The sequence below is a fragment of the Micromonospora sp. WMMD1274 genome (assembly GCF_049179035.1).
GTDB lineage: Bacteria > Actinomycetota > Actinomycetes > Mycobacteriales > Micromonosporaceae > Micromonospora > Micromonospora tulbaghiae.
Genome location: NZ_JBMHMG010000001.1, coordinates 1653110 through 1710780 on the forward strand (window position 1 = coordinate 1653110; position 57671 = coordinate 1710780).

General features: G+C 72.7%; 44 protein-coding genes (2 of these 44 running past the window's edge). 20 read left to right on the forward strand and 24 right to left on the reverse strand.

What is annotated here, in order from left to right; all coding sequences use genetic code 11:
* A protein-coding gene (locus ACN27D_RS07375; protein ID WP_357896824.1) for a roadblock/LC7 domain-containing protein crosses the window boundary here: on the reverse strand, positions 1-407 show its 5' portion. The gene continues 16 nt to the left of window position 1, outside the view; only the first 407 of its 423 coding nucleotides appear in the window; the start codon lies at positions 405-407; the stop codon falls past the left edge of the window.
* Positions 407-2755: a nitrate- and nitrite sensing domain-containing protein gene (locus ACN27D_RS07380; RefSeq protein WP_421498828.1), complete on the reverse strand. Its 2349-nt coding sequence runs from the start codon at positions 2753-2755 to the stop codon at positions 407-409. The genes ACN27D_RS07375 and ACN27D_RS07380 overlap by 1 nt, the downstream gene beginning before the upstream one ends.
* Positions 2756-3058: 303 nt before the next feature.
* On the opposite strand from ACN27D_RS07380, the gene ACN27D_RS07385 reads away from it, so the two are divergent.
* The 5 genes from ACN27D_RS07385 to ACN27D_RS07405 all read left to right on the forward strand — a co-directional run bounded on the left by ACN27D_RS07385 (position 3059) and on the right by ACN27D_RS07405 (position 7348).
* On the forward strand, positions 3059-3664 hold the full coding sequence (locus ACN27D_RS07385) for a hypothetical protein (protein ID WP_120573468.1): 606 nt from the start codon (positions 3059-3061) through the stop codon (positions 3662-3664).
* A 13-nt stretch (positions 3665-3677) separates the two neighbouring features.
* Entirely contained in the window at positions 3678-4763 is a 1086-nt protein-coding gene (locus ACN27D_RS07390; protein WP_421498829.1) for a hypothetical protein, read from the forward strand.
* Between the two features lie 126 nt (positions 4764-4889).
* Positions 4890-6548 carry a sodium:solute symporter family protein gene (locus ACN27D_RS07395; protein ID WP_120573466.1) on the forward strand — a complete coding sequence of 553 codons (1659 nt, stop codon included), beginning with the start codon at positions 4890-4892 and terminating at the stop codon, positions 6546-6548.
* Between the two features lie 17 nt (positions 6549-6565).
* On the forward strand, positions 6566-6889 hold the full coding sequence (locus tag ACN27D_RS07400; protein WP_091422840.1) for a hypothetical protein: 324 nt from the start codon (positions 6566-6568) through the stop codon (positions 6887-6889).
* 75 nt (positions 6890-6964) lie between these two features.
* On the forward strand, positions 6965-7348 hold the full coding sequence (locus ACN27D_RS07405) for a hypothetical protein (protein WP_091422838.1): 384 nt from the start codon (positions 6965-6967) through the stop codon (positions 7346-7348).
* Positions 7349-7455: 107 nt separating this feature from the next.
* Here the strand turns inward: ACN27D_RS07405 and ACN27D_RS07410 are convergent, their stop codons facing one another.
* Positions 7456-9267, reverse strand: coding sequence for a glycoside hydrolase family 6 protein (locus tag ACN27D_RS07410; RefSeq protein WP_120573465.1), 1812 nt, complete (start codon positions 9265-9267; stop codon positions 7456-7458).
* A 561-nt stretch (positions 9268-9828) separates the two neighbouring features.
* On the opposite strand from ACN27D_RS07410, the gene ACN27D_RS07415 reads away from it, so the two are divergent.
* Positions 9829-11079, forward strand: coding sequence for a hypothetical protein (locus ACN27D_RS07415; RefSeq protein ID WP_421498830.1), 1251 nt, complete (start codon positions 9829-9831; stop codon positions 11077-11079).
* Between the two features lie 79 nt (positions 11080-11158).
* Entirely contained in the window at positions 11159-11923 is a 765-nt protein-coding gene (locus ACN27D_RS07420) for a class F sortase (protein ID WP_358175190.1), read from the forward strand.
* Positions 11924-11987: 64 nt separating this feature from the next.
* On the opposite strand, the gene ACN27D_RS07425 is transcribed toward ACN27D_RS07420, so the two are convergent.
* The gene (locus ACN27D_RS07425; RefSeq protein WP_358174990.1) at positions 11988-17051 is read right to left on the reverse strand and encodes an NAD-glutamate dehydrogenase; all 5064 of its coding nucleotides are present in this window, start codon (positions 17049-17051) and stop codon (positions 11988-11990) included.
* Positions 17052-17339: 288 nt separating this feature from the next.
* Between ACN27D_RS07425 and ACN27D_RS07430 the strand changes: the two genes are divergently transcribed.
* On the forward strand, positions 17340-19307 hold the full coding sequence (locus tag ACN27D_RS07430) for a penicillin-binding transpeptidase domain-containing protein (RefSeq protein WP_421498831.1): 1968 nt from the start codon (positions 17340-17342) through the stop codon (positions 19305-19307).
* A 68-nt stretch (positions 19308-19375) separates the two neighbouring features.
* On the opposite strand, the gene ACN27D_RS07435 is transcribed toward ACN27D_RS07430, so the two are convergent.
* The 3 genes from ACN27D_RS07435 to ACN27D_RS07445 form a co-directional block, all read right to left on the reverse strand.
* Positions 19376-20545: an arginase family protein gene (locus ACN27D_RS07435; RefSeq protein WP_120573461.1), complete on the reverse strand. Its 1170-nt coding sequence runs from the start codon at positions 20543-20545 to the stop codon at positions 19376-19378.
* A gap of 58 nt (positions 20546-20603) precedes the next feature.
* Complete coding sequence (locus tag ACN27D_RS07440; protein ID WP_120573460.1) at positions 20604-21521, reverse strand: tetratricopeptide repeat protein; 918 nt, start codon at positions 21519-21521, stop codon at positions 20604-20606.
* A gap of 230 nt (positions 21522-21751) precedes the next feature.
* Positions 21752-23440, reverse strand: a complete 1689-nt coding sequence (locus ACN27D_RS07445) for an acyl-CoA mutase large subunit family protein (RefSeq protein ID WP_121685044.1) — start codon at positions 23438-23440, stop codon at positions 21752-21754.
* Positions 23441-23758: 318 nt separating this feature from the next.
* Between ACN27D_RS07445 and ACN27D_RS07450 the strand changes: the two genes are divergently transcribed.
* A complete protein-coding gene (locus tag ACN27D_RS07450; protein WP_120573458.1) occupies positions 23759-24142 on the forward strand; it encodes a hypothetical protein in 384 nt (127 codons plus the stop codon).
* Between the two features lie 4 nt (positions 24143-24146).
* Here ACN27D_RS07450 and ACN27D_RS07455 read toward each other — a convergent pair whose 3' ends face one another.
* Positions 24147-25790, reverse strand: coding sequence for a PucR family transcriptional regulator (locus ACN27D_RS07455; protein ID WP_120573457.1), 1644 nt, complete (start codon positions 25788-25790; stop codon positions 24147-24149).
* Between the two features lie 107 nt (positions 25791-25897).
* On the opposite strand from ACN27D_RS07455, the gene ACN27D_RS07460 reads away from it, so the two are divergent.
* From ACN27D_RS07460 to ACN27D_RS07480, 5 genes are all read left to right on the forward strand, one after another.
* Positions 25898-27430: a CoA-acylating methylmalonate-semialdehyde dehydrogenase gene (locus ACN27D_RS07460; RefSeq protein ID WP_421498832.1), complete on the forward strand. Its 1533-nt coding sequence runs from the start codon at positions 25898-25900 to the stop codon at positions 27428-27430.
* Positions 27431-27447: 17 nt separating this feature from the next.
* The gene (locus ACN27D_RS07465) at positions 27448-28779 is read left to right on the forward strand and encodes an aspartate aminotransferase family protein (RefSeq protein ID WP_421498833.1); all 1332 of its coding nucleotides are present in this window, start codon (positions 27448-27450) and stop codon (positions 28777-28779) included.
* Positions 28780-28897: 118 nt separating this feature from the next.
* Positions 28898-30028 carry a thiamine pyrophosphate-dependent dehydrogenase E1 component subunit alpha gene (locus ACN27D_RS07470; protein ID WP_421498834.1) on the forward strand — a complete coding sequence of 377 codons (1131 nt, stop codon included), beginning with the start codon at positions 28898-28900 and terminating at the stop codon, positions 30026-30028.
* A gap of 28 nt (positions 30029-30056) precedes the next feature.
* Positions 30057-31025, forward strand: a complete 969-nt coding sequence (locus ACN27D_RS07475) for an alpha-ketoacid dehydrogenase subunit beta (protein WP_123110079.1) — start codon at positions 30057-30059, stop codon at positions 31023-31025.
* Positions 31026-31039: 14 nt separating this feature from the next.
* Positions 31040-32338: a dihydrolipoamide acetyltransferase family protein gene (locus ACN27D_RS07480; protein WP_421498835.1), complete on the forward strand. Its 1299-nt coding sequence runs from the start codon at positions 31040-31042 to the stop codon at positions 32336-32338.
* Positions 32339-32413: 75 nt separating this feature from the next.
* On the opposite strand, the gene ACN27D_RS07485 is transcribed toward ACN27D_RS07480, so the two are convergent.
* The 9 genes from ACN27D_RS07485 to ACN27D_RS07525 are packed head-to-tail and all read right to left on the reverse strand — an operon-like array spanning position 32414 to position 43423.
* Positions 32414-34714, reverse strand: a complete 2301-nt coding sequence (locus ACN27D_RS07485; protein WP_421498836.1) for a sulfatase-like hydrolase/transferase — start codon at positions 34712-34714, stop codon at positions 32414-32416.
* 8 nt (positions 34715-34722) lie between these two features.
* Positions 34723-35478, reverse strand: a complete 756-nt coding sequence (locus ACN27D_RS07490) for an SDR family NAD(P)-dependent oxidoreductase (RefSeq protein ID WP_121685035.1) — start codon at positions 35476-35478, stop codon at positions 34723-34725.
* Complete coding sequence (locus ACN27D_RS07495; protein WP_121685034.1) at positions 35475-36299, reverse strand: ATP-binding cassette domain-containing protein; 825 nt, start codon at positions 36297-36299, stop codon at positions 35475-35477. The genes ACN27D_RS07490 and ACN27D_RS07495 overlap by 4 nt, the downstream gene beginning before the upstream one ends.
* The gene (locus ACN27D_RS07500) at positions 36296-37282 is read right to left on the reverse strand and encodes an ABC transporter ATP-binding protein (RefSeq protein ID WP_421498837.1); all 987 of its coding nucleotides are present in this window, start codon (positions 37280-37282) and stop codon (positions 36296-36298) included. Before ACN27D_RS07500 ends, ACN27D_RS07495 begins: the two co-directional genes overlap by 4 nt.
* A 5-nt stretch (positions 37283-37287) precedes the next feature.
* Positions 37288-38172 (reverse strand): ABC transporter permease, encoded by an 885-nt coding sequence (locus tag ACN27D_RS07505; protein WP_073830545.1) that lies wholly within the window; start codon positions 38170-38172, stop codon positions 37288-37290.
* Positions 38169-39113 carry an ABC transporter permease gene (locus ACN27D_RS07510; RefSeq protein ID WP_421498838.1) on the reverse strand — a complete coding sequence of 315 codons (945 nt, stop codon included), beginning with the start codon at positions 39111-39113 and terminating at the stop codon, positions 38169-38171. The genes ACN27D_RS07505 and ACN27D_RS07510 overlap by 4 nt, the downstream gene beginning before the upstream one ends.
* A 22-nt stretch (positions 39114-39135) precedes the next feature.
* Positions 39136-40578, reverse strand: a complete 1443-nt coding sequence (locus ACN27D_RS07515; RefSeq protein WP_421498839.1) for an aldehyde dehydrogenase family protein — start codon at positions 40576-40578, stop codon at positions 39136-39138.
* On the reverse strand, positions 40575-41819 hold the full coding sequence (locus ACN27D_RS07520; RefSeq protein WP_421498840.1) for a M20 family metallopeptidase: 1245 nt from the start codon (positions 41817-41819) through the stop codon (positions 40575-40577). The genes ACN27D_RS07515 and ACN27D_RS07520 overlap by 4 nt, the downstream gene beginning before the upstream one ends.
* Positions 41820-41830: 11 nt before the next feature.
* The gene (locus ACN27D_RS07525) at positions 41831-43423 is read right to left on the reverse strand and encodes a PLP-dependent aminotransferase family protein (protein ID WP_358010945.1); all 1593 of its coding nucleotides are present in this window, start codon (positions 43421-43423) and stop codon (positions 41831-41833) included.
* Positions 43424-43542: 119 nt separating this feature from the next.
* On the opposite strand from ACN27D_RS07525, the gene ACN27D_RS07530 reads away from it, so the two are divergent.
* The 3 genes from ACN27D_RS07530 to ACN27D_RS07540 all read left to right on the forward strand — a co-directional run bounded on the left by ACN27D_RS07530 (position 43543) and on the right by ACN27D_RS07540 (position 47240).
* Positions 43543-44631 (forward strand): 3-isopropylmalate dehydrogenase, encoded by a 1089-nt coding sequence (locus tag ACN27D_RS07530; protein ID WP_121685029.1) that lies wholly within the window; start codon positions 43543-43545, stop codon positions 44629-44631.
* Between the two features lie 7 nt (positions 44632-44638).
* Positions 44639-45598: a formylglycine-generating enzyme family protein gene (locus tag ACN27D_RS07535; protein WP_421498841.1), complete on the forward strand. Its 960-nt coding sequence runs from the start codon at positions 44639-44641 to the stop codon at positions 45596-45598.
* 124 nt (positions 45599-45722) lie between these two features.
* Positions 45723-47240: an ABC transporter substrate-binding protein gene (locus ACN27D_RS07540; protein ID WP_121685027.1), complete on the forward strand. Its 1518-nt coding sequence runs from the start codon at positions 45723-45725 to the stop codon at positions 47238-47240.
* Between the two features lie 596 nt (positions 47241-47836).
* Here ACN27D_RS07540 and ACN27D_RS07545 read toward each other — a convergent pair.
* The 4 genes from ACN27D_RS07545 to ACN27D_RS07560 form a co-directional block, all read right to left on the reverse strand.
* Positions 47837-49300: a P1 family peptidase gene (locus ACN27D_RS07545; RefSeq protein ID WP_121686412.1), complete on the reverse strand. Its 1464-nt coding sequence runs from the start codon at positions 49298-49300 to the stop codon at positions 47837-47839.
* A gap of 192 nt (positions 49301-49492) precedes the next feature.
* Complete coding sequence (locus tag ACN27D_RS07550) at positions 49493-50209, reverse strand: FadR/GntR family transcriptional regulator (RefSeq protein ID WP_252450526.1); 717 nt, start codon at positions 50207-50209, stop codon at positions 49493-49495.
* Positions 50210-50323: 114 nt separating this feature from the next.
* Positions 50324-50734: an Asp23/Gls24 family envelope stress response protein gene (locus ACN27D_RS07555; protein ID WP_121686410.1), complete on the reverse strand. Its 411-nt coding sequence runs from the start codon at positions 50732-50734 to the stop codon at positions 50324-50326.
* A 92-nt stretch (positions 50735-50826) separates the two neighbouring features.
* Positions 50827-52965, reverse strand: coding sequence for an ABC transporter permease (locus ACN27D_RS07560; RefSeq protein WP_421498842.1), 2139 nt, complete (start codon positions 52963-52965; stop codon positions 50827-50829).
* 145 nt (positions 52966-53110) lie between these two features.
* Between ACN27D_RS07560 and ACN27D_RS07565 the strand changes: the two genes are divergently transcribed.
* Positions 53111-53755 carry a TetR/AcrR family transcriptional regulator gene (locus ACN27D_RS07565; RefSeq protein ID WP_120573449.1) on the forward strand — a complete coding sequence of 215 codons (645 nt, stop codon included), beginning with the start codon at positions 53111-53113 and terminating at the stop codon, positions 53753-53755.
* A 33-nt stretch (positions 53756-53788) separates the two neighbouring features.
* Here ACN27D_RS07565 and meaB read toward each other — a convergent pair whose 3' ends face one another.
* From meaB to ACN27D_RS07580, 3 genes are read right to left on the reverse strand one after another with little or no spacing between them, the layout of a single operon-like run.
* On the reverse strand, positions 53789-54790 hold the full coding sequence (gene meaB / locus ACN27D_RS07570; protein ID WP_374668498.1) for a methylmalonyl Co-A mutase-associated GTPase MeaB: 1002 nt from the start codon (positions 54788-54790) through the stop codon (positions 53789-53791).
* Positions 54791-54802: 12 nt separating this feature from the next.
* Positions 54803-55996, reverse strand: coding sequence for an acetyl-CoA C-acetyltransferase (locus tag ACN27D_RS07575; protein WP_120573447.1), 1194 nt, complete (start codon positions 55994-55996; stop codon positions 54803-54805).
* A 33-nt stretch (positions 55997-56029) separates the two neighbouring features.
* Positions 56030-56296 carry a helix-turn-helix domain-containing protein gene (locus ACN27D_RS07580; RefSeq protein ID WP_120573446.1) on the reverse strand — a complete coding sequence of 89 codons (267 nt, stop codon included), beginning with the start codon at positions 56294-56296 and terminating at the stop codon, positions 56030-56032.
* A gap of 102 nt (positions 56297-56398) precedes the next feature.
* On the opposite strand from ACN27D_RS07580, the gene ACN27D_RS07585 reads away from it, so the two are divergent.
* Both ACN27D_RS07585 and ACN27D_RS07590 read left to right on the forward strand, forming a co-directional pair.
* The gene (locus ACN27D_RS07585; RefSeq protein ID WP_358174946.1) at positions 56399-56626 is read left to right on the forward strand and encodes a helix-turn-helix domain-containing protein; all 228 of its coding nucleotides are present in this window, start codon (positions 56399-56401) and stop codon (positions 56624-56626) included.
* Between the two features lie 136 nt (positions 56627-56762).
* Positions 56763-57671 carry the 5' portion of a DUF932 domain-containing protein gene (locus ACN27D_RS07590; RefSeq protein WP_358174943.1) on the forward strand. The gene runs 291 nt beyond the window's last position, so only the first 909 of its 1200 coding nucleotides appear in the window; the start codon lies at positions 56763-56765; its stop codon lies off the right edge, out of view.

The following is a 57671-nucleotide window of genomic DNA, read 5'->3' on the forward strand; positions in this document are numbered from 1 at the left end:
CGCTCCTCCGCCACCCGGCTCGGCGCGGCCAGGTTCTCCCCGACCCGGATGACGAGCATCGCCATCTCGTACGCCACCAGGCCGATGTCGGCGTCGGCGTCGCTGGCCACCGCCAGGCAGGCGCCCTGCCCGGCGGCGGTCACGAACAGGTAGGCCGACTCCATCTCCACCACCGTCTGGCGGACCGCGCCGCCGCCCAGGTGCCGGGTGGCGCCCTTGGCCAGCCCGGAGAAGCCGGACGCCAGCGCGCAGAGGTGTTCCGCGTCGGTCCGGTCCTGGTCGGTGGAGGCGCCGAGCAGGAGCCCGTCCGCCGAGAGCACCACCGCCTGGCGGGCGGCGGGAACACGCTCCACCAGGTCGTCGAGCAGCCAGTCGAGATCGGCGTTCTGCCGCGTCGTGTGCACCACTAGGCGTCCCTCTCAGTCGCGGTTCGTTGGTCCGGCGCCGGCGGGGCGGGCTCCACCGCCGGCCCCGCGGTGGTGGACGGCGTACCGGTGTCGCGCGGTTCGGTGGCGGGGGTGGCCGGGCCGGTTCCGGCGGCGCGCGAGCCGTCCCGGCGTCCGCGCGCGGTGCCGGCCTGCAACGCGGACATGGCCCGGCGGGCCTCCTCCGGGGTGCGGTGGGCCGGGGTGTCGGCGACCGTCGCGCGCGGACGCGCGGTCGCGCCGCGGCGGCGGATCCGGCGGGGCAGGCCGTCGTCGTCGGCGGGTGGTTCCACAGTCGAGGCGCGCGCCGACTGCAACGGGACGACTGTGTTCTCCGACCGGTCCCGGCCCGGCCGGGTCGGCCGCCCCGGCCGGGGCACGGTGGTCAGCCGGGTCACCTTGGCCAGGCGCCGGCGTTCCGGCCCGGCGGAGGCGTCCGCGCCCACCGGCGGCTCGTCGGTGATCAGTTCCGACGGTACGAACACCGAGGCGACGATCCCCGCCGGGCGGGACGGCCGCAGCTCCACCCGTACGCCGTGCCGGGCGGCCAGGCGCGCCACCACGAACAGTCCCAGCCGGGCGCTGCCGGCCGGGTCGAACTCCGGCGGCTCGGCCAGCTTGCGGTTGGCCTCGGCCAGGGCCGGCGCGGACATGCCCAGCCCCCGGTCGGTGATCTCGATGGTGTAGCCGCCCGGGACGCTCCGGCCGGTGACGTCCACCCGCGTGCCGGGCGGGGAGAACGCGGTCGCGTTCTCGATCAGCTCGGCGAGCAGGTGGATCACGTCGCCGACGGCCCGGCCCAGCACCCCGGCGGATGCCACCTCGCCCACGTCGACCCGGTCGTACGCCTCGACCTCGGAGATCGCGCCGCGCATCACGTCGACAGCGGCGACCGGGCGCCGCCAGCCGCGTCCGGGCGCGGCACCGGCGAGGATGACCAGGTCCTCGGCGTGCCGCCGCAGCCGCGTCGCCAGGTGGTCGACCTGGAACAGTCCGGCCAGCTCGTCCGGGTCCTCGGTACGCCGTTCCAGCCGGTCCAGCAGCGCCAGCTGCCGGTGCACCAGCCCCTGGCTGCGGCGGGCGAGGTTGAGGATCACCTCGTTGAAGCCCCGGCGCAGCGTCACCTCGTCCACGGCGGCGCGGACCGCGGTCCGGCGCACCTCGTTGAAGGCGCGCGCCACCTGGCCGATCTCGTCGCCGCCGTGGTCCAGCTCGGGCGCCTCCCGGGCCACGTCGACCTCCTCGCCCCGGCGCAGCCGGGCGACCACGTCGGGCAGCCGGCGTTCGGCCACCTCGGTCGCGGCGGCGCGTACGCCGGTCAGCCGCTGCGCCAGCGACCGGCCGACCCGCAGCGCCACCAGCACGCACACCACGATCGCGATCAGGCCCAGCACACCGGCGGCGGCGAGCTGGACGAGGATCCGGGTGGCCATCGGCACCGACCGCTCGGCGAGGGCGTCGGCGCCGCGCAGCTCGAAGTCGCGCAGGCTCTGCCACACCTCGGCGTGACCGGTGTCCCACGCCCGCATGTCGAACCGGGCGGGCAGCGCGGGTGAGCGGATCAGGCTGTCCTGGAGCGCGCGCAGCCGGAGGAACCCGGCGCCCTCGGTCATCCGCTGGTACGCGGTCCGCTCCCCGGGCGGCAGGTCGGCGACCGCGATCTCGGCGAGGAAGCGCTGGTTCTCGATTGTGCGTACGAGTTGCTCGTGCTCGCCCTCGGCGTACCGGCCCGCGGTGACGGCGCCGGCCAGCAGCGCGTCGGCCTGGCCGAGCAGCTCCCGGGAGCGGCCCAGCGCGGTCAGCGCCGTGGCCTCCCGGTTGAGCTGCGCGTCGGGCAGCGCGGCCATGGCGCCGAACGCCTGGAACGCCGAGCCGATCATCCCGCTGTAGAGGCCGACGGCACCGGCCCGGTCGACCTTCCGGTCGTCGATGAACACCCGCCCGGCGGGCAGCGCGTCGAGCGCCGAGACCAGTTGGTCGAGCCGGTTGTCGAGCTGGGCGTCGGCGACGTCACGCAGGTCCCCGCCGTCGACCTTGCGGCGCAGCTCGACGATCGCGTCGTCGGTGCGTACCCGCTGCTCGGTCAGCTCCGGGAGGGCGCGGGCACCGGCGAGCTGGACCACCGACAGCCGCCGCTCCCGTTGCAACTCCGCCACCACGGCCTCGCCCGGACGGCCCAGGTCGTAGAGGAGGGTACGCGCGGAGAGCAGGTCGAGCGCGGGCCCGAAGGTGAGCGTGGTGGCGAAGATCCACAACGCCAGCAGCCCGGTCACCGGGCCGATGACCAGCGCGGTCAGCTTGGCGCGGATCGGCCAGTCACGGGTGTTCAATCAGACCTCGCCCGGGAAGGTGTCGCTCGGTGGCGCCGGCAGCGGCCGCCGTTTCGCCGGCCACGACGCCGGGCCCCGGCCCGGACGCCTTGGGCAGGATACGTAATCCGGGGCGGATGCACTACCGGCCGTCTCGGCTCTCACTACGGTCCGAGACGGGCACGACGGGCTCAGTCGGACACCGCTGCGGCACCGGACGGCGGTCGCGGCAGCGCGCCTTTTTCCCGGCCGGGGCTGAAAGTGCCGCACAACGGGATTGGCGATCACCCGCACGAGGGAATACCAGCGTGCGAAGGAGGAGCCATGTCGTCCACCCAGGTAGTCGTCATAGTCATCGTCGTCGCCGTCATCGCCGCGCTCGTCGCGGTAGCCGTGGTCGCCAGCCGCCGCCGGGCGCTGCGGGAACGTTTCGGCCCCGAGTACGACCGGGCCGTCGCCGAGCAGGACAGCCGCAGCGCCGCCGAGCGTGAGCTGCGGGAACGCGAGCGCCGGCACGCCGAGCTGGAGCTGACCCCGCTGAGCCCGGAGTCCCGGGCCCGCTACGCCGCCGCCTGGGAGGAACTCCAGGTGCGCTTCGTCGACTCCCCCGCGGAGACCGTCGGCGAGGCCGACGAGCTGGTCAGCAGCCTGATCGCCGAGCGCGGATACCCCACCGGGGACTTCTCGGACCAGATCGCCCACCTCTCCGTCGAGCACGCCCGCACGCTCACCCACTACCGCGACGCCCACGAGATCCGGCAGCGCAACGAGCGCGGTGAGGCCGGCACCGAGGACCTCCGGCAGGCGCTCGTGCACTACCGGGCCCTCTTCGCCGACCTGCTCGGCGAGGACCCGGTGCACACCTCCACGCAGCAGCCGGAGCAGCGCCACCCCGACCACGACCACGACCACGACGTCCCGAGCCGCTGAGGAGGCCGCCGCCATGCGCCAGGAGGAACAGCAGGTCACGCAGGACCACCCCGAGGCCGTCCGGTCCGCACCGGTACCGGTGCCGCAGCCGGGCGAGCACACCGACGCCGACCGGCGCGACGCCGACCGGACCGACGTGCCCGAGGACGCGCTGGACGACCGGGGCACCTTCGACGACCCGGCGGTCGCCGACCAGCGGCGTGACGCCGAGGTCGACGAGACCCGCGCCTACGACGCCGGGGAGCTGCGCGACGCGGCCGACCGGACCGACGACGACGGGCGGCCCCCGTTCCACGAGCCGGCGCCGCTGCCGACGGCGTTCGGCGCGGCCACGGTGGGCGACGCGGTCGCCGCCTCGGCCCTGGCGAGCGGCCGCCCGCAGGACGAGCGCGACGCGCGCGGCGAGGACACCGCTGCGCCGGGCGACGGCGCGCCGGGACGCACCGACCCGCTGGACGACGAGCGGGCCGACCCGACCGCCGGGGACCGCCTGCACGACCGGGACCGCTGGGACGCCGAGCACTCCGACGGCGCCGACCGCGACATGGACGGCGACGGCCGGGACGACCGAACCGGCGACGACGTGGCCCGGGACGACCGCGTGGTCGACGGCGTCCGCCGGGACGACGCGGTCGCCGACGGCGCGGTCGGGTACGGCAGCGCCGAGCCCGGCCTGGTCGACCCGGACGCCGAGGCCGTCCCCGCGGCCGACGGCGCCGACCGGCGGCACGACCGGGTGGACACCGACACCGCCACCGCGGCGGGCGCGGCAGCCGCCGGCGCGGCGCTGTCCGGCGCGGAGCGGCCCACGCCCGGCGCGGTACCCGCCGACGCGGCGACGCTGTTCGCGCCGGAGGCCGCGCAGGGTTTCCGGGACCGCTGGCGCGACGTGCAGCTGCGCTTCGTGGACGACCCGCGCGCGGCCGTCGGCGAGGCGGAGTCGCTGGTCGAGGAGGCGATCGAGGCGCTCTCCACCGCCCTGCGCGAGCAGCGCACCCGGCTCGGCGCCTGGCAGGAGTCCGGCTCCACCGACACCGAGCAGCTCCGGGTGGCCGTACGCGGCTATCGCGACTTCCTGGACCGCGTGCTCGGCCGCTGAGAACCCGTGACGAAGCCCCGGCCGGTGACCCGGCCGGGGCTTCCCCGTGCCCGGACCGAACAGCAGGTATGAAACTTCGCAATCGGGGTACGTGCGGGCAGCGGTGCACACGAGGGGAGCACGGGCATGGGCGGTGGCGGCCTGCGGTTGAACATGAACGCCCTGGACTATCTGATCCTGGCGCTCTACTTCGTCACGGTGCTCGGCGTCGGTTTCGCCGCCCGGCGCGCGATCCGTACCAGCGTGGACTTCTTCCTCTCCGGCCGTTCGCTGCCCGCCTGGGTCACCGGCCTGGCGTTCGTCTCGGCGAACCTGGGCGCGCTGGAGATCATCGGCATGGCCGCCAACGGCGCCCAGTACGGCATCATGACCGTGCACTACTACTGGATCGGCGCCGTGCCGGCGATGGTCTTCCTCGGCATCGTGATGATGCCGTTCTACTACGGCTCCAAGGTCCGCAGCGTCCCCGAGTACCTGCGGCTGCGCTTCAACCGCCCCACCCACCTGCTCAACGCGATCAGCTTCGCGGTCGCGCAGGTGCTCATCGCGGGCGTGAACCTGTACGCGCTGGCGCTGATCATGCAGGCGCTGCTCGGCTGGCCGCTCTGGTTCGCGATCATCGTCGGCGCGGTGATCGTGCTGGCGTACATCACCGTCGGCGGGCTCTCCGGCGCGATCTACAACGAGGTGCTCCAGTTCTTCGTGATCATCGCCGGTCTGGTGCCGATCACGGTGATCGGACTGGTCAAGGTCGGCGGCGTGAGCGGGCTGATGGACGCGGTCCGCGACTCCAAGCTCGGCGAGGCCGGACTGCACGCCTGGGAGGGCACCGGCAGCACCGACAACCCGCTCGGCGCGCACTGGCTGGGCATCGTGTTCGGCCTCGGCTTCGTGCTCTCCTTCGGCTACTGGACCACCAACTTCGCCGAGGTGCAGCGCGCGCTGTCCGCGCGGAACATGAGCGCCGCCCGGCGTACGCCGATCATCGCCGCGTACCCGAAGCTGCTCATCCCGGCGGTCACCGTGATCCCCGGCCTGATCGCCCTGGTCACGGTGAAGGGGCTGGGCGCCGACGAGGGCGACCTGGTCTACAACAACGCGATCCCGCTGCTCATGCGCGACCTGCTGCCCAACGGCGTGCTCGGCATCGCGGTCACCGGCCTGGTGGCCTCGTTCATGGCCGGCATGGCGGCGAACGTCAGCGGGTTCAACACCGTCTTCACGTACGACATCTGGCAGGCGTACTTCCGGCCGGACAAGCCGGACGAGCATTACGTGAAGGTGGGCCGGATCGCCACCGTCGGCGCTGTGGTGATCGGCATCGGCACCGCGTTCATCGCGGCCGGGTTCAGCAACATCATGAACTACATCCAGGCGCTCTTCTCGGTCTTCAACGCGCCGCTGTTCGGCACGTTCATCATCGGCATGTTCTGGCGGCGGATGACTCCACTGGCCGGGTTCTGGTCGCTGCTGTCCGGCACCGTCGTGGCCACCGCCACGTACCTGCTCTACAAGGGCGGCGTGATCAGCTTCAACTCGGACCTGGAGGAGAGCTTCTGGGGCGCGGGCCTGGCCTTCGCCACAGTCGCGGTGGTGGCCGCGATCGTCACGCCGCTGACCCGGCCGAAGACCGACCGGGAGCTGACCGGACTGGTGTACGGCCTCAGCGACACGACGCTCGCCGACGACTCGCTGGCCGGCGACACCGCCTGGTACCGCTCCCCGGTGCTGCTCGGCGTCGTCGCCGTGATCCTCGCCGCCCTGTTCTACATCCCGGTCTTCTAAAGGAGGGGAGGCACGCCATGGCAGACAACGCGGACCGCCACTACCAGGGCGGCGAGGCGCACGACCCGCTGGTCGACGAGACCGAGGACGCCCGGGAGGAACGCTCCGCCGCGGCCCGGCTGTTCGACATCCGCCGGGTCATCGGCGGCCTGTTCGTGGTGTACGGGCTGATCGTCGGCCTGATGGGGCTGTTCGACACGTCCGCCGAGATCGACAAGGCGCAGGGCGTCCGGATCAACCTGTGGGCCGGCGCGGCGATGCTGGTGTTCGGCCTGCTGATGCTGCTGTGGCAGCGGCTGCGTCCGACCGAGGCGCCGGAGCCGCAGCGCGACGAGTCCTGACCCCCTCCGCCCGCATGGCGCGGCCCGCACCGGGTAGGCCACGGGGATCACGCGAAGGGACAGGAGGGCAGCAGCATGACCGATCGTGACCGCGGTGGCGAGCGGCCGCTGGAGGAGACCCCCGAGGTGGCCGCGGCGGTGGACGACGACAGCACGGTGCCCCAGTTGCGCAACAGCGGCACCGACCCGGACAACCCCACCTTCACCGAGCCCGACGGCGCGGTGCCGGACACCGGGTCGCCGAACCTCATCGGTGACCCGTACGCGGCCGGGACGGGCGCGACCGGCACCGGCACCGGTGCCGCACCGGACGACATCCGTACCGGCGCCGAGCAGCCCTGGGACCCGGAGGACCTGGTGCAGGCCCGGGGCCAGGACGTGACGCCGGAGAACCTGGAACGGGCCCGCCGCGACCTGGCCGAGCTGGGCCGGGCGGCGATCGAGCGCACCGTTCCCTGACACCGGAACGGCCGAGGGCCCCTGGCCGACGTGGGCGTCGACCAGGGGCCCGGGGAACCCGCGCGGCGGTGCCTCACTCCCGCCGCCGCGGGTGGTCCGGCCGCGACTCAGGAGAGCGGCGGGTACGCGTTCTGCATGAGCTGCTGGAACTGGGCCGGGAACCACGCGCCGGAGATCGGCGCGTCGGCCAGGGCGCCGGACATGTTGTTGCCGTTGCGGGCGTTACCGGTGTAGGTCGGGTCGCACATCCGGTCGAAGCCCTTGCCCTCGTTGTTCGGGATCTCCTTGCTGGAGCCGTCCGACTCACCCGGGGGCTTCACCCAGACGTAGGCGTCGATCCCGGTCTCCGGGTTGGCCCGCGGCCGCTCGCCGAGACCCGCGCCGGCCTGGTTGCACCAGTTGCCGGTGTGCAGGCGCCGGTCGACCCGGCCACCGTCGACGTAGGCGTCCACGCTGGTCGACGGGCCGGGGCCGGTCGGCCGGGCGGAGCCGCCCCAACCGTTGCGGGAGGTGTCGATCAGCATGCCGATGTTGCTGTCGAAGCCGACCGAGACCAGCTTCTGCCGGAACGCCTGGGCGAACGACAGCTCGTCGACGTACTGGTTCCAGTCGATCCACTTGGACTGCCGGACGGTCTGGCCGTTCACCGAGTCGGTGACCTTGACGTACGGCTCCTTCAGGGCGGAGTAGTTCGCCGTGTTGACGATGAAGCCCTGCACGTTGGCGACGGTGCTGCCGGACGCGACGGCGGCGGCCTTGAGCTGGTCGGCGACCGGGCCGAAGTTGCTGTCCCAGCCGATCCAGCCGTGGTGGGCGGCGTCGATGTAGTTGTAGACGTTGCCGATCGCACCCAGCTTCGCCAGGGCGTAGCCGACACCGTTCACGTACGCGCCGTTGGCCTTCACCGTGTCACACATGACCGTGCCGCCCGCGTTGCCCGAGGTGTTGGTCACCAGGTTGGGCAGCGAGTCGATCTCGATGATGTTGACGATGCGCAGGTTCCGGTACTTCGAGTCGCCCTGGATCGCGGCGATCGGGTCGATGTACTCGGCCTTGTAGCGGGGCAGCTCGTCCGGGCCCAGCTCACCGTTGGAGGCGAGCGCGGAGCAGTCGCGGCCGGGCAGGTTGTAGATGACGAACTGGATGTAGCCGGCGCCCTGGGCGACCGCGGCGTCCAGGTGGTCACGCACGCCCATCGCGCCGTTGGAGCTGCTGTCCGGCGTGCCGTTGATGGCGGCGATCCGGTCGATCCAGACCGCGGTCGGGTTGTTGGAGACCCGGCTGCCGCCGGACACCGACTCGGCCTTGGCCTTCCACTCGGGGTTCACGTACCCCTTCACACCGGCGTACGGGTTGTCGACCCGCTGCCCCGGCGGCGGAGTCGTGGGCGGCGGGGCCGTCGTGGGCGGCGGCGCCGTCGTCGGCGGCGTGCTGGTGGGCGGCGTGCTGGTCGGCGGCGTGCTCGTCGGCGGGGTGCTGGTGGACGGCGTGCCGCCGTTGCAGACCGTGCCGTTGAGCGTGAACTGGGTCGGCTTCGGGTTGCTGCCGCTCCAGGAGCCGTTGAAGCCGATGGTGGTGCTGGCGCCGCTGGCGAGCGACCCGTTGTACGACTCGTTCTGCGCGGTGACGTTCTGGCCGCTCTGGGACCACCGCGCGGACCAGCCGTTCACCACCCGCTGCGAGCTGTTCGGGAAGGTGAAGCCGAGGCTCCACGAGCTGAGCGCGTCACCGATGTTCTTGATGGTCACGTTGCCGGTGAATCCACCGGGCCAGTCGCTGGTCGTGTAGGTCACGCTGCACTGGGTGGCGGCCTGCGCCGCGGTGACCGGGAGGGTCACCAGTCCACCGGCTACCAGGACGCCGGCGCCGGTGAGCGCAAGCGTCCGGTTCCGGCCGGACAGCCTTCTCCACAGATTCATGCCACTGATCTCCTTGGGCGAGACCGGATCCGCGTACGGCCCGGCGCAAATGGCGGCGGCGGTCGTCCTGCGGGGACGGCCGTGCGCGCCAGGGGGTTCTTCGGGGGACGCCCGACCCGGACGGGCGCTTGGGGGTGGTGGTGCCGACCGGTCCGCAGGACCGGCCGATGGAGCCGACGTCGGCCGGTTGGTGCCGGCTGCCCTCGACGTCTGAGCTCGCGGTGTGGCTCCCCGAACCGCGTGCAGCGATTCTTGCATGGGAGCGCTTCCATGGCAATGCCTCGATACGCCCGCCACCCACCCTACCGCCGCGCCCGCCGGCACCCGCCCGGACGGATCGCCATGAGGTGCCGAAACGGCGCGAAGGCTCCCACCGCGTTCCCCCCAGCGGTGCCGAAGGGTGCCCGATCGGCGCGAGGTGTCGCGGAAAACGCGGACCGCCCGAACATCGGCATATCCCTAAAAGCGAAACTTTCCCCGGATAAGTCGCGAAAAGGTCTAACGTCGGCCTTAGCTCGACTGACGTCGGGCTCAGGACGAACAGGGATGGAGACGCTGGTCATGGCTAAGAAGATGCTCGGGAAGGTGGTCGCGGGCGCCGCCCTCGGCGGAGCCGGCCTTCTCGCGTTCACCCCGGGAATGGCCTACGCGGGCGGGCACGACGAGGGCAAGGTCATCGCCAAGCCCCACGTGGTGAAGGCGGGGGACACCGTCGAGCTGCTCGCGATCTGCTCCGAGCCGCAGAAGCACGCCACCGTCTGGTCGAAGGTGACCGGCAAGGTCGACCTGCACCCGGCCCGCGACGGCGAGCACGGCGACTGGGCCGACCGGGGTGGCGACCAGGACTGGGGCTGGGACGACAAGGGCTCGGACGGCAAGGACGACCACGGCAAGGACGAGCACGGCAAGGGCCCCGACGGCAAGGACGAACACGGCAAGGGTCCGGACGGCCGCGGCGAGCCCGGCGGGGACGGGCACGGCCCGGGTGGCAACGGTCCCGGCGGCAATGGGCCGGGTGGCAATGGGCCGGGTGGCAATGGGCCGGGCGGCAATGGGCCGGGCGGCAATGGGCCGGGCGGCAACGGGCCGGGCGGGAACGGTCCCGGTGGCGACGGCATGCCGCAGCCGCCGGCGAACCAGCCCCAGCCGCCGGCCGACCAGCCGGGAGGACAGCCGCAGCCGGGCGGCGCGGGCGCCGGCGCTGCTGTCGACCCGGGCGACTGGCAGGGGCACGACGAGTACGGCCAGGACGCCGAGCCGGGCTGGGAGAAGGAGCAGCGGGGCGCGCCGGACTGGACCAAGGACGCGCACGGCCCCGACGGCAAGGACCGGTACGGCAAGGACGCCAAGGACGAGCACGGCAAGGACGACCGTGGCGGCCGGCCGGACGACAAGGGCAAGGACGGCAAGAACGAGCACGGCTCCTGGCAGGACGGCAAGGACGACTGGCAGGGCGGCAAGGACGACTGGCAGGCGAGCGGAGGCGCCTGGCAGGACGACAAGGGCGACTACGGCAAGGACGCCGAGGGCGACTACGGCAAGGACGGCTGGGAGCACGGGAAGGACTTCGTCTACTACGGCGAGGCCACCGTCTCGCACGACGCACGGCCGGGCCGCTACGAGCTGCGGGGCACCTGTGGTGAGGGCGAGCTGGTGGTCCTGCCGCGCGGTGGGGTCGACGGCGGTGACGGTGGCATGACGACCACCGGCGTGGACCGCGACCTCGCCACCGGTGGCGCGGGCATGATCGGCGCCGCGGCGCTGGGCGGCCTGGTGCTGCTGCGCCGGCGGCGGGCCGGTGGCCTGGTCTGACCGGACGACGACCCGGGCCGGCGGCCGTCACGGAAGTCCGTGGCGTGCCGTCGGCGCGGCCGTCGTCGTCCTGCTCGCCATGGCCGGGGCCGGTCTGATCGGCGCGTCCGTGCGCACCGTCCCGCCGCCGGCACCGCCGCAGCCGATCTCGCAGGCGGGCCCGGTCACCACCGGCCCGCAGACCGACCCGGACGGCACGTACGCCGACCCGGACGCGGAGGGGCAGGCGACACCGGACGCCGCCCGGCCCGTGCCCGGCAGCACCGGCCGACCCACGGCGGACGTCGCCGGGGGCGGCGTCGGCCCGGCGACACCGGGCCCACCGACGGGCGGCCCCGGCGCCACCCCGGGCGCCCCGACGGCGACGAGCCCCGCCCCGGCTCCGCTCCCCCGGTCGGTGCCGGTCACCATCTCGATCCCCCGCATCGGGGTGCAGGCCCCGATCATGTCGCTCGGCACGAATCCCGACGGCACGGTCCAGGTGCCCCCGCTGGACCAGGCCATGAAGGCCGGCTGGTACTCCCCCGGCGCCAGCCCGGGCGAGTCCGGCAACGCGGTGATCGTGGGTCACGTCGACTCCGCCCAGCTCGGCCCGGCGGTGTTCTTCAACCTCGGCGCGCTGGTGCCCGGCGACACGATCGTGGTCGCCCGGCAGGACGGCTCGGCCGCCACGTTCACGGTGCGGGAGGTGGGGTCGTACCCGAAGACCGCCTTTCCCGCCGCGCAGGTCTACGGCCCGTCGGACGTCCCCGCCCTGCGCGTGGTGACCTGCGGCGGGGTGTTCGACAAGACGGCCGGGAGCTACCTGAACAACATCGTCGTCTACGCGGCGATGACGAGCTGAGGGCGGGAACGGCAGTGGCCCGGTGGTCGGAGAACCGACCACCGGGCCACGCGCGTCGGAGCGGTCAGGCCGCCGCCGAGGTCCGGACCAGGGTACGGATCTGGCGCAGCAGCACCGACAGCGCGGACAGGTCGGCGCGGGACTCGTCGAACTCCCCCATCGCCCGGTGCGCCCGGTGGATCGAGGTGGCGTTCGCCTGCTCCCACTCCTGCACCCGCTCCACCGGCGGCACGTCCTCCGGCGTGGACCCGAGCACCTCCGCGGTGAGCGCGGCGAGCGCGGCGTACAGGTCGTAGCGCAGCGCCATCCGGGCCAGGGTCTGCCACCGGTCCTCGCGTGGCAGCAGGGAGATCTTCGACAGCAGCGCGTCGACCCGGAACCGGTCGGAGAGCACGAAGTAGACCGAGGCCACCTCGCTCACGTCCCGCCCGGTCGCCTGCGCCGTCTCGACGATGTCGAGCAGGCCGAAGCTGTACATCAGGCGGGTCGCCTGCTCGGCCAGGTCACGCGGCAGCCCGCGGCCGACCAGCGACTCGATGTGCGCCGCGATGGCCTCCCGCTCGGTGCCCCAGAACCGGTGCTCCAGGTCCGGCAGGAGCCGGGCCACACCGTCGCGCAGCCGGGCGATCTCCGCCGGCACGTCGATCGGCGAGCGCCGGTTGGTGACCAGCCAGCGCACCGCGCGGTCGAGCAGCCGCCGGGTGTCCAGGTAGACCGCCGTCTGCAACTCGGGCGAGACCTTGTTGTCCAGCGCCTCGACGGCGTCCCACAGGTCACGCAGGCCGAACACCTCGCGGACCACCACGTACGCCCGGAGCACGTCCGCCGCGGAGGCGGCCGTCTCCTCGACCACCCGGAAGACGAACGAGATGCCGCCCCGGTTGATCGCCTCGTTGACCAGGACCGTGGTGACGATGTCCCGGCGCAGCCGGTGCCGGCCCATCCGGTCGGCGAAGCGCTGCCGCAGCGGCGTCGGGAAGTAGTTGACCAGGACGTCGGTCGTCCACTCCTCGTCCGCCAGGCCCTCGCCGACGATCTCGCGCTCCAGCACGATCTTGACGTACGCGAGCAGCACCGCGAACTCCGGCGCGGTCAGGCCGCTCTCGGTGCGGACCGCCAGTTCCTCGTCCGAGGGCAACGCCTCCAGCGACCGGTTCAACGCGCCGGACCGCTCCAGCTCGTTGATCATCCGCCGGTGCACCGGGAGCAACGAGGCGGCCTGGGCCTGGGCGTTGTTGAGCGCCCGCGCCTGGTCGTAGTTGTCCCGCAGCACCAGATCGGCGACCTCGTCGGTCATCTGGGCCAGCAGCTCGTCGCGCTCCGGCCGGTCCAGCTCACCGTCGGCCACCGCCGTGTTGAGCAGGATCTTGATGTTGACCTCGTGGTCGGAGCAGTCCACACCGGCCGCGTTGTCGATGAAGTCGGTGTAGATGCGGCCGCCGGTCGAGGCGTACTCGATCCGGCCCTGCTGGGTGAAGCCCAGGTTGCCGCCCTCGCCGACCACCCGGCAGCGCAGGCCCTTGCCGTCCACCCGGATGGCGTCGTTGGACTTGTCCCCCACCTCGGCGTTGGTCTGGCTGGACGCCTTGACGTAGGTGCCGATGCCGCCGTTCCAGAACAGGTCGACCGGCGCGGTGAGGATCGCCTTCATCAGCTCCTGCGGGCTGAGCTGCGTGACGTCCTCGTCGAGGCCGAGAACCGCGCGGACCTGCGGCGAGACCGGCACCGACTTCGCCGTACGCGGGTAGACGCCGCCGCCTTCGGAGATCAGCTCGCGGTCGTAGTCCTCCCACGACGAGCGGGGCATGTCGAACAGCCGCTTGCGTTCCTCCCACGACCGGGCCGAATCCGGGTCCGGGTCGAGGAAGATGTGCCGGTGGTCGAACGCGGCCACCAGCCGGATGTGCCGCGACAGCAGCATCCCGTTGCCGAACACGTCGCCGGACATGTCGCCGACGCCGACCACTGTGAAGTCCTGCGTCTGGGTGTCGTGGCCCAGCTCCCGGAAGTGCCGCTTCACCGACTCCCAGGCGCCCCGGGCGGTGATGCCCATCTTCTTGTGGTCGTAGCCGGCCGAGCCGCCGGAGGCGAACGCGTCACCCAGCCAGAAGCTGTGCGCCTCGGAGATCTCGTTGGCGATGTCGGAGAACGTCGCGGTGCCCTTGTCGGCGGCGACCACCATGTACGGGTCGTCGCCGTCGTGCCGGACCACGTCCTCCGGCGGCACGATCTCGCCGCTGACGATGTTGTCGGTGACGTCGAGCAGCGCGGAGATGAACTCCTTGTAGCAGATCACCGCCTCGTCCCGGTCGCCCGGCTTCTGCTTGAGCACGAAGCCGCCCTTGGCGCCGACCGGCACGATCACCGCGTTCTTCACCATCTGCGCCTTGACCAGGCCGAGCACCTCGGTCCGGAAGTCCTCGCGCCGGTCGGACCAGCGCAGGCCGCCGCGGGCCACCGGCCCGTACCGCAGGTGCACGCCCTCGAACCGGGGCGAGTAGACGAAGATCTCGAACTTGGGCCGCGGCGCCGGCAGGTCCGGGATGGCCTGCGGGTCCAGCTTGAACGCCACGTACGCCTTGGGCCGCCCGCCCACCGGCTTCTGGTAGAAGCTGGTGCGCAGCGTGGCCTGGATCAGCGTGAGGTAGGCCCGCAGGATGCGGTCCTGGTCGAGGCTGGCCACCTCGTCCAGCGCCTCGCCGATCGCGTCGACCAGCTCGCCGCTGCGCTGCCGCCGCTCGTCGAGCGTGGTCGCGCCCGGAGCGAACCGGGTCTCGAACAGCTTCACCAGCAGTTCGGCGATCTGCGGGTACGCGATGAACGTCTGCTCCATGTACTCCTGGGAGAACACGGTTCCGGCCTGCCGCAGGTACTTCGCGTACGCGCGCAGCACGACGACCTGCCGCCAGGTGAGCCCGGCCCGCAGCACCAGCTCGTTGAAGCCGTCCACCTCGGCCTCGCCCCGCCAGGCGGCGGCGAAGGCGTTCTCCACGTGCGGGCGCACCTCGGCCAGGTCCTGGTGCCGCTCGGGCAGCTCCAGACCGAAGTCGTAGAGCCAGATCCGGCCGTCGACGCGCTCCACCTCGTACGGGTGCTCGTCGACCACCTTCACGCCGAGCGAGTGCAGCACCGGCAGCACGGCGGAGAGCATCATCGGCTCGCCGTACCGGTAGACCTTGAACCGGACGTCCATCGCGTCGTCGGCGTCGGCGGCGCGGGCGGCGTACGGACGCGGCGGCGCCTGCTTGCGGAACAGGTGCATCTCCAGCTGGCCGGGCTCCTCCAGCAGCTCCAGCTTCGCCAGGTCCTTCATCGCCTCGTACGGCGTGTGCCCGTCCTTGTAGCCCTCCGGGAACGCGTCGGCGTACCGGGCGAACAGGTGCTTGGCCTGCTCGTCGCCGAGCTTGCGTTCGAGCACCAGCCGGTAGTCGTCGTCCCAGAGCCGGGTCGCGTCGGCCAGTTCCTCGGCGAGCAGGTCGGCGTCGATGTCGCCGGGCGGGTTGTTCGGGTCGGTACGCACGATGAAGTGCACCCGGGCCAGCATCGACTCGGTCACCCGCGTGGTGTAGTCGACGCCGACGCCGTTCAGCTCGCGCAGCAGGATGTCCTGCATGCGCAGCCGGTTCTGCGTGGTGAACCGGTCCCGCGGCAGGTAGATCAGGCAGGAGATGAACCGCCCGTACGCGTCGCGGCGCAGGAACACCCGCAGCTGCCGGCGGCCCGCCATCCGCAGCACGCCGATCACCGCGTGGTAGAGGTCGTCGGTCTTGATCTGGAACAGCTCGTCGCGCGGGTAGGTCTCCAGGATCTGCAACAGGTCCTTGCCGGAGTGGCTGCGCAGGCTCAGGCCCGAGCGGTCGAGCACCTCGGCGACCTTCCGCCGCACCACCGGCAGCTCCTGCACGCTGGTCCGGTACGCGGCGGTGGAGAACAGGCCCAGGAAACGCCGCTCCCCGACCACCTCGCCGGCCTCGTTGAAGATCTTGAAGCCGATGTAGTCGAGGTACGCCGAGCGGTGCACCGTGGCACGCGAGTTGGCCTTGGTGATGATGAGCAGGCGCTTCTCCAGCACCTTCTCGTGCGCCTCGGGCGTCATCGAGTTCAGCGACCGGGCCTCCGGCGAGTCGGAGCGCAGGATGCCCAGCCCGGTGCCGAGCACCGCCTCCAGTGCCTGCCCGCCGCGCGCGCCGTCGGTGTGGACCAGGCGGTACTCCCGGTAGCCGAGGAACGTGAAGTGGTCGTGCGCCAGCCAGCGCAGCAGCTCCACCGAGTCGGTGATGTCCTTCTCCGGCACCGGCGGGCGGTTGTCCGACGTCCGGGCGGCGGCCAGCTCGTCGGCGAGCGCGAGGGCCCGCTGCCGCATCTTCGGCCAGTCCTCGACCGCCTCGCGCACGTCGGTGAGCACCCGCTGCAACTCACGGCGCAGCGTCTCCCGCTCGGCCGGGTCGCGGACCGGGTCGATCTCGATCCGCATCCAGCTCTCGACCAGGTCACCGGCGATGGCGTCGTCCGGTTCCACGTCCGCCGAGACCTCGGTGAGCCGGCCCAGCGGCTCGCGCCGCACCACGACCAGCGGGTGCACCAGCAGGTGCACGTCCAGGTGACGGGAGTTCAGCAGGGCGGTCACCGAGTCGACCAGGAACGGCATGTCGTCGGTGACGATCTCGACGACCGTGTGGTGCTGCTCGGCGTCCGGCTCGTGGATGCGGAGCTTCAGCTCGCCCGGCACCCGCTGCTGGGCCAGGTCCCGGTGGGCCCGGGCCGCCTCCAGCATCTCCTCGGCGGTGAAGCCGATCAGCTCCTCGTCCGGCGCGAACCGCCAGAAGCGGTCCACCAGTGTGGCCGCGTCGTGGTCGTCGCCGGCCAGCGCGACCGCCTGGGCGACCAGCCGCTCCGCGTTGGGAACGGGCTCGTCCAGCTCGGCGTCCTCCGACTCGTCGGCCAGTGCCTGCGCAGGCAGGCCCAGGTCGTAGAGGGTGTCGATGCTGGAACCGGTCATCCCGGTCACTCCTGTGTCGAGACGGCTGAAACCGTCTCCGTCGGTCGCCGAATCGAAGCTGTCGTCGTCCCGGCCGGTGTCAGCCTGCCGGAGGTCGGGTCCCGGTTTGATCGCCGGACGCCGGTCCATCGGTGCCACTCCCCTCGACCCACCGCGTTGTGGGTCACTCTGCCGCCCAGCCTAGGCCCTACCGCGTGGTACCTCCCGCGGCGGACCACTGGCCGGACGTCCGGATCGGGACTCTGTCCTTTCACCCGTTGCGGGTCCGTGGTCGGCCGCTCGCGGAGTACCCCGACTGGCGATGTTCATCACACTGCCACACGCCGCTTCTCGCGCTGCCGGAGGCCGTGGCGGGGCGGTGGCGAACGCCGGGCCGTACTAGCGTGCAGGGCAGTTGAGCACCGGAGGGACCGCTTCATGCCCGTGTCGTACCCCGTCCGCCCCCACCGCCACACCCGTCACCGCGTCCTCGCGACGCTGGCCGCCGTGCTGGTCACGGCCGGCGCGCTGACCGGATGCTCCGGCGACGACGGCCCGGAGACGGCCGTCGAGGCGTTCCTCGGCGGCTGGCACTCCGGCAACCTCCAGGCGGTCGGCTTCGTCGAGCCGGCCGGCGGGCGGGTGCCCGCCGCCGAGGTGACCAAGCAGATCCAGGCGCTCAGCGGCGCGCTCGCGGCCGACCCGCCCGAGCTGGCGCGCACCGGCGACATCACCACCAAGGGAGACGTGGCCACCGCCCGGATCAAGGTGAGCTGGGCGCTGCCCGGCGGTGGCACCTGGGCCTACGAGAATCCGGTACGCCTCAAGCGCGGCGGCGACGACAAGTGGCAGGTGATCTGGGAGCCGTCGGTGGTGCACGAGAAGCTGGAGGGCGGTGACAAGATCGCGCTGCGGCGGGAGCCGGCGCAGCGCGCCGGTGTGCTGGACGCGGCCGGTCAGCCGATCGTCGCGCCGCGCCCCGTGGTCCGGGTGCAGGTCGTCCCCGGCGAGGTCACCGACGTGCCCGGCCTGGTCAAGAAGCTGGACGCCGCGTTCAAGGCGATCCGGCCCGCGCTCACCCCGCCGGTCGACCTGGGCGACCTGCCCAAGCGACTCAAGGAGGCGAAGGCGGACGGGCTCGTCGAGGTGGTGACGCTGCGCGACGAGGCGTACCGGCAGATCAAGCCGCGCATCTACGACCTGCCCGGCACCCGGTTCGTCTCCGAGCAGCTCATGCTGGCGCCGACCCGCGAGTTCGCCCGGGCGCTGCTCGGCTCGGTCGACCAGGCCACCGCCGACGACCTCCAGGCCCACCCCGAGCGGTACGCGCGCGGCGACCTGGTCGGCCACGGCGGTCTCCAGGGCCGGTACGACGAGCGGCTGCGCGGCGTCCCCGGCGTCACCGTGATCACCGAGCGGACCACGCCGGACGGCAAGGTGGAGCCGACCGGCACGGAGCTGTACCGCGCCGACCCGAAGCCCGGTCAGCCGGTGAAGACCACCATCGACGCGGCCACCCAGAACGCCGCCGACGCCGCGTTGCGCGGGCAGACCCGCCGCTCCGCCCTGGTCGCCGTGCGGATCAGCGACGGCGCGGTGCTGGCCGCCGCGAACGGCCCGGGCGCGGCGGGCGACAACCTCGCCTTCACCGCCCAGGTGCCGCCCGGCTCGACGTTCAAGATGGTCAGCGCGCTCGGCCTGCTCGACCGGGGCGCGGTGACGCCGCAGACGACTGTGGACTGCCCGAAGACGTCGACGGTCGAGGGCCGGGTCTTCAAGAACTCGGACAACTTCGAGCTGGGCGCGGTGCCGTTCGCCACCGACTTCGCCAAGTCGTGCAACACCGCGTTCGTGGCGCTGGCGCCGAAGCTCGGCCCGGACGGGCTGGCGCAGGCCGGCCGTACGCTCGGCCTGGAGGCCGCGTGGGATCTCGGCACCGACGCGTTCACCGGCAAGATCTCCGCCAACGGCCCGGCCACCGAGCAGGCCGCCGCCGCGATCGGCCAGGGCACCACGCTGGTGAGCCCGCTGGCGATGGCGAGCGCCACGGCAGCGGTGGCCCGGGGCAAGTTCGAGCAGCCCAAGCTGCTGCTCGACCCGGCACCGGCCAAGCCCGCGCCGGCCGGCGAGGCGCTCAAGCCGGAGTCGGTGGCGGCGCTGAAGTCGATGATGCGCGGGGTCGTCACCTCGGGCAGCGGCAGCGCGCTGGCGGACGTGCCGGGCGAGCCGGTGCACGGCAAGACCGGCACCGCGGAGTACGACAACAACCCGGCGCACACACACGCCTGGTTCGTCGGCTGGCAGGGCGACGTGGCCTTCGCCGTCTTCGTCGAGCAGGGCGGGGCGGGCTCGAAGGTGGCGGCGCCGATCGCCGAGAAGTTCCTGCGCGGCCTCGCCGCGAGCTGAGCGGGTTCCGCGCCGCCCGGCCCTGAGCCGAGCCCGGTCCGGCCGGGCGACGCGCTGAGGCGTACCGGTCAGGCGATGTCGATGCCGGAGCGGGCCGGGTCCGGCTCGTCCCCGGCGGGCGCGCGGCGCAGCAGGCCGGGCCCCAGCGGGTCCTCGCCGAGGTCGTCGGCGGCGGTCGGGTCGGGGCCGATCGGCTCCACCGCGACCGCCGGCGCCGGTACGGCAGCCGGGGCGGGCAGCGGCTCGGGCTCGGGCCGGCTGTCGGCGGCGCGGGGCGCCGGCGCGACCGGCCCGGCCGGCAGCAGCCGGGGCGGCACGGCGCCCGGCGCGACCACCGGGGCGAGCCCGGCCACCACCGTGTTCACGATCTCGGCCGCGTACGCCCCGTCCGGGTCGTAGTCGGGGTCGAAGACGGTCAGCTCGACGCCGAGGCAGTGCGGGGTGTCGACCAGCCCGGCGAGCAGGATCTCCAGCTCGGCGAAGGCGATGCCGCCCGGGTCGGGCGCGTCCACGGCGGGCATCACCGCCGGGTCGAGCACGTCCACGTCGATGTGCACCCAGTACCCGGCGCAGTCGACGAGCTGCTCGTGCGCCCACTGCGCGGTCCGGGCGGCACCCTCGGCGCGCAGCGCCGGCACCGGCCGGGTGGTGATGCCGGCGGCCTGGAGGTCGAGCCGGTACTCGTCCTGCGCGCGGATGCCGAGCACCACCACGTCGATGTCCCGGAAGTAGGGCCGCCGGCCCTCGATCGCGGCCAGGTCGGGCTGTCCCCGGCCGGTGACCAGGGCCAGGTCCTCCCCGGCTGCCGCGCCGACGTAGGAGGCGTTGCCGGGGTGCCGGAAGTCGGAGTGACCGTCGACGAAGACCAGCCCGATCCGCCCGCCGACCGCCTCACCGAGGCGGTGCATGGCCAGCGCCGAGCCGAGCAGCACCGAGCAGTCGCCGCCGAGCACCAGCGGGAACTCGCCCCGGTCGATGATCGCGCCGATCCGGTCGGCGAGCGCCGCCGAGTACGCGGAGATCTCCGGCGCGTGGCAGACGCCGTCGCCGGGGCGCCAGTCCCCCGGGTCGTACCGGGGCGGGGTGAGGCAGCCGGCGTCGCGGGCCCGCAGCCGGGCGAGCAGGCCGTGGTCGCGCAGCGCACCCGGCGCCTTGGCGCAGCCGGGGACGGAGCTCGCGGTGGGCGGGCGCAGTCCGAGGTTCGTCGGCGCGTCGAGGACGGCGATCCGGCGCATCATGGGCTCCCGTCCTCGGTGGTCGGGCGGGCCGGCGGTGCGCCGGCCCGCGCGGGTTGACTCAGAACAGTGCGCTGGCCAGGGCGCGTCGGGCGGAGGCCACGGCGGGGTCGTCCGGGCCGGCGATGGTGAACAGGCCGAGCAGGTGCTGGCGTACGCGGTCCCGGTCGTCCCCGGCGGTGCGCCGGACCAGGCCGACGAGCCGCTTGTACGCCTGGTCGGCGAGGCCGCTGAGCACCTCGATGTCGGCGGCCAGCAGTTGGGCGTCCACGTCGTCCGGGGCGGCGGCCGCGGCGTCGAGCGCGCCCTGCGGGTCCGCGCCGGCCACTCGGCGGGCCAGCCCGACCTGCGCCAGGCCCGCCTCCGCCGCCGCGTCGGCCGGGGTCTCGGCCAGGATCTTCCGGTACGCCGCCTCGGCGGCGTCGAGGTCACCGCTCATCAGCGCGTCGTCGGCGGCGTCGAGGCGCGGGTCCTCCGGCTCGGCGACTGTGACGCCACCGGCCTTGAGGACCGCCTGGAGCCACTGTCGCAACTGCGACTCCGGCACCGGGCCGGGGAAGGCGTCGATCGGGCGCCCACCGACGATGGCGTACGTGGTCGGCAGCGTCTGGAGCTGGAACATCTGCGCTAGGCGCGGCTGCTGCTGCACGTCGACCCGGGCCAGCAGCCACGCTCCGCCGCCCTCGGCGGCCAGCCGCTCCAGCACCGGTGCGAACTGGTCGCTCTCCGGGTAGCCGGCGGCGCCGAAGAAGACCACGACCGGTGTGGTGAGCGAGCGTTCGAGCACCTCGGACTGGATGTTCGCCTCGGTCACGTCGATCACGGCGGCGGAGCCGGCGGGGCTGCCCGGCAGCCCGGTCGGCCCAGCGCCCTGGGACGGTGTGGCGGAGGAGGTGTCGGCCGGTGCGGGGGTGCGCAGCGCGCTGAGGTCGACCGCGCCGCGGGTGAAGATCGACGAGGTGATCCGTGGGTCGCTCATGGTTGTCTAGTCTCGCACGTACCCCGAGGATCTCCGACCACCCGCAACGCCCACGTCGCCACTCTCACCCCTGCTCAACCCCCGCGCCGCCCCCTCACCCCCACCTCCCCGCGATCTTGCACTTTCCGCCCCGGCAAATGCGACGAACTGCCGCACGCGGAGGGCCCGAACTGCAAGATCGCGGGGGTGGGGGTGGGGGTGGGGGTGGGGGTGAGGGTGGGGACGGGTGGTCAGAAGCGGGCGGGCTCTCGGTAGACGCCCCACTCGGTGCGGAGGGCGTCGCAGATCTCGCCGAGGGTGGCCTCGGCGCGGACCGCGTCGAGCATGGCGGGGATCATGTTCTCGCCGGTCCGGGAGACCTCGACCATCCGCGCCACGGCGGCGGTGACGGCGGCGTCGTCGCGGGCCGACTTGCGCTCGGTCAGCACCCGGCGCTGCTCCAGCTCCACCTCGTGCGAGATGCGCAGGATCTCCAGGTCCTTGGCGACGGTCCCGGTGTGGCAGTTGACGCCGACGATCCGCTTGTCGCCCTTCTCCAGCGCCTGCTGGTAGACGAACGCCGACTCGGCGATGTGCCCGGTGAACCAGCCGTCCTCGATGCCACGCAGGATGCCGGAGGTCATCGGGCCGATGGTGTGCGGGCCCTCGCCGCCGAGCTGCTTGATCCGGGCGAAGATCTCCTCCGCCTCGGCCTCGATCCGGTCGGTGAGCGCCTCGACGTACCAGGAGCCGCCGAGCGGGTCGGCCACGTTGGTCACGCCGGTCTCCTCCATCAGCACCTGCTGGGTACGCAGGGCGATCTCGGCCGACTCGTCGGTGGGCAGGGCGAGCGTCTCGTCGAGCGCGTTGGTGTGCAGCGAGTTGGTGCCGCCGAGCACCGCGGCCAGGGCCTCCACGGCCGTACGCACCACGTTGTTGACCGGCTGCTGCGCGGTCAGCGACACCCCGGCGGTCTGCGTGTGGAACCGCAGCCACTGGGCCTTCTCGCTGGTGGCGCCGTACACGTCACGCAGCCAACGGGCCCAGATCCGGCGGGCGGCGCGGAACTTCGCGATCTCCTCGAAGAAGTCCACATGCGAGTCGAAGAAGAAGCTCAGGCCGGGAGCGAACGTGTTCACGTCCAGCCCGCGCGACAGGCCCAGCTCGACGTACCCGAAGCCGTCGGCCAGCGTGTACGCCAGCTCCTGCGCGGCGGTCGAGCCGGCCTCGCGGATGTGGTAGCCGGAGACGGACAGCGGCTTGTACCGGGGGATCTCCCGGGCGCAGTACTCCATCAGGTCACCGATGAGGCGCAGGTGCGGCTCGGGGTCGAACAGCCACTCCTTCTGCGCGATGTACTCCTTGAAGATGTCCGTCTGGAGCGTTCCGTCCAGCGTGGACAGGTCGGCGCCCTGCCGCTCGGCGGCGACCAGGTACATGCAGAAGACCGGCACGGCCGGACCGGAGATGGTCATCGAGGTGGTCACGCCGGCCAGGTCGATGCCGTCGAACAGCACCTCCATGTCGGCGGCCGAGTCCACAGCGACGCCACAGTGGCCGACCTCGCCGAGCGACTGCGGGTCGTCCGAGTCGCGGCCCATCAGCGTCGGCATGTCGAAGGCGACGGACAGACCGCCGCCGCCCGCGCCGAGGATCATCTTGTAGCGCTCGTTGGTCTGCCGGGCGTTGCCGAAGCCGGCGAACTGCCGGATGGTCCAGGTCCGCCCGCGGTAGCCGGTCGGGTACAGACCCCGGGTGTACGGGAACTCGCCCGGCCAGCCGATCCGCTCGAACCCGGGGTACGCGGTGTCCTCCGGCGGGCCGTACACCGGCTCGACCGGCATTCCGGACAGCGTGGTGAAGTCCGCGTCGCGCTTGCGGGCGGCGTCGTAGCGGGCCTGCCAGCGGGCCCGACCGGCGGCGATCTCGTCAGCGTCCATGCGCGGAGCTCCTTCTCAAGTCGTCGTCCCGGTTCCGAGTGTAGAGCGAGATCCTGAACGATCCTTAAGGGCTCGCGTACCGGCCGGTAACCCGGCGATCGGCCCCACCGAGGCGACCCATCACCGTCGATCCGCAGGTCAGGGCCCTGTCTCACGTGGCGGACGGCTGCCCGGCGCAGCCTCCCGGCGAGCCGGTTCCCGTGCCACACTCCCGCCGTGGGCAATCGAATCGCGACCCGGCTGATTACCTAGGCGGCGTACGCCTCCGCGTGCGTCGCCGGCCAAGCCAACCTGTCGGCTCGTCCCTGTGAGGCCCCCGTGAGCGTGTCCGCATCCACCCCCGCAACCGTCGATCTTCCCCGGCCCGCGCCCGGCCGCCGCCCGCACGACGAGCCCGCCGACGAGCACGGCACGCCGTGCACGATGGTGGTCCACCTCGGCGTGGGTCACTCCACCACCGGGCTGCTCAAGGTGCTGTCCGTGCTGCACTCCCGCCGGGTCGCCGTGTCACACGTCCAGTACGTGCAGTGCCCCGACCGGTCCGCGGTGATGATCGTGGAGTGCTCCCCCGCCACGGCGCCGATGGAGACGGTCCGCAAGAGCGTCGCGAACGCCGTACCGGTGGTCAGCGTCAGCGTGCACAGCGCCCCGGGCCGCGACGGCGTCCGGCGCCTCCGGTCGGGCCGCGGCACCCACAGGTGACCGGTCAGCCGGCGACCTCCGGGCCGCCGGCGCGCATGACGTCCCGGGCGGTGAGCGCCACGTGCAGCGACAGGCGCCGTTCGCTCGAATCCAGGTCGACGCCGAGCACCCGCTCGATCAGCTCCAGCCGCTGGTACAGCGCGGACCGCGACAGGGACATCGCGTCCGCCGCGCGCCGCTTGTTGCGCCCCTCCACGAGGTACGTCTCCAGCAGGGCGACGTGGTTGGTGCCGTGGCGCTGGTCGTAGGAGAGCAGCGGGCCCAGCTCGCGCTCGACGAACGTCTGCAGGCGCACGTCGTCGCGCAGCAGGTACAGCAGGCCCCGGAGGCGGACGTCGTGCAGCCGGTAGAACGGGCGCGGCTCGGCGGTGTGCACAGTCGCGTCGGCGACCTGCGCCGCCTCGACCAGTGAGCGCCGGGCCAGGTCGAGCGTCCGGACCACCGATCCGGCGGCGACCACGACATCCGATCCGGCCCGATGGCCCGCCCGGGTGAGCGCGGCGGACAGGCTCCCCAGCGCGGCCTCGTCGGAGCCGGTCCCGTCGAGCGCGACGAGGAGGGTGACGCCGGTGCCGCCGGCCGCCTCGTCCACGTCGCCGACGAGCGCGGCGAGCCCGCACTCGCGGACCGCCGTCTCGACCGCGTCGAGCAGCTCCCGCCGGCGCGCGTTCGCCTCGCCGCCGGTGGCCGGGGCCGGCCGGCGACGCCGGACCACGACGCCGAGCAGCAGTCGCTGCTCCAGGACGACACCGAGCCCGCGCGCCCGCAGTGCCACGTCCCGGGTGGGCGCCGAGTGGTTGACGAGGCTCAGCAGCAGGCTGCTGCGCGCCTGCCGCTCGACCGACGACGAGTCCCGGGCGACGAGCTGGTTCAGCGCGATCGTGGACGCGGCCCGTTCCAGCAGCACCCGGGTCCGGGCCGGCGGCTCCTGGTCGCACAGCAGCACGAGCCGCCCCCACCGGTTGCCCCGCGCCTCGACGCCCGTCACCAGCCAGCCCGAGCGCGGCTCGTAGCCGGTGCCGGACGGAACCTCGACCGCGCGGGAGCGGGTCTCCCAGCGGTCGAGCAGTTCCTCGGCGGTCAGCGGGCCGGTCTCGTACGCCAGCACCTGGTGCGCGAGGTTCTCCAGCACGGCGGGACGCCGGGACAGGCGGGTGACCTCGCGGAGCACCTGCCGGGGCTCGGCGCCCTCCACCGACAGCTCGGTGAAGACGCGGTGGATCTCGTCCTTCGCGAGCAGGTCGGCCGTCTGCTCCTCGACGATCACCGAGTGGACGACCTCGGTGACGGCGACGAACCGCATCTCGCGCCGGAGCGCGATGAGGGGCAGGTTCCGGCTGCGGGCGTGCTCGACCAGCCCGGCCGGCAGGGTTCCGCCGAACCGGCGGCCCAGCTCGACCACCACACCCGCCGCCCCGACGGCCGCGAGGCCGTCGATCCACCGGCGCAGCCCGTCGTCGTCGGGGGGCAGGCCGATGCCCGTGGTCAGGACCAGTTCGCCGCCGCGGAGCAGGTCGGCGATCTCGGGGATCTCGGCGACGTGCACCCAGCGCACCGGCGCGTCCAGCCGGTCCCGGCCCGCCAGGACGCGCGGCCCGGCCTGCTGCAGCGCCGGCAGTTCGAGCACGTCGCGGACGGTCATCGGCATCGGAGCGCCTCCCCCTTCCCTCCGGCGCACAGTATGTGCGCTTCCCGGGGACGGGAACGACACAGTGCCCATTGCCCGGACCTGGGGAAGCGCAGATGATCCCGGGCATGACCCAGACAGCACCCGGCACCGCGCCCGCTCCCGCCCCGCTGGAGCGGGTGACCCACTGGATCGACGGCAAGCCGTTCGCCGGCGTCACCGAGCGTGCGGCCCCAGTCTACGATCCGGCGCTGGGCACGGTCCGGACGGAGGTGCCGCTGGCCTCCGTCGACGAGGTGGACCAGGCCGTCGCCTCGGCCGCCGCCGCGTTCGCCTCCTGGCGGACCTCGTCGCTGACCAAGCGCACCCAGGTGCTGTTCGCGTTCCGCGAGCTGGTCAACCAGCACAAGCAGGAGCTGGCCGAGCTGATCACGGCCGAGCACGGCAAGGTCGTCTCCGACGCCCTCGGCGAGGTCACCCGCGGCCTGGAGGTCGTCGAGTTCGCCTGCGGGATCCCGCACCTGCTCAAGGGCGGTTACTCCGAGGGCGTGTCCACGAACGTGGACGTCTACTCGATCCGCCAGCCGGTCGGCGTCTGCGCCGTCATCTCGCCGTTCAACTTCCCGGTGATGGTCCCGATGTGGTTCGTGCCCATCGCCATCGCGGCCGGCAACACCGTCGTGCTCAAGCCCAGCGAGAAGGACCCGTCCGCGTCGCTGCTCGTGGCCCGGCTCTGGGAGCAGGCCGGCCTGCCCGCCGGCGTGTTCAACGTCGTGCACGGCGACAAGGTCGCCGTGGACCGGCTGCTGGAGCACCCCGAGGTCAAGGCGGTGTCGTTCGTCGGCTCCACGCCGATCGCCCGGTACGTCTACGAGACGGGCACCCGCAACGGCAAGCGCGTCCAGGCCCTCGGCGGCGCGAAGAACCACATGGTGGTGCTGCCGGACGCCGACCTGGACCTGGCCGCCGACGCGGCGGTCAACGCCGGGTTCGGCTCGGCCGGCGAGCGGTGCATGGCCATCTCGGCCCTGGTGGTCGTCGAGCCCGTCGCCGACGACCTGGTGGCCCGGATCCGCGAGCGCATCGCCACGCTGAGGGTCGGTGACGGCCGCCGCTCCTGCGACATGGGCCCGCTGGTCACCCGGGAGCACCGCGACCGCGTCGCGTCGTACCTCGACGCGGGCGTCGAGGCCGGCGCCGAGCTGGTGGTGGACGGCCGTGAGGTGCGGGTCGACGGCGACGAGTCCGGGTTCTGGCTCGGGCCGAGCCTGCTGGACCGGGTGCAGCCGGAGATGAGCGTCTACACCGACGAGATCTTCGGGCCGGTGCTGTCGGTGGTGCGCGTCGGCAGCTACGACGAGGCGCTCGCGCTGGTGAACGCCAACCGGTACGGCAACGGGACGGCCATCTTCACCAACGACGGCGGCGCGGCGCGCCGCTACCAGAACGAGGTCGAGGTCGGCATGGTCGGCGTCAACGTGCCGATCCCGGTGCCGATGGCCTACTACTCCTTCGGCGGCTGGAAGGACAGCCTCTTCGGCGACTCGCACGCCCACGGCGCCGAGGGCGTGCACTTCTTCACCCGCGGCAAGGTCGTCACCTCCCGGTGGCTCGACCCCAGCCACGGCGGGATCAACCTCGGCTTCCCCGAGAACGTCTGAGCAGCGGAGAGAGACCGATGAGCAGCAGCGCACAGCGCACCTACGAACTCGACCGCGCGCACGTCTTCCACTCCTGGTCCGCCCAGTCGCTGCTCGACCCGATGGTGGTCGAGCGCGCCGAGGGCTCGTACTTCTGGGACGGCGACGGGAACCGCTACCTGGACTTCTCGTCCCAGCTCGTCAACACCAACATCGGCCACCAGCACCCGGTGGTGGTCGCGGCGATCCAGGAGCAGGCGGCGCGCCTGTGCACTATCGCGCCGTCGTACGCCAACGACGTCCGCGGCGAGGCGGCCCGGCTGATCACCGAGCTGACCCCGGCCGGTCTTTCCAAGGTCTTCTTCACCAACGGCGGCGCGGACGCGATCGAGCACGCCGTCCGGATGGCCCGGCTGCACACCGGCCGGCCGAAGGTGCTGTCGCAGTACCGCAGCTACCACGGCGGCACCCAGACCGCGGTGAACCTGACCGGCGACCCGCGCCGCTGGCCCAGCGACAACGGCACCGCCGGGGTGGTGCACTTCTTCGGCCCGTTCCTGTACCGGTCGGAGTTCGGCGCCACGACCGAGGAGGAGGAGTGCGCGCTCGCGCTGCGCCATCTCGAACGCGTCGTGGAGATGGAGGGCCCGTCCACCATCGCCGCGATCGTGCTGGAGACGGTGCCGGGCACCGCCGGCATCATGCCGCCGCCGCCGGGCTTCCTCGCGGGGGTACGGGAGCTGTGCGACAGGCACGGCATCCTCTACGTCGCCGACGAGGTGATGGCGGGCTTCGGGCGTACCGGCGCCTGGTTCGCGCTGGACCACTACGGCGTGACGCCCGACCTGATCACCTTCGCCAAGGGCGTGAACTCCGGTTACGTCCCGCTCGGCGGTGTGGTGATCGCCGACCACGTCGCCGAGACGTTCGCCACCCGCGCCTACCCCGGCGGCCTGACCTACTCCGGTCACCCGCTGGCCACCGCCGCCGCCGTCGCGACCATCAACGTGATGCGGGACGAGCGGATCGTCGAGAACGCCGCCACGATCGGCGCCGACGTGCTGGGCCCGGGGCTGCGCGAGCTGGCCGACCGGCACCCGAGCGTCGGTGACGTACGCGGGCTCGGCGTGTTCTGGGCGCTGGAACTGGTACGCGACCGCGAGACGAAGGAGCCGCTGGCGCCGTACGGGTCGTCGTCGCCGGAGATGAACGAGGTGCTGGCCGCGTGCAAGCGGGGCGGCCTGGTCGCGTTCGCGAACTTCAACCGGATCCACGTGGTGCCGCCGTGCACCGTGTCGGAGACGGAGGCCAAGGCCGGCCTGGCGATCCTCGACGAGGCGCTGACACTCGCCGACCGCCACACGGTCTGAGGCAATGCCCACCACCGCCCGCCGGGTCCACCCCGGCGGGCGGTCCCGTATCCGAGAGATCCGCGAGACGGCCGGCGACCCCGGTGACGCGGAGACCGACGCACCCAGAAGGTGACGAATGACTACCGTAGATCTCGCCGACCCACCGGTCACCAACCCGTTCACCGGCACCACCGGACTTCCGCGTACGTCCGAGGGCTGGACCCAGCTCGTCACCCCGGACGGGCGCCTGCACCCCGAGGTCGACGCCGACCGCGACGCGCTCGGCCGCCTCACCCGTGACCTGTACCGAGGGATGCGGCTCGCCCGCCGCCTCGACGACGAGGCGTTCGCGTTGCAGCGACAGGGCGAGCTGGGCCTGTGGCTGCAGTGCCGCGGCCAGGAGGCCGCCCAGGTCGGTTCCGTCGCGGCGGTACGCCCCGACGACTACGTCTTCCCGAGCTACCGGGAGCACGCCGCGGCGCTGTGGCGCGGCATCGGCCCGGCCGACCTGCTGCGCCAGTGGCGCGGCGTCGCGCACAGCGGCTGGGATCCGGAGCCGTACTCGTTCCACATCTACACGCTGGTCCTGGCCGCCCAGCTGCTGCACGCCACCGGGTACGCCCTCGGAGTGCAGCGCGACGGCAGCGACACGGTCGTCGTGACGTACTTCGGTGACGGCGCCGCCAGCGAGGGCGACGCGAGCGAGGCCATGAACATCGCCGCCGTCAACGCCGCCCCGATGGTGTTCTTCTGCCAGAACAACCAGTGGGCCATCTCGACGCCGACGGCGTCGCAGACGCGTACGCCGATCCACCGGCGCGGCGCCGGGTTCGGCCTGCGCAGCGAGTGGGTCGACGGCAACGACGTGCTGGCGGTGTACGCGGTGACGTCAGCGGTGACCGCGCACGCCCGGTCCGGCAACGGTCCCGCGATCGTCGAGGCCACCACGTACCGGATGGGTGGGCACAGCACGTCGGACGACCCGACCCGGTACCGCACCGACGACGAGCTGGAGGCGTGGCGGGCGCGGGACCCGCTGGCCCGGGTCGAGGCGCTCATGCGCGCCGAGGGCTGGAGCGACGAGGCGTTCCTCGGCGAGATCCAGACCGAGGCGGACGAACTGGCCGACCGTACCCGCCGGGAGTGCCTGGCGCTGACGGCGCCGGACCTCGCCGACGCCTTCGCCACGGTGCTGGCCGACGTGCCCCCGCTCCTGCGGGAGGAGCGCGACGCGTTCGTCGCCTACCGCGCCTCCTTCCTCGACTGACGCCCGCCTGCGATCGGAGAACTCGTTCATGCTCACCCTCTGTCAGGCACTGAACAGCGGCCTGCGCCGCGCCATGGAGGACGACGACAAGGTCCTCCTGATGGGCGAGGACGTCGGCCGGCTCGGCGGCGTCTTCCGGGTCACCGACGGTCTCCAGAAGGACTTCGGCGAGGCCCGGGTGGTGGACACCACCCTCGCCGAGTCCGGGATCATCGGCACCGCCATCGGGCTGGCGCTGCGCGGCTACCGCCCGGTCTGCGAGATCCAGTTCGACGGCTTCGTCTACCCCGCGTTCAACCAGATCGTCTCCCAGCTCGCCAAGATGCGGGCGCGCACCGGCGGCCGTACCGGCCTGCCCGTGGTCGTGCGGATCCCCGTGGGCGGCGGCATCGGCGCGGTGGAGCACCACAGCGAGTCGAACGAGGCGTACTTCGCGCACACCGCCGGGCTGCGGGTCGTCTACTGCGCCAGCCCGGACGACGCGCACTGGATGATCCGCCAGGCCGTCGCCGGTGACGACCCGGTCATCTTCTACGAGCCGAAGCGCCGCTACTGGGTCAAGGGCGAGGTGACAACCGCCGGACCGCCGCTGCCGCTGGACCGCGCCCGGACCGTGCGGCCGGGCACCGACGTGACCCTGCTGACGTACGGCGGCACCGTCGCCACCTGCGTCGCCGCCGCCGAGGCCGCCGCTCAGGAGGGCCGCGACATCGAGGTGATCGACCTGCGGTCCATCTCCCCGCTGGACGTGGCGACCATCGAGGAGTCCGTGCGCCGTACCGGCCGGGCGGTGGTGGTCCACGAGGCCCCCACGTTCGCCGGGTTCGGCGCCGAGGTCGTCGCGCAGGTCACGAGCCGGTGCTTCTACTCGCTGGAGGCGCCGGTCGAGCGGGTCGGCGGCTTCAACCTGCCGTACCCGCCGGCCAAGGTCGAGGAGGAGTACCTGCCCGACCTGGACCGGATCCTCGACGCCGTCGACCGCGTCCTGGCCGCGTGAAGGGAGAGGTACCCGTGAGCGTTCAACAGTTCCGCCTGCCCGACGTCGGCGAGGGCCTCACCGAGGCCGAGATCGTCACCTGGCGGGTCGCACCGGGCGATCCGGTCCGCCTCAACGACGTCCTGGTGGACATCGAGACCGCCAAGGCCGTGGTCGAGCTGCCCAGCCCGTACGCCGGCGTGGTGGACCGCCTCCTCGCCGAGGAGGGACAGACCGTCGACGTCGGCTCGCCGATCATCGCGATCCGGACGGCGGGCGACGACCCCGCGGCCCCGCCCGCCGATGAGCCCGCCGCCGCGACGCCGGCCGGGGACGAGCCGACCGGCGACGAGCCGGCCGTGGAGCGCACCGCCGTGCTCGTGGGCTACGGGGTGTCGGCCCAGGCGCGGACGCGCCGGCCGCGCCGCGCGACGCGGTCCGTCCGCCCGGCCGAGCCCACCCGCGGGCCGCACACGTCCCGGCCGCCGGTGCTCACCAAGCCGCCGCTGCGCAAGCTCGCGAAGGACCTCGGTGTGGAGCTGACCGAGGTACGCGGCAGCGGCCCCGGCGGCCGGATCACCCGCCAGGACCTGCTCGACCACACCACCGGCCCGGCACCCGTGGCCGACCACCGGCGGGACGAACGCCTGCCCGTGCGCGGGGTCCGCAAGGCGACCGCCGCCGCAATGGTCGCCAGCGCGTTCACCGCGCCGCACGTCACCGAGTTCCTCACCGTCGACATGACCGGCACGGTCGAGTTCGTGGACCGGCTGAAGCAGGACCCGGCCTTCCAGGGGGTGAAGGTCAGCCCGCTGCTCGTGGCGTCGCTGGCGGTGCTGGACGCCGTCCGCCGGTACCCGGACGTCAACGCCCGGTGGGACGAGGAGAACCAGGAGATCGTCCGGTTCGCCGACGTCAACCTGGGCATCGCCGCCGCGACGCCGCGCGGCCTGCTCGTACCGAACGTCAAGGCCGCGCAGAACCTTCCGGTACGGGATCTCGCGGTCGCCCTGAACGAGCTGGCGGCCACCGCGCGGGAGGGCCGCACCCGTCCCGCCGACCTGTCCGGCGGAACGATCACCATCACCAACATCGGGGTGTTCGGGGTGGACGCCGGCACCCCGATCCTCAACCCCGGTGAGGCGGCGATCCTCTGCCTCGGCGCGCTGCGCCGGATGCCGTGGGTGGTCGACGAGCAGGTCGTCCCCCGGTGGACGGTGCAGTTGTCGCTGTCGTTCGACCACCGGCTGGTGGACGGCGAACTGGGCAGCCGGGTGCTCGCCCACGTCGGGCGGTTCCTGGAGGACCCGCTGTGGGGCCTGGCCCTGCGCTGAGGTCCCGGTAGGCGGACGGCGCGCGGACGGACGACGAGGTCCGTCCGCGCGCCGTCGCCGTACGCGCGGCGCGCGTCAGTCCACGACCTCGAACCCGACGCCGGCGGACGGCCGCGGCGCGACGCCGCCCGCCGGCGCGATCGGTTCGCCGACCTCCTCGGACGCGGCGAGCCGGAACCGCACGTACTCCAGCTCGCCGGAGAACTCGTGCCGGGCCGGATAGCTCGGCGACACCGGCGAGTGGATGCTGCGCCCGACGTCCATGCCCGCGAAGCCGTGGAAGAACGGCAGCAACTGCGGGAACAGCGCCTCGCCCGCCGCCTCGCCGTCCACGTACAGGCGGCCGGTGCCCTGGCAGTCGGCGGTCTTCGTCAGCTCGAAGGTCAGCTCCACCGGGCCCAGCGGCAACTCGCCCTCGGACCGCAGCACGTAACGGGTGCCGAGGTGGTTGTACTCGTACACCAGGTGGTTGTCCTGGATGTGCAGCACGTACCCGCCGCTGACGTTGCCGAGCACCACGATCACGCCGCCCTGGGTGGCGTCGGTGCGGTGCACCCGCGCGGTGATGGCGTGCGAGCGGTTCATCGTCGGCGGCACCGCCGCGCCGGAGATCGTCGGCACACCGGCCAGGTACGTGAAGTCCAGCCGGTCCCGCACCGATCCGGGGCGCGGCACCCGGGCCCGGATCGCGAATCCCCTGTCGTCCAGCGGCAGCACGTCGTAGCGGGCCGCCTCGATCCAGAACTCCTCGATGAGACGCCGCAGCACCTCCGGATGCTCGGCGGCGAGATCACGGCTCTCGGTGGGATCGTCCTCGATCCGGTACAGCTCCCAGCGGTCCTCGTCCCAGGAGGTGCCCCGCTCGTGGAACGCGACCGCCTTCCAGCCCTGGTGGTAGATGCCGCGGTGGCCGAACATCTCGAAGTACTGGCGGTCCCGCGACGGCGGCGCCGCCGGGTCGTGCAGCCCGTCGCGGAAGCTGCGGCCGTGCAGCGGCATCTGCGGGACACCCCGGCGTACGGCGGGCGGCCGCACCCCGACGAGGTCGAGCACCGTCGCGGTGACGTCGATGCTGTGCTGGAACTGCGTCCGCACCTCCCCGCCGGGTACGTCACCGGCCGGCCAGCTCAGCACGAACGGCACCCGGACCCCGCCCTCGTGGGTGTGCTGCTTGTAGCGGCGGAACGGGGTGTTGCTGACCTGCGCCCAGCCCAGCGGGTAGTTGCTCTGCGCCCGCGGGCCGCCGATCTCGTCGATCCGGGCCAGGCTGTCCCGGAGGTTCTCCGGCACCCGGTTCTGGAAGGCCGTGGGGTTGAGCGTGCCGAGCGGCGTGCCCTCGGGGCTCGCGCCGTTGTCCGACATGACGACGAAGATGGTGTCGTCCAGCCGGCCGATCCGTTCCAGGAAGTCGACCAGGCGCCCGAGCTGGGCGTCGGTGTGGTCGACCATCGCCGCGTACGCCTCCTGCATGCGGGCGAACAGGCGCCGCTGCTCCGGCGGCACGTCGTCCCACGGCACGACGCCCGGGTTGTGCGGTGGCAGCGGCGCGTCCGGCGGGATGATGCCCAGCCCGATCTGCCGCCGGTGCCGGTCCGCGCGGATGACGTCCCAGCCGGCGTCGTAGCGGCCCCGGTACTTCGCCAGGTACTCCGGCGGGGCCTGGTGCGGGGCGTGCGCGGCGGCGTACGCCAGATACAGGAAGAACGGCTTCTCCGGGGTGAACGAGGTCTGGTCCCGGACGAACCCGATGGCCCGGTCGGTCAGATCCTCGGTGAGGTGGTAGCCCTCCTCCGGGGTGGCCGGCGGATCCACCTGGTGGTTGTCGTACACCAGCTCCGGATAGAAGTTGTCGGTCTCGGCCTCCAGGAAGCCGTAGTACCGCTCGAAGCCGCGGCCCAGCGGCCACTGGTCGTACGGGCCGGACGGCGTGGTGTGCTCCAGCGGCGCGACGTGCCACTTGCCGACCGCCATGGTGTTGAACCCGGCGTCGACCAGCATCTCGGCGACTGTGGCGGCGGCGTGGGTGATCCGCCCCCGGCCGCTGGGGAAGCCGCTGTCGAAGTTGGACAGCATGCGCATGCCGACGCTGTGGTGGTTGCGGCCGGTGAGCACGCTGGCCCGGGTCGGCGAGCACAGCGGCGAGGTGTGGAAGTTGGTGTACCGCAGCCCGGAGGCGGCCAGCCGGTCGATCGTCGGGGTGTCGATCTCGGCGCCGAAGCAGCCGAAGTCGGCGAACCCGACGTCGTCCAGCAGCACGTACACCACGTTCGGCGTACCCGCGGCGGCCGACGGGGGCGCGCTCCAGTGTTCCGTCGACTCGTCGTAGGTGCGTCCGATGGTCCCCTCGTACGGAGGGTCCGCCAGAGGTCCGGTCACGGTACGCCTCAGCCGGCCGTCGTGCCGCCGTCGAGGACGAGCGTGTGGCCCGTGATCATGCGCGCCTCGTCGCTGGCGAGGAACACCACCGCGTCGGCCGAGTCGCGCGGCGTCGCCATGCGGCCCAGCGGGATCGACGCCCGGAAGTTCTCCCGCGCGCTGTCCGGCACGTCCCCCATCCCGCCCAGGAACGCCGAGAGCATCGGCGTCTCGGTCGCCGCCGGGGCGATCGCGTTGACCCGGACGCCGTGCGGCGCGAGTTCCAGCGCCAGCGCCTTCATCAGGCCGATGACGCCGTGCTTGGCGGCGGTGTACGGCGCGTACCGGGGGCGGGCGATGACGGCCTGGAGCGACGCGGTGAACACGATCGCGCCGCCACCGGCCTCGATCAGCGCGGGCGCGGCGGCCTGCGCGGTCCAGAACGCGCCCTTGAGGTTGACGTCGACCACGCGGTCCAGCGTCGCCTGGTCCACCTCGTCCAGCGGGCCCGTGAACGGCGTACCGGCGTTGGCGTGCATGAGGTCGAGCCGGCCGAACCGCTCGACGGCGGTCTCCACGGCGGCGCGGCAGTCAGCGGCCCGGGTGACGTCGCAGGCGACGCCGACCACGGCGGACCCGAAGCCGGCGGCCGCCTCGGCGGCGCGGTCGCCGTCGAGGTCGGCGATGACCACGCGCGCGCCCTCCTCGACGAGCCGGCCGACGGTGGCCAGTCCGATGCCGCTGGCGCCTCCGGTGACGACGGCGACGCGGTCAACCAACCTCATGTGCTGCTCCTGTTGAATCGGTCCAGGAGGTCGCCGCTCAGGGTGGGCACCGCGGACAGCAGCCTCTGGGTGTAGGGGTGCCGGGGGTCGGAGTAGATCGATTCGGTCTCACCCGTCTCGACGATCCGGCCCTGGTTCATCACCGCGATCCGGTCGCAGAGGTACCGGACGACGGACAGGTCGTGGGAGACCAGGATCAGGGTCAGCTTGAACTGCTCGGCCAGGTCGGTGAGCAGGTTGAGGATCTGCGCGCGCACCGAGACGTCGAGCGCGCTGACCGGCTCGTCCCCGACGATGACCTTCGGCCCCGCCGCGAGGGCGCGGGCGATGGCGATGCGCTGCCGCTGGCCGCCGGAGAACTGGTGCGGGTAGCGGGTCACCGCCTCCTCGGGCAGACCCACGGAGTGCATCAGCTCGGCGACGCGGGCCCGGTGGTCGCCGGGCAGGCGCAGCGCGCGCATCGGCTCCGCGATGATGTCCGCGACCCGCATGCGCGGGTTCAGCGACGACATCGGGTCCTGGAGCACCATCTGCACGTCGCGGCGCAGGAACCCGAGCCGCCGCTCCGGTACGCCGCTGATCCGCTGCCCCTGGTAGAACGCGGTGCCGGAGGTCGGCTGGTCGAGGGCCATGAGGATGCGCGACAGCGTGGACTTGCCGGAGCCGCTCTCCCCCACGATGCCGAACGCCTCGCCCTCGTGGACCTGCACGCTCACGCCGTCGAGCGCGCGGATCGGCCGGCCCGGCGTACGCAGCGACCGCCGCGGGGCGCGGTACTCGCGCACCACGTCGACGGCTTCCAGCAACGGGGTGGTGGTCATGCGCTGGCCTTCCCGCTTCCTAGGAACTGGTCGCTCTCGATCGGGTGGTGGCAGGCCGCCCGCTGGGTGCTGCCGGGCGGTGCTGTCAGCAGCGGGACCGTGGCGCAGACGTCGTCGGCGCGCGGGCAGCGGTTGCGGTACACGCAGCCGGTGGGGAACGACCCGAGCGACGGGACGCGGCCCGGGATGGTGGACAGCCGGCCGCTCCCGTCGGTGCTCTCCAGCACCGTGGACGCCCGCAGGCCCGCCGTGTACGGGTGCCGGGGCGAGTCGAACACGGTCGCCACGTCGCCGTGCTCGACGATCGAGCCGCCGTACATGACGAGCAGTTCCTCGCAGATGCTGGCGACGACCGGCAGGTCGTGCGTGATGAGCAGCAGCGACGCGCCCTCCTCGCGCACCAGCGTGTCCATCAGCCGCAGCATCTCCGCCTGCACCGTGACGTCCAGCGCGGTGGTGGGCTCGTCCGCGACCAGCACGGCCGGGTCGCACGCCAGCGCGATGGCCAGGACGACGCGCTGGCGCTGGCCGCCGGAGAGCTGGTGCGGGTACTTGCGCGCGGTGCGGTCGGGCTCGGGGAGCTGGACCCGTTCGAGCAGTTCGACGGCCCGGGCCGAGGCCGCGGCGCGGCTCATCCCCTTGTGCAGCCGCAGCGACTCGGCGACCTGGTTGCCCACCCGCATCAGCGGGTTGAGCGCCGTCATCGGCTCCTGGAACACCATGGTGATGTCGTTGCCGCGGACCGCGCACATCTCCTTGTCGGACAGGTCGAGCAGGTTCCGGCCGTTCAGCAGCACCCGGCCGGACGCGGTCACGCCGTGGGGCAGCAGGCCCATCAGCGCGAGCGCGGTCAGGGACTTGCCGCAGCCGGACTCGCCGATCAGTCCCATCCGCCGGCCCCGCCCGATCTCGAACGAGACGCCCTTGACGGCCTGGATGTCGTGGACCTTGACGACGAGGTCCTCCACCACGAGCCCGCTCACGCCGCTCACCGTCCTCTCAGCCGCGGGTCGAGGGCGTCGCGCAGCCCGTCGCCCATGAGGTTGAAGCCGAGCACCGACAGGGCGATGGCCAGACCGGGCCAGACGGCGAGCATCGGCTGCACGACGAAGTAGTTCTGGGCCTCCTGGAGCATCCGGCCCCAGGTGGGGGTCGGTGGCGGGGTGCCGTACCCGAGGTAGGACAGCGCCGCCTCGGCGAGCACCGCGTGCGCGAACGACACCGACGCCTGCACGATGAGCAGGGCCGCGATGTTCGGCAGCACGTACCGGACCATGAGCACCACGCCGCGGCGGCCGTAGCTGCGCGCGGCCAGCACGAAGTCGCTCTGCAGCACCTGCATCGCGCCGGCCCGGGTGAGGCGGCCGAACACCGGGACGTTCGCGACGCCGATGGCGATCATGCCGGTGAGCGTGGAGGCGCCGAAGCCGGCGGCCAGGATGATCGCCAGCAGGATGGCCGGGAACGCGAACACGATGTCCAGCGCCCGCATCACCGGCTCGCTGAGCCAGCGGTGCCCGGTCGCGGCGAGCAGACCCAGCGGTACGCCGACAGCGGCGGCGATGGCGACGGCGACGACACCGACGAACAGTGTGGTCCGCGCGCCGACGAGGAGCTGGCTGACGATGTCCCGGCCGAAGTGGTCGGTGCCGAGCCAGTGCTCGCCGCCCGGGGAGAGCAGCGTCTGGGACGGGTCGACCCGGGTGGGGTCGTACGGCGTCCAGAGGAACGACACGAGTGCGGTGAGGACGACCAGGCCCACCAGGCCGGCGCCGATCACCAGCGTGAGGTTCCAGCGGCGGCGCGGCTTGACGGGGCCGGCCGCGACGACGTCGGCGGTGGCGTCCGGTGGGGCGTCGGCGACTGATGTCATGCCTTGCTCCTCAGCCTGGGGTCGACCGCGTTGTACACCACGTCGACGACGAAGTTGATCAGAAGCACCGCGGCGGTCAGCACCATCACGGTGCCCTGCACCTTCAGCAGGTCGCGGTTGCCCACGTCCTGCAGCAGCATCCGGCCGAGACCGGGCAGGCCGAAGACGTTCTCGATCACGACGGTGCCGATGAGCAGCGTCGCGAGTTGCAGGCCGAGGACGGTGATGACCGGGATGGCCGCGTTGCGCAGCGCGTGCCGGGTCAGCGCCTGCGAGCGGCTGAGGCCCTTGGCCCGCGCGGTCTGGATGAAGTCCTCCTGCATGACCTCGACCACCGCGGACCGGACGTAGCGCATCAGGATCGCGCCCTGGGCCACGCCGAGGACCAGCGCCGGCATCAGCAGGGCCTGCACGGCGCCGCCGACGTCGTCCCACCCGGTGAACCCGCCGGCGGGCAGCCACTGCAGCTTCACCGCGAACACGGTGATGAGCAGGATGCCGAGCCAGAACGACGGAACGGCGATGCCGACCTGGCTCAGCGCGGACAGCGCCGTCCCGATCGCGGTACGGCTCTTCACCGCGGCGAGGATGCCCAGCGGCACGGCGATGAGCAGCGCCAGCGTCATCCCGGCCAGGATGAGCGGCACCGTCACGCCGAGCTTGTCGGCGATCTCCGAGCCGACCGACACCCCGCTCAGCGGCGAGATGCCGAAGTCACCGCGGATCAGGCCGCCGGCCCAGTCGAGGTACCGCTCGGTGAACGGCCGGTTCGTGCCGAACTGCTCCCGCAGCGCCTCCAGCGCCTCCGGGGTGGCGTTCACGCCGAGCATCGCCTGCGCCTGGTCGCCCGGCAGCAGCGCCAGCATCGTGAAGACGAGGATGGACGCGGCGAACAGCGATACCGCGAGGATGGCCAGCCGCCGGACGAAGTAGATCACCATGCGTGTGTGCTCCCACTCCGAGTCATGGCCTGATCATCACCATCTTGGTCACGGTCAGCTCCTCCATGGCGAAGCGCGGTCCCTCCCGGCCGATGCCGGAGTCCTTGACGCCGCCGTACGGCATGTTGTCGGCGCGGAAGCCGGGCACCTCGTTGACCAGCACACCACCGACGTCGAGGCGGCGCACGACGTCGAGGGCGACAGCCAGGTCACGGGTGAAGACGGCGGCCTGGAGCCCGTAGCGGGACCGGTTGACCAGCTCGACCGCCGAGTCCATGTCCGGCACCGACCGGACGCAGACCACCGGACCGAAGATCTCCTCCGCCCAGCACTCGGCGTCCTCGGGGACGTCGACGAGCACCGTCGGTTGCAGCACCCGGCCCTGCGCCGTACCGCCGGCCAGGCAGCGGGCCCCGGCGGCGACCGCGCGGTCCACCCACGAGTGCACCCGCTCGGTGGACGCCTCGTCCACCAGGGCGGACACCCGGGTGTCGGCGGACCGGGGGTCACCGGTGGCGACCGACGCCAGCAGCGGCCGGAGGCGGTCCAGCAGCGCCTCGCGGACCGGCTCCTCGACGATCACCCGCTGCACGCTGATGCACGCCTGGCCCGAGGCGTAGAACCCGCCGCGTACGACCGCCTCGGCGGCCCGGTCGAGGTCGGCGTCGCGGCCGACGACGAGCGCCGCGTTGGACCCGAGTTCCAGCAGCACCTTGCGCGGGGCCGCGGCGCGGGCGATCTGGTGGCCGACGTGCGCCGACCCGGTGAACGACACGGCGGCGACGGCGGGGTGCGTGGTCAGGAGCTTGCCGACCTCGACGCCACCGGTGACGAGCTGGACCCCGGCGGCCGGGCAGCCCGCCCGCCGGAACAGGTCGACCAGCACCAGCGTGGCCAGCGGCGTGTTCGGCGCCGGCTTCACGATCACCGGGCAGCCGGCCGCGACCGACGGCGCGACCTTGTGCGCGGCCAGGAGCAGCGGGTAGTTGAAGCCGGTGATGCCGACGACGACACCGACCGGGCGGCGTACCCAGAAACCGAGCATGCCCTCGCCGGCCGGCTGCATGTCCAGCGCCACCGTCTCGCCGGTCAGGTGCCCGACCTCCTCGGCGGCCGTCTCCAGCGTGACGAGCGTCCGGGCGACCTCGACCCGGCAGTCGACGAGCGGCTTGCCGGTCTCCAGGACCAGCAGCTCGGCCAGCGAGTCGGCGCGGGCGCGCACCTCGGCGGCGACTGTCGTCAGGATCGCGCGCCGCCGGTGGCCGGGCAGGCCGGCCATCTCCGCGGCGGCCTCCCGCGCGGCGTCGACCGCCGCCTCCGCGTCGCCGGGGTCGCCCCACGGCGCCTGGGTCACGGTGCTGCCGTCGTACGGGAAGCGCACCGGCGCGGTCTGCGCGGTGGTGGTCCAGCCCGCGCCGATCGGCAGCCCGGCGGGCAGCGCGGTGAGCAGCTCCTGCGCGGTCACGACGCCGCACCCGCCCGGGCGCCGGTGGCACCGGTGAGGAAGGCCAGCGCCGCCTCGGCGTAGACCTTCGTCTTGCGGACGATGTCGTCGACCTCGACGTACTCGTCGGGCTGGTGGGCGATCCACTTCGGGCCGGGGCCGTACACCACGTTCGGGATGCCGCTGTCGCGCCACAGGATCGTGCCGTCGGTCGCGCCGGGCACGCCGCCGAAGACGGGCTCGGCGCCGGTGACGGCGCGGTGCGCCTCGGCCACGGCGAGCGAGACCGGGTGGTCCTCCGGGGTGACCGCGCACGGCCGGTCGTCGACGACCTCGACGGCGAAGGTGACGCCGTGCCGGGCGCCGATGGCGTCCGCGTCGGAGCGGACGCGCGCGGCGAGCGCGGCGTGGTCGACACCGGGTACGGTCCGGCAGTCCACGCCGAGCACGGCGCGGCCGGGGATGACGTTGAGCTGGTCGGCGGAGCCGGCGTCCAGGACCGTGGGAGTCAGGTACGTCAGGCCGAGGTGCACGTGCTCACCCGGGTCGGCCTGCAGCTCCTTCTGGAACCGGCCGAGCGCGGCGACCAGCTCGGCCACGGCGGGGACGGGGTTGCGGCCGTGCTGCGGCATCGCGCCGTGCGCCATCTTGCCGGTGCAGGTGACCAGCAGCCGGACGGCGCCCTTGGCGACCGCGCAGATCTCCTCCGCCTCCGGCTCGCAGATGATCGCGGCGTCCACCTCGCGGGCCAGCGCTGTCGTGGTGAAGTGCTTCGCCCCGAGCATCTGGCCCTCCTCGTCCACCAGGGCCGCCACCACGATCCGGCCCGGGAACGGCCCGGCCAGCTCGACGGCCCGGGTCGCGTGGATCATCGCGGCGACACCGGCCTTCATGTCGGCGGAGCCGCGACCGTACAGCCGCCCGTCGACGATGTCACCGCCGAACGGGTCGACGGTCCACTCCTCGGGAGCGCCCTCGGTGACGACGTCGGTGTGCCCCTCGAACATCAGCGTCGGGCCGGGCAGGCCGCCGTCCACCACCGCGACGACGTTGGGACGCCCGGGGACGACCTCGGTGACCTCCGGCCGCCAGCCGAACCCCCGCATGACCTGCGCGACGAGTTCCGCCACGGGCTGCTCGCTACGCCCGCGCCCGGCGTCCCAGGTCGAGGGGATGCGGACCAGGTCCTGGGTGAGCGACACGACGGCTTGCTCGTCCACGAGATGGCCGGCGCTGAGGGAGGCGTGGGTGTCCGACGTCATGGCGTCGGAGGTTACGAACTCCGACCCCGGAGGGGAACGTCCAGTTTCCGGGTCGGCGGGGGTACCAGTCGCGGCCGGACCTGGTCTTCTACGGCCGCGGCGACCCGCCGCACCCCCTCGTCGATGCGGTCCAGCGGCATCACCTGGTACCCCAGGCGCAGGTGGTGACGCGGTGCCGGCCGGGCCGCCCAGTACGGCGCACCGGGGTCGAGCAGGACACCCTGCCGGCGCAGCTCGCGGGCCAGCTCCCCGGCGTCCAGCCCGGGCGGGCCGGTGATCCACCGGGCCAGCCCGCCGCGCGGCACCGGCTGCGGTCCCCAGCGCACGTGCCGCTCGACCGCCCGCACCATCTCCTCGTACAGCCCCTGGTAGTGGGCGCGGACGCGGCGCACGTGGCGGGCCAGGTCCCGGCTGGCGATCATCTGCGCGAGGGCGCGTTGCATCGGGCCGGGCGGGTGGCGCAGCACGTAGCGGGAGCGGGCCCGCATGGCGTCCACGAGCGCCGGGGACGCCACCACGTAGCCGAGCCGCAGCCCCGGTGCCAGCAGCTTGCTGAAGCTACCGAGGTAGACGACGCGGTCCTCGTCGTCGAGCGCCCGCACCGCCACTGCGGGCATCCCCCGGAACGTCATCTCCGGGTCGTAGTCGTCCTCGATCACGACCGCGTCCGCCGCGCCGGCCCGGCGCAGCAGCTCCTCACGGCGGGACGCCGACATGGTCGCGCCGGTCGGGTACTGGTGGCTCGGCGTCACGTACACGAGCTGGGCGCCGTGCAGGTCGGCCGGCAGGTCCTCGACGACCAGGCCGTCCTCGTCGACCCGGCCGGGCACCACGTCGGCGCCGGCCATCTGCATGATCGTCCGCGCGTCGGGATAGCCGGGGTCCTCGACGAGCACCACGCTGCCCGGCCGGACGAGGACGCTCGCCAGCAGGTGCAGCGCGTGCGTCGAGCCCAGCGTGATCATCACCTGGTCCGGGTGGGCGGAGATGCCGCGCGCGGGCAGCACGTGCTCGCAGAGCTGACGCACCAGCTCCGGGTCGTCGGCCTGGCCGGCGTCCCCGATGACCCGGGACAGCCCGTCCTGCCGCAGCGCCTCGCGCTGCGCCCGCTCCCACGCGCCGATCGGGAACATGGACGGGTCGGGCTGGCCGACCACGAAGGGGAACGGCGCCCGCGCCCAGGCCGGATCCCGGTGCACCGGCGTGGGCGGCGGTTCCGGCAGCCGCGCCGCCCAGTCGATCGGCTGCATCGGGGAGCGGGCGGTCCGCCGCGCGGCCCGCATCCGCACCACCGCGTCGGAGGAGACGTAGAGACCGCGCCGCGGAACGGTCACGATCAGACCCTGCTCCATGAGCCGGTCGTACGCGGTCAGCACCGTGTTCCGGGAGACGCCGAGCGCCTCGGCCAGGCGGCGCGTGCTCGGCAGCGGGCCGTCGTCGTACTGCCCGGCGAGGATGGCGTCCTCTAGCCCGGTGATGATCTGTTCGTAGAGCGGAACCGTGCTCTGCGGGTTGACCGGCAGCAGGAAATCCGCCACCTCGACCTCCCACTCCCGCGGGGGTCTCGCCTCGTCCCGTCGTCGTACGCCCTGCACACGCCCCATGCGTCCCGCTGGTACTAGCCTAGCCGGAGACCTGGACCTGTTGCGGAGGGCCCGTTCCCGCCACGCTTGGCCGGGCGATGGCAGGTGACGGTCTCCTGCACGCGGACAGGGGTGGACTCATGAGCGCCCAGCGAATCGCGCTGGTGCCCGGCGACGGCATCGGACCGGAGGTCACCGCGCAGGCGGTCAAGGCGTGCGACGCCGCCGCCCGACGGTTCGGGATCGACCTGGTCTGGGAAGACTACGAACTCGGCGCGGACTACTGGCGGATCACCGGCCAGGTCGTGCCGCCGGACGTGGAACAGGAACTGGCCAAGGCGGACGCCATTCTCTTCGGCGCCGTCGGCGACCCGTCGGTGCCGCCCGGCGTGCTGGAACGCGGCCTGGTCATCCACCTGCGGACCGCGTTCGACCAGTACGTGAACCTGCGGCCGGTCAAGCTGCTGCCCGGCGTGCCCACGCCCATCGGCGGCCTGCGACCGGAGCAGTGCGACCTGGTGATCCTGCGGGAGAACACCGAGGGCGCGTACGTCGGCGCCGGTGGCTTCATCCACCGGGGCGGGCCGGACGAGATCGCCACCCAGGAGTCGGTGAACACCCGCAAGGGCGTCGAGCGCCTCATCCGGCACGGCTTCCGGCTGGCCCTGGGCCGCCGCAAGCACGTCACGCTGGTGCACAAGGCGAACATCCTGACGTACGCCGGTGACCTGTGGCAGCGGACCTTCGAGGAGGTCGCGGCGGAGTATCCGGACATCGAGGTGGACTACGTCCACGTCGACGCGATGTGCCTCTACCTGGTGACGCAGCCGGAGCGGTTCGACGTGGTGGTCACCGACAACCTGTTCGGCGACATCATCACCGACCTGGGCGCGGCCGTGCAGGGCGGTCTCGGCCTGGCCGCGAGCGGCAACCTCAACCCGACCGGATCGGCGCCGAGCATGTTCGAGCCGGTGCACGGCTCCGCGCCGGACATCGCCGGCCGCGGCTGGGCCAACCCCGCGGGCTCGATCCTCAGCGCCGCGCTGATGCTGGAGCACCTGGGCCACCCCGAGGCGGCCCGCTGCCTGGAGGACGGCGTGAAGGCGGTGCTGCCGCGCCTGGGCGCCATGCGCGGGCCGGAGATGGGCATGTCGACCGAGGACTTCGGCGACGCGGTCGCGGCCGTCATCGGCGAGGGCGCGTACCAGGCGGACGCCCTGCCGGCGTGACGCGGATGTGAGCACCGAACCGGTTCCGGACGGCGGCGGGGGCACTTCCCCGCCGCCGCCGTGTTGCGCGCCGAAACGCCCGCCCGCCGCCGCCGGCACCGGTGCCGCGGCGGACGCGAGCGCCGTCCGCTCACCGCACGGGGGTACGGACGACCTGATCGCGCTGCCCGGTGGCACCTTCCTCATGGGCACCGACGACCCGGAGGGCTTCCCGGACGACCTGGAGGGACCGGTCCGCCCGGTGACCGTGGGCCCGTTCGAGATCGCCGCCACGCCGGTGACGAACCGGCAGTTCGCCCGCTTCGTCGACGCCACCGGCTACCGCACGGACGCGGAACGGTACGGCTGGTCCTTCGTCTTCCACCTGCTGCTGGCGCCGTCCGCGCGTCCGCATGTGCTGGACGCCTCCGTGCCGCAGGCGCCGTGGTGGCTGGCCGTCGAGGGGGCGCACTGGGCCGCCCCGGACGGGCCCGGGTCGGGCGTACGGGGACGCGAGCGACATCCGGTCGTGCACGTCTCGCACCGCGACGCCGAGGCGTACTGCCGCTGGTCCGGTACCCGGCTGGCCACCGAGGCCGAGTGGGAGTACGCGGCACGCGGCGGCCTGTCCCGGGCCCGCTACGCCTGGGGCGACGAGCTGACCCCGGACGGGCGGCACATGTGCAACATCTGGCAGGGCGCCTTCCCGGCTGTCAACACCGCGGACGACGGGTTCGCAGGCACCTCTCCGGTGACCGCGTTTCCGCCGAACGGCTACGGCCTGTACGACGTCGCGGGCAACGTTTGGGAACTCACGGCCGAACCCTGGCGCGACCACCGCGGCCGCATCTCACCAGGTGAGAGCGTCATCAGGGGTGGTTCGTACCTGTGCCACGACTCCTACTGCAACCGTTACCGCGTGGCAGCACGGAGTCGGACCACCGTTGACTCCTCGACCGGCAACACCGGGTTCCGGGTGGCCCGGTAGCCGGACGCTGATTGGTACCTGCCGACCCCGCTGAACTGGCCCTTTTGCATCGGGTACCACGCTCATAGTGTCCCGCCTCACAGGCTACGAGCGCCCTTGGCGTTCTTCGCGATGGGACACACGAATGAATCGGCTGAAGATAACGCTGCCCGCCGTGCTGCTCGCCACGGCGCTGGCTCTGACCGCGTGCAGTAGCGACGGCGACTCGAAGACCACCACCGGCGGTGGTTCCGGCAACGGTACGGTCACCCTCGGCGCCTACCTCGAGCCGGTGAGCCTCGACCTGACCGCCGAGGCCGGCGCCGCGATCCCGCAGGTCCTGCTCTACAACGTGTACGAGGGCCTGGTGCGCCAGAACGCCGACACCGGCGAGGTGGAGCCGCTGCTGGCCAGCGAGTGGAAGGTGTCCGACGACGGCACCAAGTACTCGTTCAAGCTCCGCGACGGCGTGACCTTCCACGACGGCCAGAAGCTCACCGCGCAGGACGTGGTGTGGAGCTTCAAGCGGGTGACCGCCGAGGGCTCGACGAACCCGTTCAAGTCGCAGATGACAGTCGTGAAGACCGTCGAGGCGCCGGACGCGTCCACCGTGGACGTGACGCTGTCCCGGCCCAGCCAGAGCTGGCTGTTCGACGTCGCCGGCCGCGTCGGCGTGGTGCTCAAGGAGAACGCCACCGACCTGGGGACGAAGCCGAACGGCACCGGTCCGTTCAAGTTCGACAAGTGGAACCGCGGCGACAGCATCACCCTGGTCCGCAACGACGGCTACTGGGGCGAGAAGGCGAAGGTCGGCACCGCCGTCTTCCGGTACATCACCGACGCCAACGCGCTCAACAACGCGATGCTCTCCGGCCAGCTCGACATCGTGGCGAACATCCAGGCGCCGCAGCTGCTCGAGGTGTTCAAGGGCAACAAGCAGTTCGAGGTGGTCGAGGGCAAGACGACCGGTGAGGTCGTCCTGGCCATGAACAACGGCAAGGGCCCGCTGGCCGACGTCCGGGTGCGCCAGGCCATCCGCCACGCGATCGACCACGACGCGCTCATCAAGACCGTCTGGTCCGGCTACGGCACGAAGATCGGCAGCATGGTGCCGCCCAGCGACCCCTGGTACGAGGACCGCACCGGGGACTTCCCGCACGACCCCGCCAAGGCCAAGCAGCTGCTCGCCGAGGCCGGTCACGCAGGCGGGCTCACCCTGACCATGGACGTCCCGCCGCCCGGCTACGCCCGCGCGTCCGCGCAGTTCGTCGCCTCGCAGCTCGCCGAGGTCGGCATCAAGGTGACCCAGAACAACGTCGAGATGCCGCAGTGGCTCGACAAGGTGCTCGGCAAGGCCAACTACGACCTGTCGATCATCGCGCACGTCGAGCCGCGTGACCTGGTCCGCTACGGCCAGCCGGACTACTACTACCGCTACAAGAACCCGGCAGTCACGCAGCTCATGAACGAGGCCGACACGGCCCTGGACGCGGCGACCCGGGACAAGAAGTTCGCCGAGGCCGCCAAGGTCATCTCGCAGGAGGCGGCCAGCGACTGGCTCTTCCTGCTGCCGAACCTCGCGGTGATCCGCGACGGCGTGGAGGGCTACCCGAAGGACGCGGTGACCCAGTCCTTCGACGTCACCAAGGTCTCCAAGAAGTAACTCGGTTCCACGCGAGAAGGACCTGGTGGGCTCCGCCCACCAGGTCCTTCTCGCATTCCCCCACTCCCCACTCCCCGCTCCCCGCTCCCCGCTCCCCGCTCCCCGCTCCCGCGATCTTGCACTTGCTGCCCCTGGCGCGAGGGATTTCACCCCGTTCGCCGGGGCACCAAGTGCAAGATCGACGGGTCGGGGGGATCTGGGGAGCTGCTGTCTTGCTGGTGCGCCGCGGCGGTGGCGTTCGGGGGGCGAGCGAGTCGACCTGCCGGCCCGCAGCGCACGAGGACAGTCGAGGTGATGGTGCAGGCGTGGAGCCTTGCGTTGCCCGGACGCGGGGCCTCGACACGGGCACCGCCGAGCGGGCTCGCATTCCCCGAGCCCACGAACGGCCCACTCCGTCGATCTTGGAGTTGTGGCGCCCAGGATGTCCCGTGAGCGGAGTGTGCGAGGTGCCACAACTCCAAGATCGACGAGAAGCGCCCCCGAGTGCCAAGGGCGCGCCCCGGGAACGACGTGAGGCGGGCCCCGTCCGGGTGGACGGGACCCGCCTCGATCGTCACGCGCCTACGGTGCCGGCGCGAGGTGAGACAGCGGCTGTGTCAGCTGAGCCGGCCGGACGTCGCGCGGCGGCGACCCCGCAGGTGCATGCCCAGCAGGCCGACGCCGAGGATGGCGGCGGCCAGCAGGCCCGTGGTCACGCCCGTGGAGAGCGTGGGGCCGCCGGTGTTGCCGGAGGCGAGGACCATGCCGTTCTGCGACTCCTGCTGCGTGGTGTTGCCCGCCGGAGCGGCCTTCGGCTTCGGCTTGTCCTTGCCCTTGCCGTTGTCGGCACCGGCCGGCGCGGGGACCGGGGTCTGCGCCAGCGCCTGCGACGCCTGGGCGAAGGTCTCCGGGGTCACGTCCGGGGCGTTGCCCTGCGTACGCCACTGCTTGAGCTGCTTCATGCCCTTGCAGGCCGAGGGGTAGCGGTCGCAGTAGCTGGTGGTGTTGCCGATGCTCTCGGACGAGAGGACCGCCTTGGCGATGGCACGGGCGAGCGTGCTGGCACCGGCGTTGAAGATGGCGTTGAGCTGGCGGCTGTCGGCCGGGTCGTTGATCTGGAGCGCCTCGCCCTTGCCGGTGGACACGGCGAACACGGTGTCACCGTCGCCGAGCGTGTGGATCGGGCTGATCGCGCGGGCCATGCCGTCGTGCGCGTTGCCGGACATGCGCTGGGCGGCGGCCTTCTCCAGCGGGGCGTTGGTGGCCACCACGGCGATCGTGGTGTTGGCCGGCTGCTCGGCGGCGGCGGCCGGCGGGGTCGGCGGGTTGCACTCCTTCTTCTTGGGAGCCTTGTACCCGGCGAACTCGTCGCCGATGCCGTACTTGACGCCGTACAGGGTGCAGTCGGCCGGGTCGACCGGCGAGCCGGCCGGGTTGACGATCACCATCGCGCCGACGTAGATGCCGTCGCCGAGGTGGACGCTCGCGGTGCCGACGCCGCCGCGCATGCCGCCGCCACGGGCGCCGGTGCCGCCGCCGACGCCGCCCTGGCGGACCGGACCGTCCGAGGTGGCCTGAGCCGCGAGGTAACCCCACTCGGCGGACGTGCGGGCCTTCGGGTCGCCGCCGCGGCCGAGGTCGAAGATGTCAGCGGCCGGCACGATCGGGGCCACGCCTCCGGCGCCGACGCGTACGCCCTCGCCCCGGTCCTCCAGCCAGCGGATGATGCCGTTGGTGGCCGACAGCCCGTACATGCTGCTGCCGCCGAGCTGGATCGCGTTGACGCCCGGGTTCGAGTTGAGCGGGCTGAGCAGGTCGGTCTCCTTGGTGGCGGGGGCGCCACCACGCTGGTCCACACTCGCCACGGACATCTGCGGCATGTAGACGACCGAGGTGCCGGTCAGGTACGGAGCGGTGTCGGACTGGACCTGGCCGACCTGGATGCCGGGGACGTCGGTGATGGCGTTGTGGGCGCCCGGGGCGCCGGCGGCGGGGTTGGCCGACGCGGGCGACGCGACGAGCACGAGTCCCGGACAGACCAGGGCTGCCGCGGCGATCGCGGCGAATCTGGACGACTTCATGCAGCTTCTCCCATGTGAAGCGGTGCGACCTCCGCCCCGGTCCGGGGGCGGTCGATGCATTGGGCAACTGGTGGTCCCCCGTGGTACACGACGAGATGTGGGGGAGGCTACTGGTCAGACCAGTTGAAGGGAAGAGCCTGCTCAGCTGATGGCCGACTCGGATAATCCGAGGTCAGGCCACATCAGGCGGATTCAGAGCAATACGTCCACCATCGAGCGCTGCGCCTCCGGGACGTACTCGGCGTAGTAGCGGTGCAGTTCCTCGCGGGTCAGCCGGGTGACCTCGTCGGCCTCCCCGGCGCGCATCGCGTCGAGGACGCGGCGGTGGTGGGCCAGCGTGCGCTCCATCAGGGCCTCACGGTCCGGCGCCTCGGCCAGCTTGGTGGAGATCAGGTCCAGCACCATGCTCCGGACCGCGTCGAGGCAGAGCACGAGCAACTCGTTCCCGGACAGCCGGGCGACGTGCTCGTGGAAGCGGACGTCGGCCGCACTGAAGGCCTCGTAGCCGTCGGCCACCGCGTCGCGCATGCCCGCCAGCGCCTGCTCCAGCTCGTCCAACTCGGACGGTGACGCCATCCGGGCGGCGACGGAACCCGCAGCCGACTCGATGATCATCCGGAACTGGAGCAGCTCCGCCACGCCGAGCCGCCGGCTGTCCACGACCCGGGCGAACAGCTTGCGCATCGCCGAGGCGGTCGAGGCGATCACCTGCGGCCCGAGCGGGTCACCGGGGCGCGAGCGGATCAGGCCGCTGCTCTCCAGCACGCGCAGCGCCTCACGCACGGTGGACCGGCTGACGTCGAACTGCGTGGTCAGCTCGCGCTCGCTCGGCAGCCGGTCCCCCGGCCGCAGATCCCCGGCGGCGATCCGCTCCTCGACCTGCCGGACGATCCCCTCGTACGCCCTCACGGTGCGCACTGGAGCGAACGAGACACCCTTCGGCATGGCGAACCTCCCGACGCACGGCGGCCTCGCGCCGCTGTGAACAACGGTACGGGTCGTTGGCCCGTCGGACAGGGAGGGTCAGGCCGTGGGAGGCGGCGAGCCCATCGCCACGTCGTCGACCTTGATGTTGATCTCGTCGACCCGCAGGCCGTACGCCTCGACGGCGGACGCGACAGCGATGCGTACCTCGTCGGTCACCTGCGGAACCGGGTGGCCGGCCTCGATCACGAGGACCAGGTTGATCACGGCCGCGCCGTTGGTGACGTGGGCCGTGCAGCCCCGCCGGGCGTCGCCGACCTGGTCGAGCCCGACCCGGTCGAGCACCGCGTTGAAGAACCGGGCCACGTCGCCGCCCAGCTCGGCCACGCCGGGCACCCCTCGGGCGGCGGCCACCGCGATCTTCTCCACCACCTCGTCGGAGACGTGCGTGGTCCCGCCCGCCACCGCGTCCGGCGTCAGCTGAAGTTCCTGGGTCGCCTCGTCAGCCATGCTCTCCCACCCGTCGCACCGCCCCGCGCCGACGGCGTGGGGCGGTGCGAGCGTACTGGACGGAGGCGGTCCGCAGTGGACGGCCGCCGGGTTCAGCGCGCCCCGGCCGGCGCCGGCTCGCCGATCCCGTCCAGCCCGCCGGAGGCGCCCGGCACCGGGTGCGGCCCGCCGCCACCCGCTGCCTGCTCGCGTCGCCGGAGCCACCGGTCGACGCCGAGGTTGAGCAGCAGGCCGACCGCGGCCCAGACCGCCACGACGGCCAGGTTCCGCCCGACGCCGACCCCGCCGAAGTAGATCAGCGACCGGGCCGTGTCCACGGCGGCGGGCAGCGGCAGGACGCCCTGGAGCGTCCGGAAGAACTCCGGCACCATGTAGATCGACAGGCCACCGCCGGACGCGGGCACGCCGGCCATCATCAGCACCACCATCATCGGGATGATCGCGGCGAGGCCGAAGGTACGGGTGAACACGGCGGTCACCAGCGACACGGCGAAGATGGTGAGCGCGCCGAAGCCGATCATCTCCGGGGCGTGCCCGTTGACCGCGCCGATGATCACGTCGAACAGCAGCCACAGCCAGGTGGACATGCCGATCGCCCAGCCACCGAGGATCGGCAGGAACTGGCGCAGCCGCCGGATGTGCGGCGCCCCGCCGCGGAGCACTGCCAGCATCAGGAAGCCGGACATGATCCAGGACATGCCGACGTACAGGCTGTTGCTGCCCATCGTGTCGGTCTCGCTCAGCGGCGACACGTCGGTGACCGCCAGTGGCATCTGCTGCCCGGCCGCCACCTGCCGGAACATGGTCTGGACCATGGTGTGCTGGCTGGACCCGGCGGCCGAGGACGAGTACAGCACGGCCTCGCCGCCGGGCGTGGACGGCAGCACGTACGCGGCGACCAGGTCACGCGCGAGGATGCGCTCCCGGGCCTCGTCCACCGATGCGGCCACCGAGATGTCGGCGACGCCGTTCAGGCCCGCCCGCAGCCCGGCGGCGGCCCGCTCGGCCTGCTCCGGGACGGCGGCCACCACCGCGACCGGGATGTCGTGGGGCTCCGGCTTGTGCATGGAGAAGCTCATCAGGCCCACCACGACGACGAGGATGCTCAGCGGGAACGCCGCGACCGTCGCGTACCGGAACCGCTTGGACCGCGGCGGCCCGCCGGCGAGCGCGGGCAGCGGCGTGTCCGGGCCGTCGACCTGCGGCGCCTGCGGGATGGGCGCCCCACCGCGCTCCTTGAGCAGGCAGAGCGCCACGGCGGCCACGATCCACGCGGCGAGCGTCAGCAGGTGGACGCCGATGCCCCGGCCGTCGAAGTAGAGCGCCGACCGCAGCGCCTCGCCGGCCGCCGGCAGGGGCAGTACGCCGTGCAGGAACTGGAAGAACCCGGGCATCGTGTGGACCGGCAGCGCCAGGTTCGACGCGGGCATGCCGAACACGACGAAGAGCAGCATCCCGAGCAGGACCGCCAGCGGGCCCATCAGCTTGGTGAACAGCAGTTGGGCGAGACCGACGGCGGCGGTGGCGAGCACGCCGACACCGAGGAACGTGAGGTAGTGGCCGTCCACCGCGCCGACGACCGGGCCGAGGATCAGCCAGACGATCGTGCTGGTCAGCGCGGACCAGCCGGCGACCAGCGGGACGAACCGACGCAGGCGCAGCAGGTGGGGGGTGGCCATCAGGAGCAGGCTCAGCGGCACGTAGCCGGCGAGCATCATGCCCATCGCGGCGAACAGCACGGCGATGCCGGCCCGGTCCTCGTCGGGCAGCGCGGCGACCTCCTCGGTCGTGGCCGTCCACTGCTGCTGCACAGCGACCGGGGCGAGGAGCTGCTGGGCGGTGGCGGCGCCGGAGGCCCCGGCGGCCGACGCCGTGAAGATCGTCGCCTGGTCCGACCCGGCGGCCGGGAGTTGCAGCGCGCCGCTGATCTCCCGGTCCCGCAGCAGCTCGACCGCGGCGTCCCGGGACGTCACCAGCCGGGCCTCGACCGGCTCTCCCGGGGTGGCGTTGAGCGCGTCCACGACGCCCTGCGCCTGGGCGCCGCTGCCGACCACCGCCACCGGCATCTGCCGGGGGTGGGGCGAGTGCATCGTCGCCATGTAGGTCGCGAACATCATCGTGACCATGAGGAACGGCATGACGAAGAGGGCGACCGAGCGGATGATCCGCTCCTTGCGGTCGGCGGCGTTCGGCTCGGCGGTCGCCGGGTCGGTGGTGGACTGCACAGGCATGCTCCGGACTGGGTTCGCGGCCGCGTCGACGGCCAGAGTGTAAGTCAACTGACTTACGCAGTGTAGGTGACGCCGGCGCCGGACCACGAAACGACTAGGTTTGGCCTGCGCCACAGTCGCGCGGTCCACGAGGAGAGGTGCGGTCATGGCACGGTCGGAGGCAGCCCGCGTCGCGCTGCTCGACGCGGCCGAACGCCTGTTCGCCGAGGAGGGGATCGCCCAGGTCTCCGACCGCCGGGTGGCCGAGGTCGCGGGCAACACCAACCACTCCGCGGTGCGCTACTACTTCGGCGGCCGGGAGGGCCTGCTGCGGGCCCTGATCGCCCGGCACATGGACGCCCTCGCCGGACCCCGCCGGGCGATGCCCGAGCAGCCCGACTCGGTCCTCGGCGACGTACGCAGCCTCGTGCAGCCGTCCATGGCGGTGCTCGCGAGCCTGCCCCGGCCGAGCTGGCGGGCCCGTTTCCTCGCCCAGGCCCTGCACGACCCGACGCTGCGGGTGCTGATGCGCGAGGCGTTCGAGTCGGCCTTCGTCGACCTGCCGGTCCGCGCCTCACTGGCGTCCCGCCTGGCGCACCTCGATCCGGGGGTGGTGGCCGGCCGGGCGGCCCTGATCGCCCGCATCGTCATGACCGCCACCGCCGAGGTCGAGGCCCGCGCCGAACAGGACGGGCAGGACCCGCGCTGGCTGGACGTCGGGGACTTCCTCGCCGACGCCATCGCCGGCATGCTGGCGGCCCCGGTCAGCCGGGCCGGAACCGCCAACCCACTCACCGACGCGGAGCTCTGAGAGGCCGGCCGGGACGACCCGGCCGGCCGCGCCTCAGGAGCCGAGCTGGGAGATCAGTTCCTCCGCCGCCGCGTACGGGTCGATGGCGCCCTCGGCCACCTTGGCCGCGAGCGTCGGGAGCTGCGTACCGTCGCGCAGTGAGCCGATCCGGGCGCGCAGCGCGCCCAGCGCGATCGCCTCGATCTCGGCGGCGGCCCGCGCCTCCCGGCGGCGGCGCAGCTCGCCGTGGCGCTCCAGCCAGTCACGGTGCTTGTCGATCGCGGCGGCGATGTCGTCGATGCCCTCGCCGCGGGCGGCGATCGAGCGGACCACCTGCGGGCGCCACTCCCCCGGCCCGCGCTCGCCGAGCGCGATCATGCCCTGGATGTCACGGACGGTGGCGTCCGCGCCGTCCCGGTCGGCCTTGTTGACCACGAAGACGTCGGCGATCTCCAGGATGCCGGCCTTGACCGCCTGGATCGCGTCGCCCATGCCCGGCGCGAGCAGCACCAGCGTGGTGTCGGCCAGCGAGGCCACCTCCACCTCGGCCTGCCCGACGCCGACGGTCTCGACGAGCACCACGTCGCACCCGGCGCCCTCCAGCACGCGCACCGCCTGCGGCGTCGCCGCGGAGAGCCCGCCCAGGTGGCCCCGGCTGGACATCGAGCGGATGTAGACGCCCGGGTCGGTCGCGTGGTCCTGCATCCGGACCCGGTCACCGAGGATCGCGCCGCCGGTGAACGGGCTGGACGGGTCGATGGCCAGCACGCCGACCCGGTGACCGCGCGCCCGCAGCGCGCGTACCAGCTCGTTCGTGGTGGTCGACTTGCCCACGCCGGGCGAACCGGTCAGACCGACCACCTGGGCGTGCCCGGCGTACGGCGCGAGGGCCGCCGCGACCTGCGGCAGCACCTCGTCGCCGGACTCGACCAGCGTGATCAGCCGGGCCACCGCGCGGGGGTCACCCGCGCGGGCCCGTTCCACCAGCATGGGTACGTCCCGGCTGCGGCGCACCGGCCCGGAGGCCGCCGCCGGGGCGTTCTGTGCATCGTTCACAGGTATCAGCAATCAGCTCTCGGCGCCGTTCGGCACGTGGATGATCAGCGCGTCGCCCTGGCCGCCACCGCCGCAGAGCGCCGCCGCGCCGGTGCCGCCGCCGCGCCGCTTCAGCTCCATCGCGAGCGTGAGTACGAGGCGGGCGCCGGACATGCCGATCGGGTGGCCGAGTGCGATCGCGCCGCCGTTGACGTTGACCTTGTCGGGGCTGATGCCGAGGTCACGGGTGGACTGGATGCCCACCGCCGCGAACGCCTCGTTGATCTCGATGAGGTCGAGGTCCTCGATGCTCAGGCCGCCCTTCTTCAGGGCGTGGTTGATCGCGTTGGACGGCTGCGAGTGCAGGGAGTTGTCCGGGCCGGCCACGTTGCCGTGGGCGCCGATCTCGGCCAGCCAGGTCAGGCCCAGCTCCTTGGCCTTGGCCTTGCTCATCACGACCACGGCGGCCGCGCCGTCGGAGATCGGCGAGGAACTGCCGGCGGTGATGGTGCCGTCCTTGGTGAAGGCGGGACGCAGCTTGCCGAGCGACTCGGCGGTGGTGTCCGGGCGGATGCCCTCGTCCTCGCTGATCACCAGCGGGTCGCCCTTGCGCTGCGGGATGACCACCGGGGTGATCTCGTCGCCGAAGTGGCCGTTCTTCTGGGCGGCGGCGGCACGCTGGTGGCTGGCCGCGGAGAACGCGTCCTGCTCCTCGCGGGTGATGCCGTGCTTCGCGCCGTGCCGCTCGGTGGACTCGCCCATCGAGCAGCAGTCCCAGGCGTCGGTGAGGCCGTCGAGTGCCATGTGGTCCTTGACCGTCACGTCGCCGTACTTGTAGCCGGAGCGCTGCCCGAGCAGCAGGTGCGGGGCGTTGGTCATGGACTCCATGCCGCCGGCCACCACGACGTCGAACTCACCGGCCCGGATGAGCTGGTCGGCGAGCGCGATCGCGTCCAGCCCGGAGAGGCAGACCTTGTTGATGGTCAGCGCCGGGGTGGACATCGGGATGCCGGCCTCGACGGCCGCCTGCCGGGCCGGGATCTGCCCGGCGCCGGCCTGGAGCACCTGACCCATGATCACGTACTGGACCTGCTCGGGCGCGACGCCGGCGCGCTCCAGGGCCGCCTTGATCGCGATGCCACCGAGCCTGGTCGCGGGGAGGTCCTTGAGGTTGCCCAGCAGGCGCCCCATGGGGGTCCGCGCGCCGCTGACGATCACCGAAGCCATTGCCTGCCTCCGAGGGGTGCCGACCTGTACGCCTTAACGATTGTTAGGACGCACCATAGCGGCCGGGAGGAGATCGATGACGGTGACCCCGAGCACATCGGCGATTCGTTCTAGGTCGCCAAGGTCGATCTCACCGTCGCCCCGCATGCTGATCCTGCGGGAGGTCCAGGCGTCGCTGACGCCGAGCTGACGGGCGAGCCCGCCGCTGGTGATGCCCTTCCGTGCCATGACGGCGCGGATCTCCTCCGCGACTTTCGCGGAGAGTGCTGATCTGCCGGTTCCGACCGGTGTCGTCGTCATGACCTCAGTTTTACTCGCCCACAGAGTAAACGTCTACAGCCCTAACAAAGAATCTTGGCCTTCACACTTGACGCTTTACGCTTAGCGTAAGAGTCTTACTGCATGGCGTTCAGTTTTACTCATGCAGTTGCCTCCTCGGTCCGGGCGGAGATGGCCCGGCAGCGATGGACGCAGCAGCGGGTGGCCGACGCGGTCGGCATGTCCCAGCAGGCGCTGTCCGCGCGGTTGCGGGGCGTACGCCCGTTCGACACCTCCGAACTGGAGCGCATCGCTGTGGCCCTGAACGTGCCGGTCAGCAGCTTCCTGCCCACGCCGGAGCGCGCCGCATGACGCCCACCCCCGGCCCGTCAGGACCCCGGCCGACCGGCCCCGGTCCGCAGAGCCCGGGGCCGACACGGCCCAGCGGGCCGACGCCACCCACGCGGGCCTTCTCGCCCGCCTCACCCCACGGAGGGGATGACTGGAGATGACCGACACTCTGCGTCACAGCAACCTCACCGCCCTCGCGGCAGCCCTCAACGACCAGCGCACCCGCGCTCTGGACCTGGTGGTCCCGGCCCGGGAGATGACCTTCGACACCGGCGCTCTGCGGCTGCGTGACGCCCCACCGGTCCTGACCGACGACGGCGTCACCGACCCCAACGGCCGGTACACGCCCACCGGCGTCGGGGATGAGGGCATCGCGGAGAAGCTGAACATCCCGATCAAGTACCTGCGGCGGCTGCGCGCTGAGGCTCCGGACCTGTACGACGCCAACGTCAACGGCTGGCTGTCCCGCTCCACCGACTCCTACCTGGTGCGGCTACTGCGCGGCGACGCCGAGACGGTCGAGACGCGGGGCGTGCTGCGGGCGTTCCTGTCCGACCGGTACCGCACCATCGACAACTTCGACGTGCTACTGGCCGCGTTGCAGGGCATCCAGCGGACCTGCCAGACGATGCCGGACTTCTCGGCCGACCTCACCGACCGGCGCATGTACGTGCGGGTGACGCACCCGGGCGTCGCGGCGTACGCGCCGTCGCTGCTGGAGGGCTACCGGTCACCGTTCGACGGCCGCGACGTCGGTGACGGCTGGACCCCGCAGCGGGTCGCCCGCGCCGCCGGCGGGGAAGGGCAGGCCATCGCGGCCGGCGCGGAGCCGATCGTGTTCGCCGGGTTCGTGATCAGCAACTCGGAGACCGGCGGCGGCGCGTTCTCGATCACGCCCCGGCTGGTCGTGAAGGTGTGCAACAACGGCCTGACGATCACCGCCGACGCGCTGCGCGAGGTGCACATCGGCGGCCGGCTCGACACCGGTGTCATCCGCTGGTCAGCGGACACGCAGCGCAAGAGCCTCGACCTGGTCACCGCGCAGACCGCCGACGCGGTCGCGACC

Coding starts and splice junctions, on each gene's coding strand:
- ACN27D_RS07385 (WP_120573468.1), top strand. CDS start 3,059: ATGTCGTCCACCCAGGTAGTCGTCATAGTCATCGTCGTCGCCGTCATC.
- ACN27D_RS07390 (WP_421498829.1), top strand. CDS start 3,678: ATGCGCCAGGAGGAACAGCAGGTCACGCAGGACCACCCCGAGGCCGTC.
- ACN27D_RS07395 (WP_120573466.1), top strand. CDS start 4,890: ATGGGCGGTGGCGGCCTGCGGTTGAACATGAACGCCCTGGACTATCTG.
- ACN27D_RS07400 (WP_091422840.1), top strand. CDS start 6,566: ATGGCAGACAACGCGGACCGCCACTACCAGGGCGGCGAGGCGCACGAC.
- ACN27D_RS07405 (WP_091422838.1), top strand. CDS start 6,965: ATGACCGATCGTGACCGCGGTGGCGAGCGGCCGCTGGAGGAGACCCCC.
- ACN27D_RS07410 (WP_120573465.1), bottom strand. CDS start 9,267: ATGAATCTGTGGAGAAGGCTGTCCGGCCGGAACCGGACGCTTGCGCTC.
- ACN27D_RS07415 (WP_421498830.1), top strand. CDS start 9,829: ATGGCTAAGAAGATGCTCGGGAAGGTGGTCGCGGGCGCCGCCCTCGGC.
- ACN27D_RS07420 (WP_358175190.1), top strand. CDS start 11,159: ATGGCCGGGGCCGGTCTGATCGGCGCGTCCGTGCGCACCGTCCCGCCG.
- ACN27D_RS07425 (WP_358174990.1), bottom strand. CDS start 17,051: ATGGACCGGCGTCCGGCGATCAAACCGGGACCCGACCTCCGGCAGGCT.
- ACN27D_RS07430 (WP_421498831.1), top strand. CDS start 17,340: ATGCCCGTGTCGTACCCCGTCCGCCCCCACCGCCACACCCGTCACCGC.
- ACN27D_RS07435 (WP_120573461.1), bottom strand. CDS start 20,545: ATGATGCGCCGGATCGCCGTCCTCGACGCGCCGACGAACCTCGGACTG.
- ACN27D_RS07440 (WP_120573460.1), bottom strand. CDS start 21,521: ATGAGCGACCCACGGATCACCTCGTCGATCTTCACCCGCGGCGCGGTC.
- ACN27D_RS07445 (WP_121685044.1), bottom strand. CDS start 23,440: ATGGACGCTGACGAGATCGCCGCCGGTCGGGCCCGCTGGCAGGCCCGC.
- ACN27D_RS07455 (WP_120573457.1), bottom strand. CDS start 25,790: ATGCCGATGACCGTCCGCGACGTGCTCGAACTGCCGGCGCTGCAGCAG.
- ACN27D_RS07460 (WP_421498832.1), top strand. CDS start 25,898: ATGACCCAGACAGCACCCGGCACCGCGCCCGCTCCCGCCCCGCTGGAG.
- ACN27D_RS07465 (WP_421498833.1), top strand. CDS start 27,448: ATGAGCAGCAGCGCACAGCGCACCTACGAACTCGACCGCGCGCACGTC.
- ACN27D_RS07470 (WP_421498834.1), top strand. CDS start 28,898: ATGACTACCGTAGATCTCGCCGACCCACCGGTCACCAACCCGTTCACC.
- ACN27D_RS07475 (WP_123110079.1), top strand. CDS start 30,057: ATGCTCACCCTCTGTCAGGCACTGAACAGCGGCCTGCGCCGCGCCATG.
- ACN27D_RS07490 (WP_121685035.1), bottom strand. CDS start 35,478: ATGAGGTTGGTTGACCGCGTCGCCGTCGTCACCGGAGGCGCCAGCGGC.
- ACN27D_RS07495 (WP_121685034.1), bottom strand. CDS start 36,299: ATGACCACCACCCCGTTGCTGGAAGCCGTCGACGTGGTGCGCGAGTAC.
- ACN27D_RS07505 (WP_073830545.1), bottom strand. CDS start 38,172: ATGACATCAGTCGCCGACGCCCCACCGGACGCCACCGCCGACGTCGTC.
- ACN27D_RS07510 (WP_421498838.1), bottom strand. CDS start 39,113: ATGGTGATCTACTTCGTCCGGCGGCTGGCCATCCTCGCGGTATCGCTG.
- ACN27D_RS07520 (WP_421498840.1), bottom strand. CDS start 41,819: ATGACGTCGGACACCCACGCCTCCCTCAGCGCCGGCCATCTCGTGGAC.
- ACN27D_RS07525 (WP_358010945.1), bottom strand. CDS start 43,423: ATGGGGCGTGTGCAGGGCGTACGACGACGGGACGAGGCGAGACCCCCG.
- ACN27D_RS07530 (WP_121685029.1), top strand. CDS start 43,543: ATGAGCGCCCAGCGAATCGCGCTGGTGCCCGGCGACGGCATCGGACCG.
- ACN27D_RS07540 (WP_121685027.1), top strand. CDS start 45,723: ATGAATCGGCTGAAGATAACGCTGCCCGCCGTGCTGCTCGCCACGGCG.
- ACN27D_RS07545 (WP_121686412.1), bottom strand. CDS start 49,300: ATGAAGTCGTCCAGATTCGCCGCGATCGCCGCGGCAGCCCTGGTCTGT.
- ACN27D_RS07555 (WP_121686410.1), bottom strand. CDS start 50,734: ATGGCTGACGAGGCGACCCAGGAACTTCAGCTGACGCCGGACGCGGTG.
- ACN27D_RS07560 (WP_421498842.1), bottom strand. CDS start 52,965: ATGCCTGTGCAGTCCACCACCGACCCGGCGACCGCCGAGCCGAACGCC.
- ACN27D_RS07565 (WP_120573449.1), top strand. CDS start 53,111: ATGGCACGGTCGGAGGCAGCCCGCGTCGCGCTGCTCGACGCGGCCGAA.
- ACN27D_RS07575 (WP_120573447.1), bottom strand. CDS start 55,996: ATGGCTTCGGTGATCGTCAGCGGCGCGCGGACCCCCATGGGGCGCCTG.
- ACN27D_RS07580 (WP_120573446.1), bottom strand. CDS start 56,296: ATGACGACGACACCGGTCGGAACCGGCAGATCAGCACTCTCCGCGAAA.
- ACN27D_RS07585 (WP_358174946.1), top strand. CDS start 56,399: ATGGCGTTCAGTTTTACTCATGCAGTTGCCTCCTCGGTCCGGGCGGAG.